The following is a 46,528-nucleotide window of genomic DNA, read 5'->3' as shown; positions in this document are numbered from 1 at the left end:
TGGCAATCGCCGACGGCACCGACGGCACATCGCCACGGTCCACCGCCGCCGCCGTGGCTTGCGACAACGCGCTGATCGCATAGGCCTTGCCGCCAATCCGTGCCAGTGCTTCTTCCACGCCTTCAAAGCGGCCTACCGATAGCCCGAACTGCTTGCGAATCCGCGCATACGCGCCGGTCACCACTGCGCCAGCTTTGGCACCGCCGCTGGCGGTGGAGGGCAGGGTGATCGAGCGCCCCACCGCCAGACATTCGTTGAGCATGTTCCAGCCTTTGCCGGCCATGTCCACGCCACCAATCAGCTGGCTCAAGGGAATGAACACCTCGCGGCCGTGGATCGGGCCATTCTGGAACGGCGAGTTCAGCGGGAAGTGGCGACGCCCCACTTCCACCCCGGGGGTTTCCCGCGGCAGCAGCGCCAAGGTGATGCCGATATCGCGGGTATCGCCCAGCAGTGCGTCCGGGTCATACATGCGGAACGCCAGCCCGATCAGGGTGGAGACCGGGGCCAGGGTGATATAGCGCTTGTCGAACGTGAGCTTGATGCCCAGGACATTGGCACCATTCCACTGGCCCTTGCAGACGATGCCGAAGTCCGGGATCGAAGTGGCATCGGAGCCGGCAAACGGCCCGGTCAGGCCAAAGCAGGGCACCTCGATGCCGCTGGCTAGGCGTGGCAGGTAATAGTCTTTCTGTTCCTGCGTGCCGTAATGGTTGATCAGCTCGCCCGGGCCCAGCGAATTGGGTACGCCCACGGTGGCGCTGACCACGCTGGAGATCGAAGCGATCTTCTGGATCACCTTATGGTGGGCCAGCGCACTGAAACCCAAGCCGCCGTACTGCTTGGGGATGATCATCCCAAAAAATTTGTTCTGCTTGATGAAATCCCACAGCGGTGGCGGCAGGTCGGCGTGGACGTGGGTGATTTCCCAATCATTGATCTGCTGGCACAGCGCTTCCACCGGGCCATCGAGGAAGGCTTGTTCTTCCGCACTCAACTGCGGCTTGGGATAGGCCAACAGCTTGTTCCAATCGGGTTTGCCGCTGAACAAATCGCCCTCAAACCCCACCGAGCCGGTTTCCAGCGCAATCCGCTCGGTCTGCGACAGCGGCGGTAATGCCTTGCGCAAAAAGCCCAACGCCGGTGCGGTCAGCAAGGGTTTGCGAATGGCCGGGATCAGCAACGGCACCGCCACCAAAGCGGTCAGAGCAGCGATGACCAAGGTGGCAGTGGGGCTGCTCACCAATAAGCCACACGCTAGCAGGAGGCAGGCGCTGATGGCAGCCCAAACGGCGAGACGCAGCCGGTGATAGGCGGCAATCGCACTAGCTAGAAATAGCGCAAGAATCGGCAGAAAGATGCTCATGGTGGGGCTCACTTTGGGCTCTTGGGGCGCGGTCAGTGGGGCGGTTTGGCATTGCGGTGCAATCTGGCAATGCCTACCATACGCTGTAGTATGGGCGCTGTAGATTGCCTGTCAATGCGCAAAAAAGAGTGAAAACTCAGCATACTTGTACCGACGCAGGCGTATGGATGCACGACCAATGACCGAAACTGCACTTCGTGGCAAGCGCTTGAATGCCGATGATTGGACGAAAGAAGCCTTGGCACAAATGGCTGAATTTGGCGTGGCTGCGGTGGCGGTGGAACCCATTGCGCGCCGGTTGAAAGTCACCAAGGGCAGCTTCTACTGGCATTTCCCATCACGCGATGCATTGCTGCAAGCGGCCTTGGATCGCTGGGAACGAGATGAACAAGATGCCTATGGCGCACTGGAATCGATCAAAGATGCGAGTGCGCGATTGCGTGCGTTGTTTCAACTGATCACCCAGCACAACAAGACCCACATCATTTATTCCGAACTCCTCAAAGGGGCCGAACACCCGGCGGTGCAGCGCGTGCTGGAGCATGTACTGGAGCGCCGCATCGGCTTTTTATTTGCATCTTTTCGGCAGGCCGGGCTCAATCAAAAAGACGCGCTGCACCGTGCCCATATGACCTATGCGGTGTATGTCGGCTTTCTACAACTGGAGCAAGCCAATATCCGCAGCCGCAAGCCGGTGGAGGCCGCCGATGGCTATCTCGATCACATGATGAGCACGCTCATTCCTGCCACCTAAGTAATGCCGGATGCGCTGGGTATTGCTCGGCGCGTTTTTGCAAACGATTTCAATCCAATAAACGAGCCCGCAAAGGGCCGGGAACTTACGCCAATGACCAGCAAACTTGACGCTTTAAACCAATGGGTGGCCGATGTCGCCCAGCTGACCCAGCCCGATGCCATCCACTGGTGCGATGGCAGCGATGCCGAAAGCGCCGCGCTCAAGGCACACATGCTGGCTGACGGTACCCTGATCGAACTCAATCAGCACACCCATCCGGGCAGCACCTTGCATCGCTCCCATCCCGACGATGTGGCGCGCGTGGAGCATCTCACCTTCGTCTGCACGCCCGAGCGCGAAGACGCCGGCCCCAACAATCATTGGATGGCCCCCGGCGAGGCGCACGCCAAGATCGATGCACTGTTCGACGGCTGCATGCGTGGCCGCACGCTGTATGTCATTCCCTATTGCATGGGCCCGATTGATTCGCCCTTGTCGCGCTGCGGTGTGGAAATCACCGATTCGCCCTACGTGGTCGCCAATATGCGCATCATGACCCGCATGGGCGCGCCGGCACTGGCGCGCATCGAGCGCGAAGGTCACTTCGTGAAGGGCTTGCATTCCACCGGCGAGCTGGACCCCAACCGCCGCTTCATCATGCACTTCCCGCAAGAGCTGACCATCAAGTCCTTCGGTTCCGGCTATGGCGGCAATGCGTTGCTGGGCAAGAAGTGCCACGCCCTGCGCATCGCCAGTCATCAGGCGCGTCAAGAAGGCTGGTTGGCCGAACACATGCTGATTCTTGGCATCGAAAACCCGCAAGGCGACACCCACTACATCGCCGCTGCGTTTCCATCGGCCTGTGGCAAGACCAATCTTGCGATGTTGATTCCGCCGGAAGGCTATCTGAAGGATGGCTGGAAAGTGTGGACCATTGGCGATGACATTTGCTGGATGCGTCCCGGTGCCGATGGCCGCCTGTACGCCATCAACCCAGAAGCCGGCTTCTTCGGTGTTGCGCCCGGCACATCAAGCAAATCCAACCCCAACGCGCTGGCCAGCATCCAATCCAACACCATCTTCACCAATGTGGGCGTGACCGCCGACAACCAACCGTGGTGGGAAGGGCTGGATAACGGGCAAGCCCCGGTCACCGACTGGCAGGGCCAGCCGTATGACCCGGCCGTGCGCCCAGCCGCGCACCCCAACTCCCGCTTCACCGTCAGCGCCAAGCAGTGCCCCAGCTATTCGGACATGGCCGAAGACCCGCACGGCGTGCCGATTTCCGCAATCGTGTTTGGTGGTCGCCGCGCCTCGCTGGTGCCACTGGTGTTTGAAGCGCGCGACTGGACGCACGGCGTGCTGATCGGCGCGGCGATGGGCTCGGAAACCACCGCCGCCGCCACCGGCGCGGTCGGCGTGATGCGCCGCGACCCGATGGCGATGAAGCCGTTCTGCGGCTACAACTTCGCTGACTACTTCGCGCACTGGCTCAGCTTCGACAAGGTCGGTGCAACACTGCCCAAGATCTTCCACGTCAACTGGTTCCGCAAAGGCGACGACGGCAAGTTCCTGTGGCCGGGCTTCGGCGACAACCTGCGCGTACTGGAGTGGATGATCAAGCGCGTGGACGGTGTCGCCGGCGTACAAGAAACCCCCATCGGCAACCTCCCGCACGAGGCCGACCTCAACCTAGCCGACGTAACGCTCAGCGATGAAGCCCACAGCAAGCTGTTTGGCATCGATCACAGCGGCTGGCAAGCCGAATTCGCCAGCATCGGCGACTACCTCGCCGAATACGGCCCGCGCCTGCCGCAGGCGCTGAAAGACGAACAGCAGCGGATTGCACGGGCGTTGGGGTGAGTTGCCCCACAGCCGTGTTGTGTCATCCAAGCCCCGGCGCGCAAGCCCGGGGCTTGTTGTATCTGGTAGGGAGAAATGACGCATGTAAAAACGTCTTGTTTGCTGATTGCTGACGCTGGTGCCTAGCAAATAAACAGCTGCGCTGCAATTACAAAAATGTAATGAAAATTTTAGTTTGTGAATGCGCAAATGCGATTGTTAAGAATAGGTTGGCCGCATAGAGTCGCGGGGTCGGGTTTTTCGAGGCCGGGCAATTCTGTTTTCCGCTGCTTCATTCTGCAATTTCGTCCCAAAGAGGGGTTAAAAATAATATGGCTTCCAACCTATCCAGAGGCTTAAAGAAAAGCGCCTTGACTGTTGCGCTGGCGATGTGTTTCGCCGGTGGCGTGCAGGCACAAAGCACCACCGGTGGTATTTACGGCACAGTGCCGGCCGGCTCTACTGTGACCATCAGTAACACCAGTGGTCTCACCCGCACAGTCACTGCCGATGCAAACGGACGCTATAACGCCAGCAGTCTGCCGATCGGTACCTACACCGTCACAGCTGGTGCCAACAAGCGCGAAATCGTGGTAACCGTTGGCTCCAATAGCAATGTGTCTTTCGGCGGCACTACTACCACCTTGGATACCGTGACGGTCACCGGCAGTAGCGTTTCGCCCATCGATGTGGCTGCGGTTTCCACGAGCACGGTGCTGACCTCACAACAGCTATCCCGCCTGCCGTTGGCCCGCAATGCCGAGGCCGTAGCACTGCTTGCCCCAGGCGCAGTGGCGGGAAACGCCTACCAGTTCGGTAGCAACCATGGTGGTGTGCCGATTTCCTTCGGTGGTGCCAGCGTAGGTGAAAACGCCTACTACATGAACGGCTACTACGCCGGCACGCCCACCACCAATGTGGGTGGCTACAGCTTGCCGTACGGGTCAATCGATCAGCAAGAAACCTATACCGGCGGCTATAGCGCCAAATATGGTCGTTCCGATGGTGGCGTGATCAGCCAAATCGGTAAAAGTGGTACCAACGAATGGCATTTTGGTGGCCAGGTCGTCTACTTGCCGAAAGATATGCGTGGGGATACCCCCTCTACCTTCTATCCCAATGAGACCCTGCCGGTGCTGGATGGCCATCAGTACATGTACCAAAACGCAGCGTTCCCCGGGAAAATTTATTCGCGCGGCAACCACGGCAAAAGCTGGTACACCACGTATAGCTTGTATGCTGGCGGTCCGCTGATTCAGGATCGCTTGTTTGGTTTTGTGTCGATCGAGCAGCAAGATACTAAGTCGGATAGCAACCCGACGTCTTCGTCAGCAACGATTGCACACCGCAACGAAAAGGATCCCAAAATCTATGCAAAGTTGAACTGGAACATCACCGACAATCATTTGCTTGAATACACGTACATGGCACGCAAGTACCAGTACGAGTCGAATCTCTATGACTACAACTTCGGCTCCGATGTCACCGGGGCATTCAAAGCTCCAGCGGGGCTCGAGAAAGAGAATGACGAATTCTCCATCCTCAAATACACGGGCTATCTCTCCGATAACCTGACGTTTAGCGCAACTTATGGCAAGCAACGGCTGAGTTACTTGTCGCAGGGCGGTATTCCGCCTCTGAGTTTGGCTTACGTAGCGGGTGCGACCAGTCAAAACCCGGCCTACTGGCCAGCAGGCACAGATCCCAGCAAAGGTGTTTACAACACACAATCCACACCTTCAGTAACGGATGCGCGCGATTACACGCAAGGCCTTCGTGCCGAGCTGGAATGGGTATTGGGTAGCCATACGCTGACCTTCGGTATCGACAATATGAAGTTCAGGGCCGCTAATGAAGGGTCTACCCAAGTGGGTGATTACTGGTCTTATCAGCATACCGATGATCCAAGCTTGAATATTTCGGATGAACTGAACGTTGGTAAGCCGAACGGCAATTATTACGTTGACAAGATCATCTACTCCACATCGACATCGATGTCGCTGGAGCAGAAGGCGTACTACGTGGAAGACCGTTGGCAGCTGACCGACCGTTTGCTGCTGTCGCTGGGTCTGCGTAACGACAAGTTCTCCAACTACAACGTGGCAGGTAAGCCTTTTGTGGAAAGCGGCAACCAGTGGGCGCCGCGCTTGGGCTTCAGTTGGGATGTGCGCGGCGATTCCACCCTGAAGATTTTTGGGAATGCCGGTCGCTACTTCTTGGCGTTGCCGATGGAGGTCGCAGTGCGTGGCGCGGCTGCTGGTTATTACACCGATCACTACTTCAACTACACCGGCCTCGATGCCAATGGCGTGCCCACCGGTTTGACGCCGATCGGTTCCGCCGATGGCACCAAGTCGGATGCGGGTGAAGTGTCGGCCAACCATGAATTTGGGCAAGCCAAAGATCCGGCCACGGTGGCGGCGTCCAATCTGAAGAGTGAATATCAAGACGAGTTCATCTTGGGCATGCAAATGCAGTTGACCAAGGACTGGACCTTCGGGGCCAAATTGACCTCACGCATCCTGAAATCCGCCATCGACGATTTCTGTGACCCTGACCGCATGGTTGCCAAGCTGACTGCCGATGGCAATTTAAGCAAGGTCAACGTCGATGCGATGTACAACACATACTGCTGGTTGGGCAATCCCAATGCGACCAACACCTTCAACTTGATCAATGCTGCCGGGAATGGCTATTTCACGTTGTCGATGTCGCCTTCAGATTGGGCTTGGCCGTCGAAGTTGAAGCGCACCTACACGGCGATTGATTTGTTCTTGGAGCACCCCTTCGATGGCAAGTGGGAAGCTCGCATCGACTACACCTACAGCAAGAGCAAAGGCAACACCGAAGGGCCGGCCAATTCCGATACTGGCCAGGGTGGTAGCGAGCATGACAGTGGCATCTCGTTGAGCCAAAACTGGGACGCAGCGGAAATCATGATGTTTGCGGACGGCTATCTTGCCAATGACCGTCGTCATCAACTGAAGATGCGTGGCAGTTATGCATTGACCCCGGAATGGGCGTTCAGCGGCAATGTGACCATCCTCTCGGGCGCGCCCATCAGCTGCTTTGACTACTACAGTGCCAACGGCGGCCCACTGACCGACCCAATTGGCTATCGCGGCTCCTACCACACCTGCTTCGGTCAGCCATCGCCCCCGGGCAAAACACGCTTGCCCTGGCAGCATCGGTTGGATGTGGGCGTGACCTATCGTCCAGCCTTTGCCGACCACAAGCTAGCACTGAGCATGAACGTGTTGAATCTGCTCAACGAGACCAATCCGACGGTCATCAACAGCAGTGTCAGCGGCATTCGTCTGCCCAGATATACGGTGCAGAACACCTACAACATGCCGTTGAACTACTCAACACCGCGGTATGTGATGTTCAGTGCATCCTATGACTGGTAAGTCCTAGGCGTCTCTAGCGTCGCAATTCGGCCGGCCCTCGTAATGAGGGCCGGCTTTTTGTACGTAGCTGCGCATGCAGGTTGGAGGCCAAGAAGCGCGGCAAATCGGATGAAGTACTTGGCACTGGCAATGCGGGCTTGCGCAGGCAGCTACCGTTGCGGGCGAAACTGAATGCGCGCCATGTAACATGAATGCGAGGTGAGGGGCTTGTTAAGGATTTGTTGATTGGTCTATAGTCGGCAAGTCAGGCCGCCCTAGGCCGGGCGACTTGTTAATTTTCGGTCAATTTCATCCCAATGGGGGTTACACAATGGCTTCTAATTTTTCCAAGGGTCTGAAGCGCAGCGCGCTAACAGTGGCTCTGGGGCTGTGCTTCGCTGGTGGTATTCAGGCGCAGAGCACTTCCGGTAGCATCTTCGGTAAAGCTGCACCAGGCCAGGCAATCACTATCGTCAGTGATACCGGTTTGACGCGTAATGTCACTGCTGATGCCAACGGCAAGTACAGTGTTGCGGCATTGCCAGCTGGTCACTACAAAGTGACGTCCGGTTCGGACTCGCGTGACATCACGGTTTTGGTTGCCGGCGGTGCGCAGGTTGACTTTGTTAGCGGCGATGCCACCACCTTGGGTGCTGTGGTTGTCAGCGGCAGCCGTTTGCAGAGTGTTGACGTTTCGCAGACCGATAGCCGAACCGTATTTACTGCCCAGCAGCTGCAGCAGATCGCCGTGCCGCAAGACGTCAATTCCGTCGCATTGCTGTCGCCGGGCGTGATCAACTCCACGTCTTACAACAGCTCGTCTGCCAATGTCGGTAGCTTCGGCGGTTCTGCTGCTTCCGAAAACGCGTACTACATCAACGGTTACCCCGTTACCAATCCGCTGACCAATATCGGTGCAACGACGCTTGGTTTTGACTCGATTGCGCAGCAGCAAGTGTTGCTGGGTGGCTATGGCGCAGAGTATGGTCGCAGTACTGGTGGCGTGATCAGCCTGATCACCAAGCGCGGTTCTAATGAGTGGAAAGGTGGCGTTTATGCAATCTACTCGCCGAAGTCCTTGAAGGGCACCCCGGAAAACATCATGTATCCGGATACCGGCCACTGGAGTTCAAGCAACCACTACACCGACACCGCTGCCGCCAATAACCCGGCAAACTGGACTGACGGTACCCTGTATCAATATCGCCGCGAGAACAAGACGGAAAACCTGAAGTACGGCGTGTGGGCCAGTGGCCCGATCGTCAAGGATCGTCTGTTCATCTATGCCAATGCAGAACGCTCGCAGACCGACGGCAATAGCGTTCGCTATGCGCGTCTGGCCAACGTGGCTGCCCAAGGTTGGAATGATTACACCTACACCTATCCGCGATGGACGGCGAAGGTGGACTGGAACATCACCGACAATCATGTCCTCGAATTCACTGCGGTGCAGGACAACACGAAGTACGAATACGCCTATTCCGGGTTCAACTACGCCAACCTCACACATGACAATAATGTGGCGATCAACGGCACCACGGAAGACAAGGCGCGCCTGTATATTGGCAACTACACGGGCTATTTTGGTGAGAATCTGACCATCAAGGCCATGTACGGCGAGCAGAAAATTGACCATCTGCCGTCTGTGTTCTCGGATTACGATTCAAGCAAAACTTATGTCAGCATTGCCGATGCCAACATCCCAGCTGCATTTGCTGGCACAAAGAGTGCCCAGAAATATTCAAGCGTAGGCGTGCCCACATTTGATAAGACCAAGGGTTACCGTTTTGACGTGATCTATAATTTGGGCAAGCATGAGCTACGTGCTGGTTTGGATCATTTCGAAGCATCTGCCTATCGTTGGTCCGGTTATTCTGGCCCAGGGTATTACTGGTCCTATGGCTTTGGTACTCCGGGCTCGGCGATCGATGCTGGTCACGGCGTTGGTTCGCCGGCAAGCGGCGGCGGCTTAGGTTCGGCTGGTTACTATGTGTCGAAGAACTACAGCACTTCAGGCGGCAATGTGCGCACTGTGCAGAACGCCTATTACATTGAAGACCGCTGGCAGGTGACAGATAACCTGTTGTTGTCGCTCGGTGTGCGTAACGATGGCTTCGACAACTACAATGGTGACGGAATTGTCTATGTCTCCCAGAAGAACAATTGGGCGCCGCGTCTGGGCTTTTCTTGGGACGTCAAGGGTGACTCCAGCCTGAAAGTTTATGGTAATGCTGGTCGTTACCACTTGGCGATGCCGAATAACGTTGCCATTCGCGGCGCAAACGGCAGCTTGATCACCCAGCAGTACTTTACCTACACTGGCATCAACGCAGATGGTACCCCGTCGGGCCTGAATGCGATTCCGCTGACCAGTCAAACGTATGCTTGCCCAAATGGCGGCATCTCGTCGAACATCGAATGTGGCATCGCACCTGATCCGCGTGTCGTTTCATCCATTGGTCTAAAAGCACATTACCAAGATGAATATTTGGTGGGCATGGACCAAGTGTTGAACGACACCCTGACTTGGGGTGCCAAGGTCACTTATCGCGAACTGAAGAGCGCGATTGACGATAGCTGTCCCCCCGGCTTGGGCGGGAGCTGCTTCATCATGAATCCAGGTCAAGGCAATAGTTTCTGGATTGAACAGCCCGATGGTAGTCTGAAGCGTCAAGACTTCACCGCAGCACAGCTGGGTTTGCCGGGCCTCAAGCGTAAGTACGCAGCTCTTGATACCTATGTCGAATTCAACGATGGCAAGCTGTACGGCAAGGTGCAGTACACCCTGTCGCACAACTGGGGTAACACCGAAGGGCAATTGAACTCCTCGGTTGATACTGGTAATGGTGGTCAGTCAGACGTTTCGACCTCTCAAGACTGGGACTTGCTGGAGCTGATGATCGGTGCCAATGGCTCCCTGCCGAACAACCGTACACATCAGATCAAAGCGTTTGGCTCGATCAAGTTGAGCGACGAATGGTCCGTGGGTGGTTCTGCCATCGTCCAGAGCGGTCGCCCGCGTAGCTGCACCAGCTATTGGCCCTATGCGAAGGCTGGCTTGTATAACGGTGCTTATTACTACTACTGCGGCTTGCCGGGTGCAGCCTCTGCATCCAATAATCCTGCAAATGCAGCACCTGAGAGCTCGAGCTATTACTTCTCGCCGCGCGGTACAGCCGGTGAGACGCCGTGGACTGCAACCTTCAATGTCAATGTTACATATAAGCCGAACTGGCTGAAGGGCTTGAGCGTTGCAATGGATGTTCTGAATCTGTTCAACACGCAGACCCCGAGTGCCTACTACGATCGTTATGCGGGTAGCCGTACGCAGATGAGCTCCAGTTACAACCGCGTGCTGTACTACACCGATCCGCGTTCTGTCCGTTTCACCGCACGTTACGACTTCTAATCTCGTTCCTGGATGACTGTCGTATTGAAGCCGGCCCCGTAAGGGGCCGGTTTTTTATTGGGTGTATTTTGGGGTGATCGTCTAAATTCCATGTCAGGGACCTATGCGCAACACGTTTAAACCAAATCGCCGGCCTAGGCATCACACTCACCATGCTGATGCAAACCCTGCCACTACCGCCAATGCCCGAAACCGTTGACGCCGCTGCTGACGACGCCGCGTTGGCACAGCGGGCGGCGTCTGCGGATATGCGGGCGTTTGAGCTGTTGTATCGTCGCCACCATCGGCGGGTGCACGGTGTCATTGTGCGTTTGGTGGGGCAGGCGGGGGCGCGGGCGGAAGATTTGACGCAAGAGGCATTTGTGCGGGCGTGGCAGGCGTTGCCATCGTTTCGTTTTGAGAGTGCCGTTTCCACGTGGCTGCATCGTATGGCGGTCAACACGGCGTTGATGGAGTTGCGCGCACGGCGCAGCCGGCCGTGGCAGCAAGACGATGACGCGCTGGAATATGCAGGAACCCCGGACACGGCGGGGCAGGCGATGCTGGGCCGCGACTTGGAACAAGCGGTGGCAACCTTGCCGCCGCGCGCACGCGCAGTGTTGATTCTGCATGACGTGGAAGGTTGGAAGCACGAAGAAATCGCCGTGGAATTAGGCATGGCGGTGGGTAGCTCGAAGGCGCAGTTGCATCGTGCGCGTGGGCTGTTGCGTGAGCGAATGGGAGTGATGACATGACTGAGTACCCGCATCGAGGTGATGCCGAGCTGCGGCTTGCGCTGCGTGGTTTGCGCCGGGAGATCACGCCTGGCCACGATTTGTGGCCAGGCATCGCAGCGCGCTTGCAGCCGCAGGCAGTCACGCTTGCCCCGCGCTGGCGGGTCTGGCCATGGGCCATGGCCGCGTCGTTAGCACTGGCGGTAGGTCTGCTGGGGCAGGGTGCGCCCACCGCGGTACGTCCGGTGGATGTCGCAAGTCTTACCACCCCATCAACGCCGCAGGATGCATTGCCGGCAGTGGCGCAAACGCTGGAAGTACGTTCGCAGGCGGCGCTACGCGCAGTCGACGATCATGCGGTATCTGCAAGTTGGCAGCCTGGCTTGCAGGCCCTTGATCAAGGTGCGGCACAGATTCAGGCTGCGCTGCGGCAACACCCGGATTCATCGTTGCTGCTGGGGCAGCTGCGGCAAATCTATCTTCGCAAGATCGCGCTATCGCGACGCGCATTGTTCGTTTGAAGGAGTATTCCATGCATAAGCAAGTTCAATCTGCCTTGATGGTGCTGACCCTGCTGGCGGCCTTGCCGGTGTTTGCCGGAACCCCCATCAACCAAACCCGCCCGCTGGATCCGCGTGGGCGTGTGGAGGTAGACAATTTGAAAGGCCGGGTCGAGGTGGTTGCCTGGAACCGTCCTGAAGTACAGTTGCGCGGCAATTTAGGTAACGGGGTGGAAAAGCTTTCGGTAGAGGGCGATAACCGGGTGCTGCGGATCAAGGTGCAAAATCCGACGCGCGGTCGCAGCGTCGAACCCACCCAGCTGGTGCTGCAGGTGCCGTTATTGGCTGATCTGGAAGTGAACACGGTGTCTGCGGATATCACTATTTCTGGGGTGGCCTCGCGTGTGCTTGAGGTGCAGTCGGTCAGTGGCGATATCACTGCCAATGGGGCCCCCGGGCGCGGCAAGATCAGTAGCGTCAGCGGGGATATCCAGTTGGCGATCAACAGCCCGCGCTTGCGGGTGGAAACCGTGAGCGGCAATTTGATCACGCAGGGGCGCTTGAATGGTGAAATCGCGCTGGAAAGCGTGTCTGGCGACATCCGCTTGAACACATTGGGTGAGCGTGTGCGTAAGTTTTCTGCGGATACCGTATCGGGTGATATGGCGGTGGAGATGGCGCTGGCCGAGGACGGTGAAATCCGAATGGAAAGCGTCAGTGGTGATTTGCGCCTGCGCCTGCCGGCCAACCTGTCGGCGCAGGTAGCAGGCGAGAGTTTCAGCGGCGATCTCAGTGCGCCGGGTGCGAAAATCCGCAAGGAGGAATTTGGCCCCGGCTCCAGTTTCCGCGCCAGCTATGGTGCGGGGAAAGGGAATATCCGGATGCAGACGTTTTCAGGGGATGCGCGTTTGACCATGCCCTGACATCCAGCCGCGCTGGAAATACAAAGGCCGCATCGAAATGCGGCCTTTCATCGATACCGGCGCATGACGCCGATCAGAGAGAGTGGTTCAGAGGTCTTGCTGGTAGCGCACATAGGGCACCGTGCCCTCGTCGCTTTCTGCGCCTTTGAGTGAAAACGGATTTTTGCCGCGGGTCACCACGTTGTCGGCACCCACGCTGAGTTGGCCATTCCACGGGGTACGCCACGTCAGACCCAAGCCTAGGCCTTTCCAGACCGCACTCTCGCCGGGCACATTGACCACGCGGCCAACGATACTGGCGCCGAAATTGCCGTAACCGCCGCCAAAACTCAGACTGCGGGTGTTCCATTGATCGGCAAGCTGCGGAACATCGGCGGCCGGCACCAGACGTGCACGGGCAACAGTGCCGCCAACGCTGACAAATCCTTCGGCACCAACATTCTTTTCGGCGAACAGGGAAAAATCATTCTGAGTATAACGGGCACCACCCAGCTGGCCGGGGGCCAACCAAGCTGGCAACACGTCGCGCCCCTTGCCTGCGGTAACGCCCAGCTTGCTGCCGTCGCGGCTCAGGGCCACGCCCGCGCTGGCATGCCGGCTGATACTACCGGGCTTGTCCTCGAGCGAGGCCAATACGCAATTACTGGCCAACTGACCAATCGCCGGAGCCATGCCGCCGCGCCGATCACACAGCAATGCCAGCGAATCCCCGGTTTGCAAGCCGTAGGTGGCTTCCAAGGTGGTATTGCCAAACCGCCAGCGTGCACGGTTGCCGCCGGTGATGGTGGCCGGTTCCAGCATCAATACCGCTTCTAGTTTGCCGCTGCTTTTGTTCAGAACCGGCACCATTTTGGCGTCGCTGCGCTTGCCTGCTTTTGTTTGCGCACGCGTATTGCCGCTGGCAAAGGCCAGCGCAAAGACCGCAGCAGCAACGGAGAGCAGGCGTAGCTTCATGGAACCGGGTCAGACCTACCAAAATGGTGAAAGTTCCCGCAGATGCGGGGTGTCAACTGTAGCGAATTTATGTTTATTTAACAATACAGTGAAATGACCGCGTGTGGGGTGCCTGCGATCAGTGTGCTGCTAAAGGCACCGTTTCACTGTACGCCGGGCGCGGCCGAATGTGCACTGTCCGAGAGTACAAACAGGTGAGAAATCTGGCCGGCATCAAAAAAATAGGCTTGCCCGCAAAACTCGCATTGCACTTTGGCCTGCCCGTCACCTGCTACGACAGCGGCATCCGCCTCGCTGCGTCCCAGTGACACCAGCATGGCTTCCACGCGCTCGCGTGAGCACGAGCAGGCAAACGTCAGCGGGGTTTCACGCAATAGCTGCGGGGCTTCTTCGTGGAACAGGCGGTGAACCGTCTCGGCCGGGGGTAGCGCTAATAGTTCGTCGCGGCCCAGCGTGTCAAACAAGGCGCTAATCCGTCGAAAACCGTCTTCATCGCCGTCTTCGCCCGGCAGCTTTTGCAGCAACAGGCCAGCCGCGCGTTGGCCATCGCAGGCCAGCAAAAGGCGGCTGGGGAGCTGTTCGGATTGCTGAAAATACGTTTCAAACGCGGCATCCAAGCGCGCCGATTCCAGTGCAACCAAGCCTTGATAACGCATCGGCTCGGCATTACCCAACGCCGGGTTTTCAATGGTGATCGCCAAGACAGTGTCGCTGCCGAGTGCACGCAAATCACCAATCGTCAGTGTGGTATCGGCGTTGTCGTCGCGCAGGCGCACGATGCCGCGCAAGGTGCCGGCAGCAGTGCATTCGGCAAACAGGGTGCTGATGGGCCCATTGCTGCGCAGCTGCACGGACAAGCGCCCGGCCACCTTGGTGTGGCCGGTGAATAATGCGGCGGCGGCGGCGGCTTCGCCCAACAACGCGGCGACGTTGGCCGGGTAGGCGGCGCGCCCGGCGATGGCCTGCCAACTGGCATCCAAATGCACGGCGACCCCGCGCACACCGGCGGTGGGGAGGAGGAAGCGCAGTTGCGTATCGTGGGTTTGAGGCATGGGATTACCGTGAAGACACCTTGCACGCGGATAATGCACGCAACGATGAATAAGGGGGAATGAGTATGCAAAGTAATGGGGCGCGTGGGTGGCAAACGCAAGGTGGGTGCGCGTGATGACGGGGGCATGGCGTGCGCGGCTGCGCGGCTGGTGGTGGAAGTTGCCGCTGTTGTTTGTGTTGGTCAGTGTGAGCCAGGTGTTGCTGCTGCGTTTCGTGGATCCGCCGGCCACGCCGTTCATGCTGGCGCGTTGGTTGGATGCGGCGGTGTCGGGCAACCCGGGGTTTCGGGTGCATTACGAATTTCGCAGTCTGCGCATGATTGCCACCACCTTGCCGCTGGCGGTGGTGGCTTCGGAAGACCAAAATTTTGCAAGCCATCATGGGTTTGATTTCAACGCCATCGAAAAAGCGCAGGCACACAACGAAAAAATGATCGCGCGTGCGGAAAAGCGCGGCACTCCCGTCAAGCGTTTGCGTGGGGCCAGCACCATCAGCCAGCAGACCGCCAAGAATCTATTCTTGTGGCAGGGTGTGGGGCCAACCCGTTGGCTGCGCAAGGGCTTGGAAGTTTGGTACACGGCATTGATCGAAACGCTATGGCCAAAACGGCGGATTTTGGAGATGTACGTCAACATCGCTGAATTTGGCGATGGCGTGTATGGCGCGCAGGCGGCGGCGCGGCAATTTTTCGGCAAGGATGCGGCCGCGTTGAGTGCGATGGAGGCGGCCAAGCTGGCGGCAGTCTTGCCCAGCCCCAAACGCTATAACGCGGCGCACCCGGGGGCTTATGTGCACAAGCGGTCACAGGCGATCTTGCGGCAGATGGGTGCGATGGGTGGCGTGGGGTATCTGAAATCGTTGGATTAGACAGCGCGCCATGGGTGCAGTGGCGCGTAATCGGAAGTATGCTCGGAACGCATTCCGCACAGTTCTATGATGGAGTTTGCCATGCGCACGGTACGTCAACTTCTGGATGCGAAATCGGCTGAAATCATCGCCATCGGCCCGGATGCCCCGGTGTATGACGGCATTCGTCTAATGGGCGAGCGCGGCGTGGGTGCGCTGCTGGTGATGGAAGGGCCGCGCTTGGTGGGCATTTTGTCCGAGCGTGACTACGCCCGCAAAATCGTGCTGAAAGGGCGCTCGTCGCGGGAAACCCCGATCCGCGACATCATGACGGCCGATGTCAAAACAGTGACCCCGGGTGATAGCACCGAGCACTGTATGGCGCTGATGACGGATAGTCGCATCCGCCATTTGCCGGTGCTGGAGGGCAGCAATGTGATCGGGGTGTTGTCGATTGGCGACTTGGTCAAGGCGGTGATCGAAATGCAGCGGCAGGATATCGACCAGTTGCAGCGGTATATCGCGTCGTGATGCAACGCCCCCTGCACAGGGGGCAAAAACCTTACCCCAGCGCCACCTGCGCATGCTCGCGGGTGGCTAAAAAATCCACCGCTGGCGCGCGTTCCTGCGCCAGTTGCAGGTTGACCCGGCTGGGGGCCAGATAGACCAGCGCGCCAGCGGCGTCGATGGCGAGGTTCATGGCGTTTTTCTCGCGGAATTCTTCCAGCTTCTTGGCATCATTGCAGCGGATCCAGCGGGCGGTGGCCACTTGCACCTGTTCGAATGCGGCTTCCACGCTGTATTCGTCCTTCAGCCGGTAGGCGGCCACATCGAACTGCAGTACACCCACTGCGCCAAGGATCAAGTCGTTGCTCATCAGCGGTTTGAAAAACTGGGTGGCGCCCTCTTCACTCAATTGCTCCAGGCCTTTTTGCAATTGTTTGAGTTTCAGAGGGTCACGCAGGCGCGCGCGGCGGAACAGCTCGGGCGCGAACGAGGGGATGCCGGTGAAGGAAAGTTTTTCGCCTTCGCTGAAGGTGTCACCGATGGAAATGGTGCCGTGGTTGTGGATGCCGATCACATCGCCCGGGAACGCGCTTTCGGCGATCTCACGGTCGCTGGCCATGAAGGTCAGTGCGTTGGCGAGTTTCACGTCCTTGCCGCTGCGCACATGGAAGGCTTTCATCCCGGCCTCGAACTTGCCCGAGCACACGCGCATGAAGGCCACGCGGTCACGGTGCATCGGATCCATGTTGGCTTGGATCTTGAACACGAAGCCGGTCAGCTTGTCCTCGCTGGCGGCCACGTCACGGCTGGTGGTGGCGCGCGCGCGCGGCGAGGGTGCGTATTCGACGAAGAAATCCAGCAGCGGTTGCACGCCAAAATTATTCACACCGGAACCAAAAAACACCGGCGATTGCTTGCCGGCCAGATAGTCGGCTTGGTCGAACGGGTGCGAGGCGCCTTGCACCAGCTCCAATTGCTCGCGCACTTCCGTGAGCAACTCTTGGCCGATGGCGGCGAGCACGCCCGGATCGTCCAGCGATGGAAAAATGGTGGAATCCTGGCGGGTGAAGTTGCGGCCCGGCTCGTACAGATGCACCTCGCCGGAGACCAGATGCACCACGCCCTTCAGGCGCTTGCCCATGCCGATCGGCCAGGTGACGGGCGCGCACTGGATGCCCAGCACCGATTCGATTTCGTCCAGCAGCTCGATCGGGTCCTTGCCCTCGCGGTCGAGTTTGTTGACGAAGGTCATGATCGGGGTATCGCGCAGGCGGCAGACTTCCATCAGCTTGATGGTGCGCTCCTCCACGCCCTTGGCCACGTCGATCACCATCAGCGCGCTGTCGACGGCGGTGAGCACGCGATAGGTGTCTTCGCCGAAGTCGGCGTGGCCGGGGGTGTCCAGCAGGTTGACGATGCGGCCCTCGTAGGGGAACTGCATCACCGAGCTGGTGACCGAGATCCCGCGCTCCTTCTCCAGCGCCATCCAGTCGGACGTCGCGTGGCGCGCGGCCTTGCGGCCCTTGACCGAGCCGGCCATCTGAATGGCACCCCCGAACAACAGGAGTTTCTCCGTCAGCGTGGTCTTGCCGGCGTCGGGGTGGGAAATGATGGCGAATGTGCGGCGGCGCGCAGCTTCTGAGGCGACTTCTGACATTGCGCAATTATACCGGCGCGGGCAGGATGACCGCAGCCTTGCCGCTGCGCGTTGCAGGGGCAGCTTGGGGAACCCTAACGGATGGATGACACGCCAACCCACGCGCTGGACGATGCGCAGCAGACTGCGGCCAGCCTGCCGGCAGCGATTGGGCCGTATCGCGTGGTGGGCCTGTTGGGTGAAGGCGCGATGGGGCGGGTGTATCTGGCCCGCGAAAATCACCCGCCGCGCGAGGTGGCGCTGAAGGTGATGCGCGGGCTATCGCGTACGGCGTTGGAACGCTTTCATCGTGAAATTGATTTGCTGGGCCAACTGGAACACCCCGGCATCGTGCGGCTATACGCGGCTGGCGAAGATGTGGTGGGTGGGCTGGCGTCGCCGTGGTTTGCGCTGGAAGTGGTGCGCGGCCCGGATCTGCATGACTACATCAAGCATGCGCACCCGGATCTGCGCACACGCATTGCGCTGCTGGCCAAGCTGGCGCGGGCGGTGGATTACGCGCATCGACGCGGCATCGTGCACCGCGACTTGAAGCCCTCCAATGTGCTGGTGGATGAACACGGGCAGCCGAAGATTTTGGATTTCGGTATCGCCCGTTTGCATGGCGAAGACGGCGGCCAGATGACCCAAGCCGGGCAAGTGATGGGCACCTTGCCTTACATGAGCCCGGAGCAATTGGCCGGCAATGCGCGCGATGTGGATGCACGTAGCGATGTGTACGCGCTAGGCGCAATGGGGTACGAATTGCTGTCCGGGCAGTTGCCGCATCCGCGCCTGTCCACCTCGACCTTGTTTGAAGCCTTGGACATCGTGCGCCGTGGCAACCCCGAGCCGCTGGAAAACATCAATCGCAGCGCGCGTGGCGATATCAATCTGGTGGTGATGAAGGCGCTGGCATCCGAGCCGGCACAGCGTTACGACAGTGCCGCCGCATTTGCAGAAGACTTGGAAGCGATTCTTGACGCGCGCCCAATCCGTGCGCGTGCGCCTACGTGGAGCTACCGCAGTGGGCGCTTCATTCGCCGCAATCGCACCTTGAGCGCGGCAGTGGCGATGGTGTTTGTGGCCTTGGTCAGCGCCACCGTCATCAGCACCTTGGCGGCGCAGCGCGCGCGCACCGCATTGGCGCAGGCACAGGCGCGAACCAATGAATTGACCGCAGTCAACGGCTTTATGGAGCGCATGTTGACCGCTGCCGACCCCGAACAAGCACAGGGCCGCGACTTGCGTGTGCGCGACATTTTGGATGTGGCCGCCGCCGATTTGGATAGTGCGCAATTGCCCGCCAGTGCGATTGCACGGCTGCGCCAAATCCTTGGGGTGACGTGGTTGGGTTTGGGCGATGGTGCGCGTTCACGGGCGGTGTTTGCTGCCGCCTTGGCGGAGGACGGGCTTGCGCCGGGCTTGCGTGACGAATTGTTGGTGGGGCGTGCGCGCAGCGCGATCCTGGCGGGCGACTACCCCGGCGCAGACAAAGAACTGACAGCGTTGCGTGCACGTCGGGCCGCGCTGGCACCCGGCTTGCGCATCGCCGTGGATGAATCCACTGCCGAACTGCAACGCGAGAGCGGGCATCAAAAAGATGCGGTTGCCACATTGCGCACGTTATTGCCGCAAGCGCGGCAAGTGCTGGGTGTCGATGCCCAGCGCACACTGGGTTTGCAGTTGCAATTGGCCTCGGCCCTGCAATTGGATGGTGATTACAACGGTGCCCGCGAGGTGATGGGCGATACCACGGTACGCCACGAGCGCGTGCTGGGAAGCAAGCATCCACAAACGCTGTATGCGTGGAATCAGCTGGGCATCGTGGAAAATAAATTAGGCCATGCCGACGCTGCCGAAGCGGCGTTTCGACGTGCTGCAACGGGGCGGGTGGCGGTGTTGGGCGAAAGCCACCCTTCAACGGTGATGAGCCAATTCAATTTGGGCTCGTTCTTGATCGAACATGGCAAGCCTGCCGAAGGCGTGCCGATGGTGCAGCGTGCCAGCGCTTGGTTTGATAGCAACCGGCCCGAGGGTGATGCCAAGGCGCTGGTAGCGCGTAGCGTGTTGGCCTATGGGCTGGAAGATCAGGGTGATCTGGACGGTGCCGAACGCCTGCTGCGTGGTTTGCTGGCCACCCAAGAGCGTTTGGGTGGGCCGGGTGCGCCGGACACCTACGCGCCGCGCAACAATTTAGGCATGCTGTTGATGAAGCGCGGACGTTATGCCGATGCGTTGGTGGAGTTCGACACGTTGTTGGCGCAAGTACAAAAACGACTGGGCGCCGAGCATCCGTTTGCGGCGATTTTTGCCAGCAATCGTGGCGAATGTTTAGCCAAACTCGGCCGCTTGGAGGACGCGCGACGGGTGCTGGAAGACAGCCACACACGTCTGCAAGCGCGCTTTGGTGCCGACCACGCGCGCACCCGCACGGCGGCCACGCGCTTGGCCGCTGTGTATGCGCGGCTGGGGATGACCGCGCAGGCGCGGGCCTTGCAAACGCCGGCATCGACACAGCCCTGAGTGTTATGGCGTGGCGTTACGGCTTGGTGTTATGGCTTGGCCAAGCGAAACGGGATCGAGGTCAGCTGCCCGCCTCGATTGACCTGCACTGCAAAATGCAGATGCGGCGCGGTGCTGTAACCGGTATTGCCAGACAGGCCGATGCGCTGGCCGGTTTCGACCGGCTGGCCCTGCCGCACCAGCGCGCCGTGTTCGGCCAGATGCGCGTACACCGCCATGCTGCCGTCGGCGTGCAAGATGCGGATGAAATTGGCGCGGCCGGCATCGTGCGCAGCATCCAAGCCATGCCCGTGAAACTGGGTTTGCACTTGCATCACGATGCCAGCGCGCGCGGCCAGTACCGGGGTGCCGATGGGGACTGCAAAATCCAGCGCGTAGCGATTTTCCACATCCTGATGGCTGAACTGGCCTTCAAACCCTTGCTCGATGGGGGCATCGGCCTGCGCCAGTGGGCGTAGGTACAACACATCTTTTGGACGCGCGTTGGAGCTGCCGGGGGTTGCCGTCAAACGCAGCGCCAGCGTGCCGCCGTGGCCGGCTGGGGTGGGCAAAAATGCCAACAGACTGCTGTCTTCGGCGGCCACGCTTGCGCGTGCGGGTAATGCAGGTTGGCTGGGGGGGGGCGGTTGCGCCGTGCTATCCAGGCGCACTTCAATCGGCCCGGGCAGCAAATTGTCGGCCCACGCAACGTAGCCGCCGCTGCTGGCTTGCAAGCGCAGATGCGCAATCGCGTCGGTGTGGATGGACGGGGTTGACGAAGATTGCGCGGCCGTGCTGCGGGCCACAGCAAGTGCGCACACGCCGACAATACTCAGGGTTAAGAGTGACCGCATGCCGACAGTATGCCCAAGCGCGACCATAATATTTTGTTATTTGAATCGCTTCATCCGGATTAAGCGATTGACATAACGAAAGGGAATGCCCACACTGCGTGCATCCATCAAGACCGGCGGAGGGACAGGCCCTTTGATGCCGGGGCAACCAGACGGCGTGCGCAAGCACGTTGGCGAGGTGCCAAATCCTGCGGGGACCTGTGCGTCTGCCGGAAGATGGTTGCGACCCCGCGCTGCGCGGCTCGCGACGCCGACTTGTCGGTCTTCTTCCAGCACCCCCGCACGACGCTGATGGGCCGCCCATCTCCGGAGTCTTGCCGTGCCTCTTGCCGTGCCTCTTGCCGAACGTCGCCCCAGCCCCAGCCCGTGTTTGCCAGCGGCCGCGCAGACGCTGCCCGCGTTACCGCAAGTGGCGTGCGCGGTCAGTCGTGGCAGTATCGATGCAGTGCTACCCACTCGCTATGCCGGCACCCGCAAACTGCGCCTGAACTTTGAGCTGGTGGGGCCGGCGGATGCGCCGGTGGTGCTGGTGGCCGGCGGGATTTCGGCGCATCGGCACGTGGCTGCCAATGCACACAATACCGATGCCGGTTGGGCGCAGGGTTTGTTGGATGCCGGCCGCACGCTGGACCCGTCGGCGCTGCGCGTGCTGGCGTTCGACTACGTGGGGGCCGATGGCAGCATCGACGCACCCATCGACACCACCGACCAAGCCGATGCGGTGGCGCTGCTGCTGGATGCCTTGGGTATCGATGTGCTGGCGGGCTATGTGGGCTATTCCTATGGTGCCTTGGTGGGTTTGCAATTGGCGGTGCGGCACCCGCAGCGCTTGCGCAAATTGGTGGCAGTCAGTGGCGTGCATCGCCCGCACCCGTATGCGGCGGCGTGGCGTGCGCTGCAACGCAAGGCGGTGGCGCTGGGCCGCCTGCAATGCGCCGATGAACAAGGGCTGTCGCTGGCGCGGCAGTTTGCGATGTTGAGCTACCGCACCCCGGAAGAGTTTGCTGAGCGCTTTGATGCACCGCCGGAAGTCTGCAACGGGCAGGTGCGGGTGGCCGCCGAAGATTATCTGGATGCCGCCGGGGCCAAATTTGTGGCGCGGGTGTCGGCTACCGCGTGGTTGCGGTTGTCCGAATCCATCGACCTGCATCGCGTGGATCCGGCGCAGGTGGGCGTGCCGGTGTCGGTGATCGCGGTGGAAGGCGATCGGTTGGTGCCGATGGACGATGCGGTGGCCTTGATCGAAGGTTTGAATGGGCGCGGACGGTTGCGCGTGCTGCGTTCGCCGTATGGCCACGACGCCTTTTTGAAAGAAACCGACCGCATCGATGCGCTGTTGGCCAGTGAATTATTTGCCGGCAAACCGCCGGTGAGCCCCACCACCATTTCTGGAGTCAGCGCATGAGCCATGACCACAACGCCACTGCACGCCGCGCGGTGACCCGCGCGGTGCGCGCCGGCATCGACCGTGACACCGCATTTGGTGCGGTGACCCCGCCGATCGTGTTGTCGTCCACCTTCAGTTTTGCCGGCTTCAACCAAAAGCGCAGCTACGACTACACGCGCTGCGGCAACCCCACCCGTGACCTGCTGGGCGAGGCCTTGGCCGATCTGGAAGGCGGCGCGGGGGGCGTGATCACCGCCACCGGCATGGGCGCGGTGACCTTGCTGCTGCACGCACTGGTGCAACCGGGCGATGTGCTGGTGGTGCCGCACGATTGCTATGGCGGCAGTTGGCGGCTGTTTAATGCGTTGGCCAACAAAGGGGCCTTCGAGCTGGTTACCGTCAACCTGACCGACCCGCAGGCGCTGGCCGCAGCCTTGGCCCGGCAGCCCAAATTGGTGTGGGTGGAAACCCCATCCAACCCCTTGCTGCGGATCACGGATTTGCGTTGGGTGATTGATGCCGCGCACGCGGCGGGTGCGCTGGTGGTGGCCGACAACACCTTTTTGTCACCGGCGCTGCAACGCCCGATTGCTGATTTTGCTGCTGATTTTGTGCTGCATTCCACCACCAAATACATCAATGGCCATAGCGATGTGGTGGGCGGCGCGGTGGTGGCCAAAGACGCCGAGCAGCACCAACAACTGCTGTGGTGGGCCAATTGTCTGGGCCTGACCGGTTCGCCATTTGACAGCTTTTTGACCTTGCGCGGGCTGCGCACATTGGACGCGCGGCTGCGTGTGCATCAAGAAAATACCGCCGCATTGGTGGCGCTGCTGGACGGGCATCCGCAGGTGCGCGCCCTGCACTACCCGGGGCTGGCGTCGCATCCGGGGCATGCCTTGGCGGCGCGCCAGCAACATGGGTTTGGCGCGATGCTGAGCATGGAATTAAACGGCGGCGAAGCGGCGGTGCGTGCGTTTGTCGAAGGCCTGCGCTATTTCACCTTGGCCGAATCTTTAGGCGGGGTGGAAAGTCTGGTGGCGCACCCCGCCACGATGACCCACGCGGCGATGAGCGCAGATGCGCGCGCGCAGGCGGGCATCACTGATGGCTTGCTGCGGTTCTCGGTGGGGATCGAACATGCCGAGGATTTATGCGCCGACGTGGTGGCCGGGTTGGCGCGTGTCGATGCGCTGGGTGGCGGCCACCGGCAAGGCGTGCGATGAGCGCAAAACTGACAACGCTGCGCGGCCACGAGCGCGCGCCCGCACGGGTGGCCCTGTTGGGCACCGGCACGGTGGGCAGCGCCGTGTGGGCGCGGCTATCGCGCTGGCAGGGCACGCCGCTGGGGGAGCGGTTGCGTTTGGTGCACGCGGCCAATTCGCGCTATGCGCTGGGCAACCCGGCAGGACTGCCTAGCGCTGCCAGCGAGTTGTTGTTTCAGCATGCACCGCAGGCCAGCACATTGGATGCGGTGGATGTGGCCTTGGCCGGCGACGGCGTGCGCATCGTGCTGGATGCCACCGCATCGGAACACGTGGCTGACCGGCACGTGCATTGGCTGGCGCGGGGCATCCATGTCATCACTGCATGCAAGCTGGGGCAGGGCACCGCGCTGGCACGCTGGCATGCCATCCAAGCGGCACAGCAAGCCGGCAATACCGCGTATGGCGATAGCGCCACGGTGGGTGCTGGCCTGCCAGTGCTGAGTTCGCTGCGCGCGCTACAGGCCGGCGGTGACCGCATCCACGCTATCGCCGGGGTGTTGTCGGGGTCGTTGGCATGGTTGTTCAATCACTACGATGGGATGCAGCCGTTTTCGGGGTTTGTGCGGCAGGCGCGCGACGCCGGCTATACCGAGCCTGACCCACGCGAAGATCTCTCGGGCGAAGACGTGCGCCGCAAACTGCTGATCTTGGCGCGAGCCTCGGGCTATTTGCTGGAAGCCGAATCGGTGCAGGTGGAATCACTGGTGTCCGATGCTTTAGCGGCGTTGTCACGCGAGGATGTGGATGCCGCCCTGCCCGCACTGGATGCACCGATACGCGAGCGCTATGCCACGGCCTACAAGCGTGGCGAAAAATTGCGCTTTGTGGCCCGCATGCAGGCCGGCGGGCTGGCCACGGTGGGACTGGAGGCGTTGCCCGCCGAGCATGCCTTGGTAGGGGGCGGTGCTACCGATAACCGGGTCGCGGTTTGGTCGGACCGCTATCACCAGCAGCCGCTAGTGATTCAGGGGCCGGGTGCCGGGGCCGAGGTGACCGCTGCGGCGCTGCTGGATGATGCCTTGTGGATTCAGGCGGGCGCCACTGCAGGCGCAGTATTGCCGGGGCGGGCGAAGAACGCCTCGATGGGCAGCGGCGACTGAAACCAATAACCCTGCGCGTAATCCACCCGTAACGTGCGCAGCGATGCCAGTTGCGCTTCGTTTTCGACGTGCTCGGCTACCGCGCGCATGCCCAGCAGATGGGCGATCTCGGTGATCGAGCGCACGATGGCTTCGGAGAGTTCGGACTGGTCCAGATCACGCACAAAACTGCCGTCGATTTTCAGATAGTCCACCTGTAAGTCGCGCAGGTAGCCGAACGAGCAAAACCCGGTGCCAAAGTCATCCAGTGCAAAGCGGCAGCCCATGTCGCGCATGCGTTGGATAAAGCGGCGGGTGCGCCCTAGGTCGCGCACGACGCTGGTTTCGGTGATTTCCAAACACAATTGCTCTGGGCGCAGGTTGCTGCGCTGCAAACGGTTGGCGAAATAGTCGCCAAACTCGTCGTCGGCCAAGGTGGCTGCACCCAAGTTGAGATTGCATTGGCGGATCAGTGGTAGCGCTTGCGGGTTGGCTTCTAGCCAGTTCAGCACCGCGCTCAGCACATAGCGATCCAAGCGCGGCCCCAGCCGGTAGCGTTCGGCGGCGGCAATCAAATTGGCCGGCGGCCGCAACTGCCCTTCGCCATCGCGCCAGCGCAGTAAAATTTCGAAATGCGCACGATCATCGCTGGATGCGCGCAGGTCGATGATCGGTTGGCACCAGAGTTCAAAACGCCGCTGGTCGAGTGCTTCGCGGGCATCGATGGCGCTTTGCATTTGCCGGCTACGTGAATGCAGGGCGCCTGCGTTCAGGCCTGCCACCAATAAACGATTTCCGCCCAATTCTTTGGCTTCATGGCAGGTGGCATCCACCTGCGACAGTAATTCGTCGAAGCTGGCATGCGGTACATCGCTGGTGACAACCCCAATGCTGGCGGTAGTGCGCAGGTTGCTGCCTTGCCATGCCACCCGCATATCGTCGATGGCACTCAGCAGTCGCCGGCCTGGCACGGTGATGGCGGCGGTGGTTTGCTCAGCCAGGACGGTGAATTCATCGCCACCGCCATGCGCCAGTAGCGCGTTTGTGCCGGCAAACTCTTCACGCAGCAGTGCCGCAACATGCCGCAGCATTTCATCGCCGGCGGCGTGGCTGGCGGCATCGTTGATCAGTTTGAAGTTGTCCAGATCGACATACAGCAGGCTCAGCGGTTGTTGACTGCGGGCCAGCAGGGCGCGGGCCTGTTCTTCGAATGCATCGCGGTTCAACAACCCGGTCAGGCTATCGCGGGTGGCGCGCAGATGCAGTGCCACCATCACCACGTGGCGTTCGTGAAAAGATGCAGCCAGCAAGATGGGAACCGTGGAGATCACCACCAAGGTGGCCATCAACATGCTGGTATCGGCCAAGGTTTCCGGGCGAGGGAAGCCATTTAGGCCCAGTCCCAGAGTCATGGCCAGCACAAAGGTGCTCAAGGTGGTCGCCACCGACGTGAACACTGGCGAAAACCGAATTGCCGACCACAGCAGGAGCACCACCGGCACGATCACCCCCGACAAGGGGTACATGCCGCCTCGACTGACAATTGGAATGATGGCCAGCAGGCCCAGCAGCATCAATACAGCCCAACTGGCATATTCGCGGTGGCAGATCGCATAGTCGACTGGATGCAGTTTGCGCAATTGCTTGCGGGTGAGCAGCAACATCACACTGGGGGTCATCACGGTGATGCCCAGCAAATCACCCAGTGCCCATTGCAGATAGACGCGGAGGAATTCTTGCGGCGGCACCATATGGGCCACCAGCATGCCGGTGCTGCCAATGCCGGCGCTTATCAGGCACAGTAATACGCCACCGCGTAGCAGCAGCAAGCCATCTTCGGTACGCAGGTGCAGCGGTTTGCTGCGGGTATGCACATACATGCAGGCCAGTACCGTGGCGATGGCATTGCTGCTGATCGAAAACGGCACGAAGGCCCACGGCGCCGGCACCAATAATAGATGCAACAAGCATTGGGCAATGACGATGGCGAAGGCGTGGCGTAGGCCGAAGTGCAGCACCATCGCATAGGCAATGCCGGCAGCAGGCCAGAACAAGGTGACATCGGCGGGCGTGCGCAAAAACAAGATGGTGACTGCGGCCCCGCCAAAATACAGCGCGGTCAGCAGAATCATGCGTGAGGCCGTGGCCAGTGCGCCGTGCATGACTTAGCCCGCGCCTGCTAGTGGTGCAGCCGCTGGCAAGCACCTGGCGCACGGGTGAACGACCGTGGCGTGTGGTGTGGCGGGACGGGTGCAGGTGCTTAGCCGAATGATCGTCTCCCCGAGTCCTGCGCAGTTTTCAGACTACCTTAAAAAACTAGACGCAAAACCCGGGTGAAGCCGGCCTGTGAGCAAAGCGGCGACCTCAGCACTCGATGACGTTGACCGCCAGCCCGCCTCGGCTGGTTTCTTTGTACTTGTCTTGCATGTCGCGGCCGGTGTCGCGCATGGTCTTGATGACTTTATCCAGACTGACTTTGTGCTGGCCATCACCACGCAGCGCCATGCGGCTGGCATTGATCGCTTTCACCGAGCCCATCGCATTGCGTTCGATGCACGGGATCTGCACCAACCCGCCAATCGGGTCGCAGGTCAACCCCAGGTTGTGTTCCATGCCGATCTCGGCGGCGTTTTCAATTTGCCCCAAGCTGCCGCCTAGCGCTGCGGTCAGGCCGGCGGCGGCCATCGAACACGCCACCCCCACCTCGCCCTGGCAGCCGACTTCGGCACCGGAAATGCTGGCGTTTTCTTTGTACAAAATGCCCACCGCCGCCGCGGTCAACAAGTAGGTGAAGATGCCGGCCTCGCGCGCGGCGGCATCTTTTTCGCTGGCACAAAAGCGTTCGTAATAGTGCGCCACCGAGGGCAAAATGCCGGCTGCGCCATTGGTGGGCGCGGTCACCACGCGGCCACCGGCGGCGTTTTCTTCGTTGACCGCCAGCGCATACAAGTTGACCCAGTCCAACACGGTCAATGGGTCGCGCATCGCTGCTTCCGGGCGGGTGGCCAGTTCGTGGTGCAGCGCCGGCGCACGCCGCACGACATGCAGGCCGCCAGGCAGCGTGCCATCGGCGCGAATGCCACGCGCCACGCAGGCTTGCATCGCCTGCCAGATCTCGCGCAGGCCGGCATGGATGGCGTCTTCGCTGCGCCAAACTTTTTCGTTTTCCAGCATCAACTGGGCAATCGTTAGGCCACTGCGCTGGCACTGCGCCAGCAACTCGTTGCCACTGGCAAACGGGTACGGCAACGGTGTGGTGTCGGCCACGATGCGGTCTTCGGCGGCCTCATCTTGATTGACCACAAAGCCGCCCCCCACCGAGTAATAGTCGCGGGTGGCGATTTCGTTGCCATCAACATCAAACGCAGAAAAGCGCATGCCATTGGTGTGAAAGGGTAATTTTTGGCGCTTATTCATCACCAGGTCGCGTTTTTCGTCGAAGGCGATCTCGCGGTTGCCCAGTAGGCGAATTTTCTTTTCTTTGCGAATGCGTTCCAGTGCGGCGGGAATGATGTCGGGGTCGATTTCGTTGGGCCAGTGGCCCTCCAAGCCCATCAGCACGGCTTTGTCGGTGCCGTGGCCGCGCCCGGTCAAAGCCAGCGAGCCAAACACTTCGGCGCGGATGCGGGTGGTGCGTTCCAGCGCGTGATTTTCGGCCAGCCAATGGCTGACAAAACGCGCGGCAGCGCGCATCGGCCCCACCGTATGCGAGGAGCTGGGGCCAATGCCAATTTTGTAGAGGTCGAAGGTGGAGACGGCCATGGGGGGCTGCCGGTGTGGGGGAACGCTATTCTAGGCAGACTGCGCATGCATTGCGGATACCCGATATGGACTTGATCTTGTTTCAGCGCGACAACTGCCATCTTTGCGACCTTGCGCTGGCGGTGCTGGCTGCGGCGCAGGTGCCCGACTTCGAGTCGGTTTTCATCGATGACGATGCGGTACTGGAAGCACGCTATGGCCTGCGGGTGCCGGTATTGCACGCTGTGGGTAGCGGGCGTGAGTTGGATTGGCCGTTTGATGCCGATGCCGTGCAGGCGTGGTTGCCACCGCTGGTTACGGGCTAGGTTTGAACACCACCCGCGTACTTACCGCAATTGCATTCGGGATCAATTGGGTATCGGCCCATTGCCCGCCGCCGACGTTGAAATCCAAGCGCTGTACCGTGGCACGGCCAAACAACACAGGGTTGGTGCCCGGTGTCCATTCGAAGGTCAAGGTGATGGGTTTGTTGACGCCGTGCAGGTGCAACATGCCGTCGGCGGCGTAGCGGTTGCCACCTAGCGCGCGGAACTTGGTGGCCGTGAACTGCGCGCGCGGAAACGTTGCCGAATCAAAAAAACCCGCACCACGCAACGCATCGTCATAACTTGCATTGCGGGTGGTAGCGGTGGCCAGTGGAATATCGACGGCAAGTGTTGCCTTGGCCAATTGCTGCGGGTCAAAACGCAGGCGTGCGCTAAACCCCGGAAAGTTGCCGCTGAAGGTGACCCCCTGGTATTTGCCGGCAAACGCCAACGTGGAGCCGGCGGCTTGCACGTAGTCGGCGGCCAGTGCGGGGAGCGACAACGACAGCAATAACAATGTCATCAGGGTCTTACGCATCGGGATGCTCCGTTGGTGGCGCCAACCAGCCGCGCGGCAACATCCGCGCCAGCGTGGCATCGCCTGTAAACACGTGGTGCTGTATGGCCGCTGCAGCATGTACCAGCACCAGCACAGCAAGTGTCCAGAACAACACTTCATGCGTCTGCACAGCCAATGCGTGCAAGGCGTCGTTTTGGCCACTGAGTGGCGGAAGATTGAATACGCCAAACCATTGCAACGGAAACCCCGCCGCCGAGTTGAGCAGCCAGCCACTGAGCGGCATGGCCAGCAGCAAGGCGTACAAAGCCAAATGGGTAAAATGCGCAATACGCGCCTGCCAAGCGGGGGTGCTGCGCAAATCGGCAGGGCTGCCTGCGTACAGCCGCCAGCCAATGCGCAGCAGCACCAGCGCTAGGAGGGTCAGGCCCAAGGATTTGTGGGTGGCGTAGGTCGCAATTTTATCTGGCCCGTTGGGCATATTGCCCATGCGCAGGCCGATCCATGCCAGCGTCAACAACAACGCCAGCGTGAGCCAATGCAAGAGTTGGCTGATGGCACCCCATGCGGTGGTGGTGTTTTTAATCGGCATCAAGGGGTCTTTGTGTTGGAAACGGGCGCGGCCAACGGCGTACTGGATGCCGGTGCGTCCGGTACAGGTGCCGCATCCTCGCCATTTTGACGATACAACTCGGCTTCGATCCGCAGTGCGACGGTGTCACCGACCACGGACTGCCAATGGGTCATGCCAAACTCGCTGCGTTTGAGTGTGGCGGTGGCCGAAAACCCTAACGTTTGTCGAAACGGTGGCATGGGGTGACGCGCGACGCGGTTCAAGGTCAGCGCCATGCACAACGGCCGGGTGACCCCGTGCAAGGTCAGCGCACCACAGGCGCGACCGTGCTGGTCGTCTTCGCGGCTGAGCTGCTCCAGCACCAGCCGTGCTTGCGGATATTTGCGGGTATCCAAAAAATGCGGTGCCAAGACCGAGGCGGTCCAGCCAGAGTCGCCCATGTCCAGCCGCTGCATGGGCAGGGTGACATCCATGCGCGTGTCCTGCCAATGATCGACATCGAAATACAGCTGGCCTTGCGCACCAGACACGGTGCCGATTGCCTGGGTAAACCCAGCATGGTCGATGCTAAACATCACCCGCGTGTGGACGGGATCAAAGACATAGCGTTGCGGTTTGTCCGCGCACAGCGCCGTGCTGGCTGGGATGAGCAGCAAGGCAAGGAGCCCGTGGCGTGATGAAAGCGACATGCCGGGATTCTATGCGCAGTGGTGCTATCTCGTGTGCTTGCATCTGCAACGAAGCGTTGCCAGCATCTACGTTGGGGAGGGGACATGACACGATTCTGGCTGACAGTACTGTTGGGCCTATTGGGCATCTGCGCATATGCCGCGGTGCCCGAGCGCCCGCGGTTTCGCATCATTGGTGCCAGTCAGGGCTTGCCTTCGACCGATATCAAGGCGCTGGCGCGTGACCGCGATGGTTATCTCTGGGTCGGCACCGCCGATGGGCTGGCGCGCCACGATGGCGTGGGGATGCGGGTTTGGCGACATGACCCAGAGCTTGCCGATGGCCTGCCCGGTAACAATGTGCAAGCGCTGTTGGTGGATGCTGAAGATCGCATCTGGGTGGCGGTGGAAGGGGAGGGTGTCAGCGTGCTGGATGCCAACCGCCAGCACTTCACCCGCTATCGCAAGGCCAGCCACCCGGCATTGGAAAGTGATGATGTGTGGGCGATGGCCAAGCAAGGCCACGCGGTGTGGCTGGGCACGTTTGGGGGTGGCCTGACCCGCATCGATGGCGCGGGCGGCCAGCGCCATTTCAGCAAAGCCAAGGATGGCCTGCCATCCGACACCGTGCTGTCACTGGCGGAGGATGCGCAGGGGGGCTTGTGGGTGGGCACCACGGCCGGCTTGGCGCATTTGCGCGGGGACACGTTTGAGCGTGTGGCCCTGCCGGATGCCGAAGGTGCGGCGATGATCTATGCGCTATCCGCCCAGGCCGATGGGCTGTGGGTGGGTAGCTCGCAGGGCATTTGGCGGCAAGTGGCTGGGCAGTGGACGCAGCCGGCGTGGTCGCCGATGTTTCAACGGCCCAATGCGATGCTGGCCATCGTCACCGGCGCAGAAGGCGAGCACTGGTTGGGTAGCCAACGCGGCTTGTGGCATCAACAAGGCAATGCACCGCCGGTGCCGGTACCGATGGGGGGGCCGGATATTGCGCGTGCCATCGGCAGCTTGCTGCTAGAACACGGGCAGGCGTTGTGGGCACCGGTGCAAGGCCGTGGTTTGGGCTATTTGCGTGCGGATTGGCGGCAGCAAGTGCAATTTCAGGGGGTGGAAGACGGCCTGCATGGCGCGATGTACCGCGCCTTGGGCCAGGCCGGCGATGGCGGTATCTGGCTGGGCGGCATGGGTGGCATGGTGGAACACATGGATACGCAAGGCCGTATCGCGATGCTCGATCCCCAATCACTGGAGCAATTGCGCAGCGTCAAACCGGTGGTCATTGCCGAGGACCTGCAACGCCGTCTGTGGATTGGGCATGCCGGTGGGATCATCCGTATCAGCCGCGATGGCGGGGTGGAGCGCTGGGCCGCAGACGCCGCACGCGACCCGGTACCGTCGGGGCGCATCGCGTGGTTGTTGCATGCCCCCGATGGCAGCCAGTGGCTGGCCGCACCGGGGGGCGGCGTGCAACAGCGCGACCCGACATCCGCACACATCTTGCGCGACCTGCCAGCAGGCCCAGCCAGCGGGTTGGGAGATGCTGATATCGAAAGCATGGTGCTGGCCCCCGATGGGCAACCGTGGATCGCCGGCAGCACCGGCGTGTTGCGGTTTGATGCCGGCAGTGGCCGCTTTCAAACCGTGGCCGAAATGGGCAGCGAGCGCGTGTTTGCATTGGCCTTTGATGGTGCGGCCACAGTGTGGCTGCAACGGCTGTCAGGGCTAGAGCAATACCAGCGCAGTGCGACGGGGTGGCGGCGCAGTGCGCGCATCGACACCCGCCACGGGATGCCCGCAGTGGCCGCCGCCGCGTTATTGGTGGATAGCCAGCATCGGCCATGGATCACCACCTCACGCGGGCTCTACCGCTGGGATCCGCAACGTCGCAATTTGCGCCACGTGGGGATGCAGGATGAAGCCAGCAGCGAGGAGTTTCTGGAACGCGCCGCATTGCTACGTGCCGACGGCGTGTTGGTGGCGGCCACCGCCGATGGCGGCCTGCGCTTGGTGGACACCACCTTGGAGGATGCCGCGCCGGCGCAACCGACATTGCGGTTTGATGGCCTTGCGGTGCGTCGTAGCGGCGACTGGCAGGACGCGCCCGCACAGCGCCGATTGCAGTTGACGACGCAAGACCGCGAGGTGCGCATTCGTGCACGCCTGCTGGTGTTTGATGACCCATCCGGCAACCGGTACTGGTCGCATTTGGATGGATTTGATCGTGGCTGGGTGGCCTTGGGCAACAGCGGCGAGCGGGTGTTCACGGGCTTGGCGCCGGGGCATTACACGGTGCGCATGCGCGCGCAGGATGCGGCCGGCAATGCCGCGCGGGAACAAATCTTGCGCTTTGACGTGCCGCCGCCGTGGTGGCGCAGTGCCTGGGCACAGGTGAGTTACGCGGTGCTGCTGTTGGCTTTGCTGGGTGTCCTAGCCTGGGGCTATCGCGCCCGTTTGAAACGCCGGCACGCATGGCAGCTTGCCGAGCACAAGCGCGAAGTGGCGGAGCAGGCATCGGAGGCAAAATCTCGCTTTTTGGCCACCTTGGGCCATGAGGTGCGCACCCCCATGACCGGGGTGTTGGGGATGAGTGAGCTGTTGCAAGCCAGCGCACTGGACACGCGCCAACGCAGCCAAGTGGATGCCATCCGGCGCGCCGGCGAGCACCTGTTGCGCTTGGTCAATGACGCACTGGATTTGGCCCGCATCGAAGCCGGGAAATTGCAGTTATCGAATGCCGATTTCGCGCTGCGCCCTCTGCTGGACGAAGTGGCAGGGTTGATGGCCCCGGTGGCTGAGCGCAAGGGGCTGGCATTTGTCGATGGCCTTGCGCCCAGCGCACCGCTGGTAGTGCATGGTGACCGCACCCGCGTGCAACAAATCCTGCTGAATTTGATTGGCAACGCGGTGAAATTTACCGAGACCGGCCACGTCAGTTTGGAGACCTTTGCCCTGCATCCACACGGGGTGCGCTTCGTGGTGACCGATACCGGGCCGGGGTTGAATGATGAGCAAAAGACCCGGCTGTTTCGGCGTTTCGAGCAGGCGGAAGGCGCGCGCACCACCTCGCGCTATGGTGGCAGCGGCTTGGGGCTGGCGATCAGTCAGGAGTTGGCGGCGGCCATGGGTGGCCGCATCACGGTGGACAGCGCGCCGGGCAAAGGCACTCGCTTTATCGTCGAATTGCCCTTGCCGCAGCCGCAAACTGCCGCCGTGGCACCAACGGCCGCGCAGCGCATGGCAATGCCGCATGCGCTGGCGCTACTCTTGGTCGAAGACGACCCGATTGTGGCGGAGGTGATGCAAGGGTTGTTGTGCGCGCAGGGGCATACCGTGGTGCATGCCGCGCACGGTTTGGCGGCGTTGGGCGAAACCACCCGGCACTCCTTCGATGCGGCCTTGCTGGATCTTGATCTGCCGGGGATGGATGGCTTGACGCTGGCCAAGGTGATGCGCAGTCGCGGCTTCAATGCGCCGTTGTTGGCGGTCACCGCACGTTCTGATGCCGACGCCGAGACCCACGCGCGCGCAGCAGGATTTGCTGGCTTTTTGCGCAAGCCAGTGACTGGGGAATTGTTGGCACAGGCATTGCAGGCATTGTTGCCGCAGGCAGCACCCGGATGAGGCATCACCCGGGTGCTGGGTGGGGCTTCAACGCGCGCTGTAGGTGTGAACTTCGTCCACCAAAGCCGCCACATGGTCGGGGTGCATGTCCGGCGACATGCCGTGCCCCAGATTGAATACATGCCCCTCGCGGCTACCGCCGTTGCCATCGCGATAGCTATCCAACACCGTGCGCACTTGCGCGCGCAGCGCAGCGGGGCTGCCGTACAACATCGCCGGATCCAAATTGCCCTGCAAGGCCACCTTGCCCTGTGTGCGCCGTGCCGCATCGTGCATGGTGACGGTCCAGTCCACGCCCACGCCTTCTGCGCCGCTGGCAGCCAGTGCTTCCAGATGCGCGGCATTGCCCTTGCCAAACAGGATCAGCGGGGCATCTGCACGCTTGAGCTCACGGGTGATGCGGGTCAGGTACGGCAGCGAAAATTCTTGATACATCGCCGGCGACAGCGTGCCGCCCCAGGTGTCGAACACTTGCAGCACCTGCGCGCCTGCGGCGTGCTGCGCTGCCAGATACGCAATGACGGCATCGGTAATCACATGCAACAGCTTGTGCATCGCTGCCGGCTCATTCAAGGCCAGCGCCTTGACCTTGCCCCATTCCTTGCTGCCGCCACCTTCCACCATGTAACAAGCCAAGGTCCATGGGCTGCCGGAAAAACCAATCAGCGGCACCTTGGGGTCCAGTTCGCGGCGGATCAACGTCACTGCATCCATCACATAGCGCAACGCGCTGCCCATATCGGGCACCGCCAGTTTTTCGATGTCGGCAACCTGGCGCAGCGGGCGTTCGAACTTGGGGCCCTCGCCTTCGACAAAATACAAACCCAGCCCCATGGCATCGGGCACGGTGAGAATGTCGGAGAACAAAATTGCTGCGTCCAGCGGAAACCGGCGCAGCGGCTGCAAGGTCACCTCGCAGGCCAGCTCGGGGGTTTTGGCCATCTTCAAAAAACTGCCCGCAGCGGCGCGGGTAGCGCGATATTCCGGCAAGTAGCGGCCGGCTTGGCGCATCAGCCATACCGGCGTGGCATCCACCGGTTCACGCCGCAGTGCGCGCAGGAAGCGGCTTTGGAACACCGGGTCATGTTGCAACGTCATGTACTACTCCAGAATTGGCGATCAGCAATCAGCGCGGCGCATCCGCGCCTTGCGCAAACATCAATTGAAACCCTTTTTTCAGTTGCGCATCGCGCTCTTTTTCCAGCGCCAACAAGGCGCTGTCGTGGTCGGCAAACAAGCTTTTGCGCAATGTGCTGCGGCCACCAGTGTGGCCACTTTCACGCAGCAGCGTCCAGCCCCCCAACAGGTCGGGTTGCAGTTGCAGTTGGACGAAGCGCGGTGCTTCGCGGCCGTCGGGACGTTGTTGCAGCAAGAGGCGCATGGGTGAATTGTATCGGACTGCCTGCGCGCCTTGGGTTGCGCAAGGTGCGGGGCGGCCTCCGCGCTGGGCTACACTGCCGGCCGTCGCCGATGGCAGGAGCGGGTGGATGATCGAAGTCGAAGGCTTGTGCAAGCGTTACGGCGAGTTCACCGCAGTCGATGGGTTGTCCTTTCAGGTTGCGGCCGGTCAGATCATGGGCTTGGTGGGCCCCAATGGGGCCGGTAAGACCACCACCCTGCGTTGTTTGGCCGGCATCATCCCGGCCAGCTTGGGACAGGTGCGCATCGGTGGGATGGACATCGCCACCGACCCGGTTGCCGCCAAGCGCCAATTGGCATTTATCCCCGACGAGCCACGGTTGTTTGAGCACCTGACGGTGGAGCAGCACCTCAATTTTGTCGCGCGCTTGTATGCCGTGGCCGATTGGCGCGAACGCGGCACGGCATTGCTGGACGAATTGGAAATGGCCGACAAACGCCAGCTCTTGCCATCTGAATTATCGCGCGGGATGAAACAAAAATTGGCCATCGCCTGCGGCTTGCTGCACGCCCCGCGCGCGGTGATTTTGGACGAGCCACTGACCGGGCTGGACCCGTATGGCATCCGCCGCATGAAAAACAGCATGCGCCGGCTGGCGGCCGATGGCGTGGCGATCATCCTTAGCTCGCACTTGCTGGATTTGGTCGAGGAGGTCTGCACCCATCTGCTGATTTTGAAAGAAGGGCGCAAGTTGGCCGATGGCTCGGTGGCCGAGGTGCGCGCGCACTATGCGGCCGATGGTGATGCCAGTTTGGAAGACGTGTTCTTTCGCGCCACCGGTGAGGCCGAGGATCTGCGCGCATGAGTGTGACAGCGGCGTCGCCTCGGTTTGCAACGGTGGCCGCTGCGTTTTTTTATCTGCAAGTCACCTCGCTGTACAACAATCTGCGCCGCCGCTTGCTGCGCCTACGCCAGCCCAAATATTTGTTGGGTGCGCTGGCCGGTGCTGCGTACATGTATGCCTTCGTGTTTCGGCATATGTTGGGCAATGGCAGGCAGGCGCAGGTGGCCCTGCAAGCAGTGCCATCGGCGTTGCTTGGCGACTTGCCGGCGTTAGCAGCGCTAGTGCTGCTATTAATTTTGTGGCTGGATTGGCTGTTTGCCGGCGAGGGTGTGGAACTGGGGTTTTCCGAAACCGAAATCGCATTTTTGTTTCCGGCACCACTGACCCGCAAGGCGTTGATTCAGTACAGCCTGCTGCGTTCGCAATTGGCGATCTTTTTTTCCTCCTTCCTGCTGGGCCTGCTGCTGCGGCGTGGCGCGGCATTTGGCGGGCATCCACTGCAATACGCCACCGGGCTATGGCTGCTGTTGTCGATGGGGCGGTTGCACCTGCTGGCCGCAGCCTTCACCCGCGAACGGCTGTGCAACGCGGGTCTGCATGCGTGGCCACGGCGCGGTCTGGTGGTGGTGTTGGGGCTGTTGCTGGCGCTGGTCTGCCTGTGGCCCATCCGCGCGCAATTGTCGCTACCGCCGCTGGCGTCTTGGGCGGACATCCGCGTGTTGCACGGGTGGTTTCAGGGCATCGTGACCAGTCCCCCGTTGGCGTGGTTACTGTTGCCGCTGCAATGGGCGGTGGCCCCCATCTTCGCCCACGACGGCGCAAGTTTTTTGCGCGCACTGCCGCCGGCCTTGGGTTTATTGGTGCTGCACTATGTGTGGGCGGTGCGGGTGCAGGTGTCGTTTGAAGAAGCCACGATCGCGCATGCCCGCCGGCAAGCCTTGCGGCAAACGGCACGCCGCGAAGGCCGTCTGCGCGAACGTGCGCCCAGCAAACCACGCAGCGCACCGTTTGCACTGGCCGCCAGTGGGTTTCCCGCGGTGGCATTTTTGTGGAAAGGGTTGTTGGCGCTGGGGCCGCTGTATCGTCTGCGTGTTTGGCTGGTGGCGTGTGTGTTGGCGTTTGTGGGGGTGCAATGGGTGGCAGCGCAACCCTGGGCAAAGCCGGCGCTGCTGGCCATGGGGGGCGGGTTTTTGATGATCGGCGGCTGGGGGCTGTTGTTTGGGCCGATGTTCATGCAGCGCAGCGTGCAGCGATTACTGGAGTATCTGGACATCCTCAAAGCCACGCCCTTGGGTGGCAAGCAGATTGCCTTGGGCGAACTGCTGACCCCGGTCACCTTGATGACGTTCCTGCTGTGGCTGCTGCTGTGGATCAGTGCCTTGTGCTTTGTGATGGCCGGCGGTCGCGGGGCGTTTACCCCCGGCTTGATCGTGGCGATAGCACTGGGGGGCGCGCTGTTGGTGCCGCCGCTATGCGCTTTGATGTTGTGCCTGCCCTTTGCCGGCACGTTGTACTTCCCCGCGTGGGTGGCACCGGGCAAAGGCGGAAGTCGCGGCGTGGAAGTGATGGGCCAGCGGATGATCTTTATGGCCGGCTATTTGCTGACCTTGGTGGTGGCGCTAGTGCCAGCGGCATTGCTGGCCGGGTTGCTGTTCTTGTTGCTGAATTGGCTGCTGGGGCCGTTGCCCGCCGTGCTGGGGGCCGCGTTGTGTGCTTGCGCCGTATTGGGGCTGGAATTGAACGCGGCATTAGGCATGTTGGGGCGAAGGATTGATGCCTTCGATGTGTCGCAGGAATTGCGCTGAATGCCGCAGCAAAAAACGGAAGGGCGGGGCTTACCAACCCGCCGCGCCCTGTTCTTCGACTTGACTGAATGACGAATGCGCGCCGCTGGAATCATTTGCCACGCCGGTTGCAAAGTACGCTACCCCAGTCCCGGCGGCACGGTCGATCCATATTCCCGACAATAAGCCGTAGGCATTACCGCTATGGCCCATGCGCGGGCGACCATCGCCAAACAGATCGTCGCGGCAGGCCTTGCCATCACCGTGCGCCAGGTGTTGCACGGCCAGCCCATAGGCGCAGAAAAACCCGCCCCGGTTGGGCTCGTCTTCTTCGCCAATCACGCCGTTGTGGCCGTCGTATTGCCACACCGGTGTGGCCAGCAGCGCCACTGACGTCGGTTGCAGAATGCGCACGCCGTCCAGCGTGCCGTCGTTCAACAGCATGCGGCCAATACGCGCCAGATCACGCGCGGAAATGCGCAGCCCACCCTGCGGCGAAAACAGGGTGCCGTTTTTACCCGGCGCCCAACGCGACAGGTCGCAACTGCCGTCGGCGGCGGCAATCACCATGCAGTTCGGGCGTTTGCCATGCAGGTCGTCTTTCTGTGGCTTGCCGGCGTCGTCATACAGCACCACTGCGCGTGAGATGGCGGCATCACTACAGCCGGACCAGTTGTAGCAGGCATCCAGCTTCAGCGGGAACAACACCAGCCGCCGCAACAAGCGATCAAACCGTTCGCCGCTGGCGGCCTCCATCATCTGCGCCACCAGCGGGAAATTGAGATTGGTGTAACGGAAATAGGTGCCCGGCGCGTGCTGGCTGTCCCAAGCCTCGGGTTTGCCGGTGATGCTGCGGATGTCTTGACCCAGCGGCACATTCCAGTAGCCGGCGCTATCGGTCAGGCTGGACGTATGCGACAGCAACATGCGCAAGGTGATGGGCGTATCCGGAAACGCCGGGTTGCGCAGCGGCATTCCCAGGACTGTGCCTGCGTCGGCGTCCAGCGACAGCTTGCCGGCTTCGATCAAACGCAACACGCCCAAGGTGGTGACCAACTTGCTGATCGAGGCAATCCGCGCCGGGTCGTTGGCAGTCAGTGCGCGCTGCGTGCCGACATCGGCCAGCCCCTCGGCTTGGACATGGGTTTCGCCTTGACGGTCGAAGCTGACCCGCACCCGCGCTGTGGGGCCCGCGGCATACACACAGCCTGCGGTCATCAGTAAGGCAATGCTGACCATACGCAGCAACGGGATGCGTGACGTGGGCATTAGATGCGCTCCGAAAATACGCGGGGAAAGGCGATGTGGGCAGATTAACTGAACGCCAGCCATCCAAATGCCAGGGCATGACTTCCTGCCTATGTGAATTAGTTTTTTGGTGTACTACATTACCAGCACACCAAGACAGGAGCGATTCATGTTCACCTTCAAAGCCCCCCGCAACCCCAACCGCCCCGAACGCCGTCAGGCACCCCGCAGTTTGGACGATCGTGGCTTCGAGCCGCGTCAGCGCGAGCGCGAATTTGGTATCGGCTACGGCCGCAGCAGTGGCTATGTGCGCAGCCCCAGCTACGTGCCGGTGCAGGCCGGGATGTTCCGCTGCCGTTGAGCAATTGCGTGTTGCTGCCCGGTCATGGCGCAGGTGCCGCACGCGCGCCGCCCAGTGACCGGGCCAGGAAGTCCAGCAGGCTGGTGTAGTAGGCACGCCGGTGTTCTTGCGTGTAGTAGCCGTGGCCTTCACTGTCAAAATACAGCGTTTGCACGGACTGACCCGCATCCAGCAACGCCTTGGCCATGTGCTTGCTGTGTTGGATGGGTGCAATCGCGTCGGCACCGCCGGCCGCCAGAAAAACCGGCACCTTGATGCGCGCGGCCAAATTGACCGGCGAGACCGCTGCCAGCGCGCTGCGTGCGCCCATCCAATCATTCAACCAGTTACGCCGCGAGCGGTTGGCGGCGGCGTCTTTGCGATGCAGGGCTTCTAGGTCGTACACGCCCACATAACCGGCCGCGCAGCGGTACAGCGTGGGCTCTTTTGCCGCCCCCATCAGCGCCGCATAGCCACCGTAACTGGCGCCGTAAATGCAGATGCGCGTGGGGTCGGCAATGCCTTGTGCGATGGCCCAGCGGGTGGCATCGGTCAGGTCGTCTTGCATGGTGCCGCCCCATTGCTGCGCACCCGCGCGCTGAAAGTCGGTCCCGTAATTGCCCGAGCCGCGAAAATTGATGCGCAGCACTCCAATTACAGTTGTGCACTCACATTTGCTTGAACAAACTCATAAACGGCAGGCTGACCAGCAGGGTTTCCGGGCGCTGTTTCAAACGCACCACGCCGCGCCCGCTGTCATCCCGCGAAACCCCCGCGATGGCCTTCAAGTTGACGATTGTGGAGCGGTGAATTTGCTTGAAATGGGTGGTATCCAAACGTGGCAGTAGCTCGCGCAAGGAGCTACGCAGCAGGGCTTCGCCCTCGGCGGTGACTACGGTGGTGTATTTGTGATCGGCGCGAAAATACGCCACATCATCAATCAGGATCAATTTTGTTTCGCGGCCGGCGCTAGCGGTCAACCAGGTGAGGGGCTCCACGCCGTCGGCGGGTTTGGGCAATGCATTGAGGTTCTTTAGCGTGCCCAGCAGGTGGGCCAACGCGGTCGCATCGGGGAGGGCATCGGGCAGGGTATGGCGGGCTTGCAAACGGGCGACTGTGGCCTCTAGCCGCGCCGGTTGCACCGGTTTGAGCAGGTAGTCGATGGCTCCGCGTTCGAAAGCGTCGATGGCGTATTGGTCATACGCGGTGACGAATACGATTTGCGTGCGCGGGCTGGTATCGGCGGCGGCGGTGGCCACTTCCAGCCCGGTCAGGCCGGGCATACGGATGTCGAGAAAGGCGACATCCGGCTGGTGCTCGGCCAGTGCTTCTACCGCACTGGCACCATCCTCGCATTCGGCCACGATGCGCAGCGCCGGCCACGCGCGGTGCAGCGCTTCCACCAAGGCCTGCCGCAGCAGGGCTTCGTCCTCGGCCACGATGCAGGTACTTGCCTCAGCCATGCGGGCGGTCTCCGGTGGTGACAACAGCGGGCACGGTGGGAACCGTGAGTGTGGCCGCCACCCCCGCCGGAAAATTGGCCACCACCGCCAGATTGGCCGTGCCGTTGTAGCGCAGGCGCAGACGTTCACGCACATTGACCAAACCAATGCCGGTGCCATGGGTCTTGCTGGTGAAGCCCTCGCCATTGTCGGCCACGGTGATGGCGATGGCATCGCCATCTTGGCGGGCGCGAATCCACACCGTGCCGCCACCAGTGCGCGGCTCCAATCCGTGCTTGATCGCGTTTTCCACCAAGGTTTGCAACATCATCGCCGGCAATGGCGTGCTGCGCAGCGTCTCGGGCACGTCCACTTGCACGTCCAGCCGCTCACCCATGCGAATTTTGAGAATTTCCAGATAGGCCAGCGCGCGTTCCAGTTCGGCACCCAGGCTGGACATTTCACCGTCCACATTAGGCAGCGAGCGCCGCAGATATTGGATCAAATGCCCCAGCATGGTTTCGGCACGCAGCGGGTCGCTACGGGTCAGCAGTTGCGCGCTGGCCAAGGTGTTGTACAAAAAATGCGGCTCCACTTGCGCGTGCAGCAAGTTCAATTTGGCTTCGGTCAATTCTTTTTGCGCGGCGGTCTGCGCGGCGCTGGCCTGTTCGCTACGGCGGCGCGCACCGATGCGGCGGGTAATCGCACGCGCAATGGCCTCGGCATTCTCAAAATTGGTGCCGTCATCGACCAAAAACCAGTCACTCCACGCCGGGCTTTCGGGTTCGCAAATCAGAACGATGCGGCCGCTGTCGCTGGCCGGCGTCACCGTAGCCAATAACTGATTGCTGGCCGGGGCAAACCACAGCAACGGGTTCCAGCGTCGTAGCAGCGGCTCGCCATACGTGCGCGGGCGCGCCACTTTGGCGTTGATCTGCAAACTGTCGCGGGTTGCTTGCACCTGTGCGATGCCGGGCAACTCGCGGATCGCGGCATCCAACAAATCAAAGCTTTCACCGGCCTCGAATGGCACCTCGATCTGGCGCTTTTGGCGGTTGGCCAGCGCATCGCCATCGCTGCGTCCTGTCAGCAACCGCACCCGGTGCAGATGCGAGAACGCTCCAGTAATCACCAGCGCCATCGTGGCAAACGAAAACACGACCGCCGGCAGCTCAAAATCTCCGATCAGCGGCAGACTGCTGTACATCGAGACGACGAAGGTCACCGCCAAACCCCAAACGATGGCGATCCGCAGGACGAAAAAAAGCTGTTGGAAGAATGAGCGGATCATGCGGGTCGCTGCGTGTGGTGTTGCAGGCACGATAGTGCCGCATTCCGCGCAGGAAAGCGGTTTGCGACGAAGCCGGGTCTGAGGGGGATGAAGCAGGATGTTGCAGGGGTTTCGGCCTCTGAAGGCGTGGCGTTGTCCTTGCAATTATCCAGCGCGGCGCGCGGCCATCAGACCGCCCCCACCCGCATGCGCACCGCTTGCATGTCGCGGACCGGGCGCACTTCAATGCTGCCAAAACGCGCCCACGGGAACTGCTGGAATGACGGATGATGCTGGTTGCCGTGGCAAGCGGCATTCGCGTGGGCAAATTTATTTTCGTGGTGCTGTCGATCCAGCACTCTCCCATTCGTTGTACCGAATGAGGACGGGGCAATGCAGACTTGCCTGGGCCGCTGATGATGTTCCCGCAACAACCACACACCCACTTGGAGTGATGCAAATGAAACTGACCCCGTACCTGATGTTTTTCAACGGCGACTGCCGCGAAGCGTTCGATTTCTATGCCGGCGCGCTGGGCGGCCAAATCATCCTGCGGGTGACCTATGGCGACATGCCGACCGATCCCAGCCAGCCGCCATTGCCAGAGGAAGCGAAATCACAGCTTGCCCATGTCAACCTGCTGGTAGGTGAGGCTTCGATCATGGGCGGTGATTCGATTATGGGCTGCGGCGGCTCCGAAAAAATCGACGGTCGCAATGACACCACGGTCAATATCGAAGTCGATACCGTTGAAGAAGCCGAGCGCGTTTTTGCGGCCATGTCGGCAGGTGGGAAAGTGCAGATGCCACTAATGGAAACCGCATGGTCGCAGCGCTTTGGCATGTTCACCGATCGCTACGGTAAGCCGTGGATGGTCAATTGCAATAAGCCCATGCTGTAATGCGATCCGCCGCCCACAGGACATCATCATGGCTCGTAATTTCTATGTCACCCTGCCAGTTAAGGACTTGAAACGCAGCATCGATTTCTTCGAGGAGCTCGGCTTTTCGTTCAACCCGCAATTCACCAGCGAAAATGGCGTTGCTTTGGTTATCAATGACAACACCAGCGTGATGTTGGTGGCCGAGTCGTTTTTTTCCACCCTGTCCAAGGTGCCGATCACCGATCCGCGCAAGGCTACCGAGGCGCTGTTCTCGCTGTCGATGGATAGTCGTACAGAGGTGGACGCGATGGTGCGCAAGGCGATCGCAGCCGGCGCAACGGAAGGCCACGCCCCGGAAGATCTCGGTTTCATGTACTCCTGGGCCTTCGTCGACCTCGATGGCCACCAGTGGGGCGTGTTCCACATGGATATGGCGCAGCTGCCACAGCAGTAGCAGTAGGGCTTGCGCAAGAAGATGGGTGATGGTGTCATCGGCGGCATGCCCCCCGATGACACCCATCGCCGTCTTGATGCCTTGTGGCGGATGGAATCACCAAAGTTGCTTGCGCGCTTGCTGCGTATCACCGGCAACCTCGACACTGCCGAAGAATTGGCGCAGGACGTGTTGGTCACCGCGTTGGAACACTGGCCGCGCGAAGGCGTACCCGACAAGCCAGCGGCATGACTGATGACCACCGCCAAACGCCGCGCCATTGACCACCTGCGCCAACGCCCGTCATCGAACTCAATCGTGCGGTGGCGGTGAGCCGAGCACAGGGTGCGCAAGCAGCCTTGCCATTGGTCGATGCGCTACTGGCGGCATCCACCCTGCAAGGGTATGCGCCCTTGCACGCGGTGCACGGCGATGTGCTGGAGCAGTTGGGTCACCGCGATGCGGCGCATGCTGCATTTCTGCGCGCGATCAAGCACACCCGCAATGCGCATGAGCGCGCGGTACTGCTGGCGCGCGCGGATGCCTGTCTGCGTGCTTGAAACACCACAGCCACCCGAAGGTGGCTGCGATGGACGATGGCGCGGTGCTGTCAGCGTGCCGCAGTGCGATTGAAGTCGCGGCGTAGCCAGCTGTCGATCATGCGCTTTTCATAACGCAGTGGATCGGTGTCATTGAATGGCGGTGAGTTGATCATGAAGCCAAGATCGGTGAGTTTGCGCTCACCCTCAGCCACCACTGCGCCACTGGCATCCAATTCGCGAAACTTCACCGTCATCCGTGGCGGGTAAATATCACGGATCATGCGGATATTCTGGCGATCCACACCCAGCCAAGGCTCATAGCGCCCAGCGCGTTGGATATCGACGATGGTCAATTCCAAAGTGTTGCCGGGCGGGAGTTGCTTGTCGGCCTGTTTTCGCATGTATTGGGCCAGCTGAATCAGCCAATCGCCTTGTGCGGCTTCCACCCGATTACCGCTGGCCTTGAGTTCAGTAAAGCCAGCGGGATCCGCCCACGTCACGCTGACCGGGCCAGCACTGGGCAATGCACGGGGTGCGTTTTTATCCAGCAAGCTGTTGCCAGCAGCGGCGTTGCCTGCCAGTGCCAACATCAGTGCTACTGCAAGCAGTTTGGCGTTCATGTTCGCGCTCCATTGGTGAGTGCAGTCAGTGTGCCGCGTTGGATTCGCACTGGCGAGAGTGATGGTGTGATTCAGTCAGCTGCGGTTGCGTCTTCACCCACGGCGTCTTGGAACCAGGCTTCCACGTTGCCGCGCAGCTTCAGCGTCATCGGTACGCCACGGCGATCCAGTGAGCGCCCCGCCTGCACGCGGATCCAGCCTTCGCTGATGCAATATTCCTCGACATTGGTGCGTTCGCTGCCGTTGAAACGAATGCCCACGCCGCGCTCCAGCAGGCTGGCATCGTGAAACTTGCTGCGCGGGTCGTTGGATAGGCGGTCGGGGGGAGTGTTGGTATCGGTCATGGGTATGCTGCCGGTTGCAAGAAACCGACAGCATACCCGGCACGCGTGTTTCAGCCGAGTGTCAGCCGAGTTTGCGGGTAACGGCGAAGGTGGCCAAATTGCCCAAGCCAAGTGCGCCAATCAACACCGCAATCGCGCCGGGGTTGACCTCTGTCCAGCCCATCGCTTCAACAATGCCAAAGCCTGCCGCCAGTGCCAGCAAGGTCACGCCCCAGCGCAATGAAGACAGGCGGCGGTTGGCTTCATCGTTTTGCATGATTTTGGCGACCAGTTCCGGCGAGCCATTGCTGCTGACCAGTTGCTTGCGCACGCGGGCATCGACCACCGCTTTGATCGAATAAGCGATGCAGGCAAACATGGCGATGGGGACGAATAATGCGGTATCCATGGGTGACTCCTTGCGTTGGTTGGCGGCCACCGTGGCCGTTCGAAGCAAGAGATACGGCGATGGGATGCGTGGTTGCACGCGCGTGTGAAAAAACTCGAAATCAAGGTGTCCTTTATTTTTCATGCAACTTGCAACCGATCGCGCACTGGGCGTATCACCTCTGCAATGGAAGCCGACCGCGCCCTTGTTGCCGCAGTACTCGAAAACCGCCCCGGTGCGTTTGAACAACTGGTGCGCGATTACCAAGGCCTGTGCTGGCATATCATCCAGCGCTTGGTGCGGCACCCCGAGGACACCCGCGAGTTGTGCCAAGAGGCGTTCCTGCGCGTGCATCAATATTTGCACCAGTACCGTTTTGATAGCCCGCTGAAATCCTGGATTGGGCAGGTGGCGTATTCGGTGGGTAAGCGCCATCTGGAGCGCAAGCGGATCGCCTTGCTGGAGCCGGTATCGGCAGATGACGATGGCGTGTCCTTGCTCGACAACGTGGGGGATGGGTGTGACCTTGAAGCTGCGCATATGGGTGCCAGCGAGGCACGCGAATTGCATGCCGCGATCGAACGCTTATCGCCGCAGCAACGCCTGTTGTTGACGCTGTACCATCTGGAAGAGTTGT

General features: G+C 60.9%; 40 protein-coding genes, 3 pseudogenes and 1 riboswitch. Of the genes and pseudogenes, 23 read left to right on the top strand and 20 right to left on the bottom strand.

All coding sequences use genetic code 11. From position 1 onward, the window contains the following. Positions 1-1,366, bottom strand: a 1,366-nt coding sequence (locus PK789_RS04165; protein ID WP_324307224.1) for an acyl-CoA dehydrogenase, incomplete at its 3' end; no start/stop codon positions are given. A 163-nt stretch (positions 1,367-1,529) separates the two neighbouring features. On the opposite strand from PK789_RS04165, the gene PK789_RS04160 reads away from it, so the two are divergent. The 7 genes from PK789_RS04160 to PK789_RS04130 all read left to right on the top strand — a co-directional run bounded on the left by PK789_RS04160 (position 1,530) and on the right by PK789_RS04130 (position 12,878). Continuing rightward, positions 1,530-2,120, top strand: coding sequence for a TetR/AcrR family transcriptional regulator (locus PK789_RS04160; protein ID WP_503011889.1), 591 nt, complete (start codon positions 1,530-1,532; stop codon positions 2,118-2,120). Between the two features lie 93 nt (positions 2,121-2,213). Then, a complete protein-coding gene (locus PK789_RS04155; protein ID WP_324307222.1) occupies positions 2,214-3,965 on the top strand; it encodes a phosphoenolpyruvate carboxykinase (GTP) in 1,752 nt (583 codons plus the stop codon). 311 nt (positions 3,966-4,276) lie between these two features. Beyond that, entirely contained in the window at positions 4,277-7,354 is a 3,078-nt protein-coding gene (locus PK789_RS04150) for a TonB-dependent receptor domain-containing protein (RefSeq protein ID WP_324307221.1), read from the top strand. Positions 7,355-7,664: 310 nt separating this feature from the next. After that, positions 7,665-10,742: a TonB-dependent receptor gene (locus PK789_RS04145; RefSeq protein WP_324307220.1), complete on the top strand. Its 3,078-nt coding sequence runs from the start codon at positions 7,665-7,667 to the stop codon at positions 10,740-10,742. A gap of 158 nt (positions 10,743-10,900) precedes the next feature. Further along, positions 10,901-11,476 (top strand): RNA polymerase sigma factor, encoded by a 576-nt coding sequence (locus PK789_RS04140; protein WP_503011892.1) that lies wholly within the window; start codon positions 10,901-10,903, stop codon positions 11,474-11,476. Further along, a complete protein-coding gene (locus PK789_RS04135; RefSeq protein WP_324307217.1) occupies positions 11,473-11,976 on the top strand; it encodes a hypothetical protein in 504 nt (167 codons plus the stop codon). Before PK789_RS04140 ends, PK789_RS04135 begins: the two co-directional genes overlap by 4 nt. Before the next feature lie 11 nt (positions 11,977-11,987). After that, positions 11,988-12,878: a DUF4097 family beta strand repeat-containing protein gene (locus tag PK789_RS04130; protein WP_324307215.1), complete on the top strand. Its 891-nt coding sequence runs from the start codon at positions 11,988-11,990 to the stop codon at positions 12,876-12,878. Between the two features lie 87 nt (positions 12,879-12,965). On the opposite strand, the gene PK789_RS04125 is transcribed toward PK789_RS04130, so the two are convergent. Next, positions 12,966-13,832 carry an XOO1806 family protein gene (locus PK789_RS04125; protein WP_324307213.1) on the bottom strand — a complete coding sequence of 289 codons (867 nt, stop codon included), beginning with the start codon at positions 13,830-13,832 and terminating at the stop codon, positions 12,966-12,968. Between the two features lie 143 nt (positions 13,833-13,975). Next, positions 13,976-14,884: an Hsp33 family molecular chaperone HslO gene (gene hslO, locus PK789_RS04120; RefSeq protein ID WP_324307212.1), complete on the bottom strand. Its 909-nt coding sequence runs from the start codon at positions 14,882-14,884 to the stop codon at positions 13,976-13,978. 115 nt (positions 14,885-14,999) lie between these two features. Here hslO and mtgA point away from each other — a divergent pair, with 115 nt between their 5' ends. Both mtgA and PK789_RS04110 read left to right on the top strand, forming a co-directional pair. Next, positions 15,000-15,752, top strand: coding sequence for a monofunctional biosynthetic peptidoglycan transglycosylase (mtgA, locus tag PK789_RS04115; protein ID WP_324307211.1), 753 nt, complete (start codon positions 15,000-15,002; stop codon positions 15,750-15,752). Between the two features lie 81 nt (positions 15,753-15,833). Beyond that, positions 15,834-16,262, top strand: a complete 429-nt coding sequence (locus PK789_RS04110) for a CBS domain-containing protein (RefSeq protein ID WP_324307210.1) — start codon at positions 15,834-15,836, stop codon at positions 16,260-16,262. A gap of 31 nt (positions 16,263-16,293) precedes the next feature. Here PK789_RS04110 and PK789_RS04105 read toward each other — a convergent pair whose 3' ends face one another. Then, positions 16,294-17,895, bottom strand: a complete 1,602-nt coding sequence (locus PK789_RS04105; RefSeq protein ID WP_324307209.1) for a peptide chain release factor 3 — start codon at positions 17,893-17,895, stop codon at positions 16,294-16,296. A gap of 81 nt (positions 17,896-17,976) precedes the next feature. On the opposite strand from PK789_RS04105, the gene PK789_RS04100 reads away from it, so the two are divergent. Beyond that, positions 17,977-20,400, top strand: a complete 2,424-nt coding sequence (locus PK789_RS04100; protein ID WP_324307207.1) for a serine/threonine-protein kinase — start codon at positions 17,977-17,979, stop codon at positions 20,398-20,400. Positions 20,401-20,429: 29 nt separating this feature from the next. On the opposite strand, the gene PK789_RS04095 is transcribed toward PK789_RS04100, so the two are convergent. Then, complete coding sequence (locus PK789_RS04095) at positions 20,430-21,233, bottom strand: M23 family metallopeptidase (RefSeq protein WP_324307206.1); 804 nt, start codon at positions 21,231-21,233, stop codon at positions 20,430-20,432. A 101-nt stretch (positions 21,234-21,334) separates the two neighbouring features. Next, a riboswitch (SAM riboswitch) is annotated at positions 21,335-21,456 on the top strand. A 147-nt stretch (positions 21,457-21,603) separates the two neighbouring features. Between PK789_RS04095 and metX the strand changes: the two genes are divergently transcribed. The 3 genes and pseudogenes from metX to PK789_RS04080 all read left to right on the top strand — a co-directional run. Continuing rightward, on the top strand, positions 21,604-22,638 hold the full coding sequence (metX, locus tag PK789_RS04090; protein ID WP_503011891.1) for a homoserine O-succinyltransferase MetX: 1,035 nt from the start codon (positions 21,604-21,606) through the stop codon (positions 22,636-22,638). Next, positions 22,635-23,846: an O-succinylhomoserine (thiol)-lyase gene (locus tag PK789_RS04085; RefSeq protein ID WP_324307205.1), complete on the top strand. Its 1,212-nt coding sequence runs from the start codon at positions 22,635-22,637 to the stop codon at positions 23,844-23,846. Before metX ends, PK789_RS04085 begins: the two co-directional genes overlap by 4 nt. Next, positions 23,843-24,925: pseudogene (locus PK789_RS04080) on the top strand (homoserine dehydrogenase family protein); the annotation flags it as partial. The gene PK789_RS04085 and the pseudogene PK789_RS04080, both read left to right, overlap by 4 nt. On the opposite strand, the gene PK789_RS04075 reads toward PK789_RS04080, so the two are convergent. Further along, a complete protein-coding gene (locus PK789_RS04075; protein WP_324307230.1) occupies positions 24,916-27,099 on the bottom strand; it encodes a putative bifunctional diguanylate cyclase/phosphodiesterase in 2,184 nt (727 codons plus the stop codon). The pseudogene PK789_RS04080 and the gene PK789_RS04075 overlap by 10 nt on opposite strands. A 232-nt stretch (positions 27,100-27,331) precedes the next feature. After that, positions 27,332-28,729, bottom strand: a complete 1,398-nt coding sequence (locus PK789_RS04070) for an L-serine ammonia-lyase (RefSeq protein WP_324307203.1) — start codon at positions 28,727-28,729, stop codon at positions 27,332-27,334. 65 nt (positions 28,730-28,794) lie between these two features. On the opposite strand from PK789_RS04070, the gene PK789_RS04065 reads away from it, so the two are divergent. Then, positions 28,795-29,034 (top strand): glutaredoxin family protein, encoded by a 240-nt coding sequence (locus PK789_RS04065; RefSeq protein WP_324307202.1) that lies wholly within the window; start codon positions 28,795-28,797, stop codon positions 29,032-29,034. Here the strand turns inward: PK789_RS04065 and PK789_RS04060 are convergent. From PK789_RS04060 to PK789_RS04050, 3 genes are read right to left on the bottom strand one after another with little or no spacing between them, the layout of a single operon-like run. After that, a complete protein-coding gene (locus PK789_RS04060) occupies positions 29,024-29,572 on the bottom strand; it encodes a YceI family protein (protein ID WP_324307200.1) in 549 nt (182 codons plus the stop codon). The two genes, PK789_RS04065 and PK789_RS04060, sit on opposite strands and share 11 nt — an antisense overlap. After that, on the bottom strand, positions 29,565-30,143 hold the full coding sequence (locus PK789_RS04055; RefSeq protein ID WP_324307199.1) for a cytochrome b: 579 nt from the start codon (positions 30,141-30,143) through the stop codon (positions 29,565-29,567). The genes PK789_RS04060 and PK789_RS04055 overlap by 8 nt, the downstream gene beginning before the upstream one ends. Continuing rightward, positions 30,143-30,814: a YceI family protein gene (locus tag PK789_RS04050; protein WP_324307198.1), complete on the bottom strand. Its 672-nt coding sequence runs from the start codon at positions 30,812-30,814 to the stop codon at positions 30,143-30,145. The genes PK789_RS04055 and PK789_RS04050 overlap by 1 nt, the downstream gene beginning before the upstream one ends. Before the next feature lie 84 nt (positions 30,815-30,898). On the opposite strand from PK789_RS04050, the gene PK789_RS04045 reads away from it, so the two are divergent. Further along, positions 30,899-34,414, top strand: a complete 3,516-nt coding sequence (locus tag PK789_RS04045) for a hybrid sensor histidine kinase/response regulator (protein WP_324307196.1) — start codon at positions 30,899-30,901, stop codon at positions 34,412-34,414. A gap of 27 nt (positions 34,415-34,441) precedes the next feature. On the opposite strand, the gene hemE is transcribed toward PK789_RS04045, so the two are convergent. Together hemE and PK789_RS04035 are read right to left on the bottom strand one after the other, a co-directional pair. Next, entirely contained in the window at positions 34,442-35,512 is a 1,071-nt protein-coding gene (hemE, locus tag PK789_RS04040) for a uroporphyrinogen decarboxylase (protein WP_324307195.1), read from the bottom strand. A gap of 28 nt (positions 35,513-35,540) precedes the next feature. Next, entirely contained in the window at positions 35,541-35,795 is a 255-nt protein-coding gene (locus tag PK789_RS04035) for a WGR domain-containing protein (RefSeq protein WP_324307194.1), read from the bottom strand. Between the two features lie 106 nt (positions 35,796-35,901). Here PK789_RS04035 and PK789_RS04030 point away from each other — a divergent pair, with 106 nt between their 5' ends. Both PK789_RS04030 and PK789_RS04025 read left to right on the top strand, forming a co-directional pair. Continuing rightward, on the top strand, positions 35,902-36,639 hold the full coding sequence (locus tag PK789_RS04030) for an ABC transporter ATP-binding protein (protein WP_324307192.1): 738 nt from the start codon (positions 35,902-35,904) through the stop codon (positions 36,637-36,639). Beyond that, positions 36,636-38,423, top strand: a complete 1,788-nt coding sequence (locus PK789_RS04025) for a putative ABC exporter domain-containing protein (RefSeq protein ID WP_324307191.1) — start codon at positions 36,636-36,638, stop codon at positions 38,421-38,423. Before PK789_RS04030 ends, PK789_RS04025 begins: the two co-directional genes overlap by 4 nt. A gap of 30 nt (positions 38,424-38,453) precedes the next feature. Here PK789_RS04025 and PK789_RS04020 read toward each other — a convergent pair whose 3' ends face one another. Continuing rightward, a complete protein-coding gene (locus PK789_RS04020) occupies positions 38,454-39,671 on the bottom strand; it encodes a serine hydrolase domain-containing protein (RefSeq protein WP_324307189.1) in 1,218 nt (405 codons plus the stop codon). A 148-nt stretch (positions 39,672-39,819) separates the two neighbouring features. Here PK789_RS04020 and PK789_RS04015 point away from each other — a divergent pair, with 148 nt between their 5' ends. Next, a complete protein-coding gene (locus PK789_RS04015; protein WP_324307188.1) occupies positions 39,820-40,011 on the top strand; it encodes a hypothetical protein in 192 nt (63 codons plus the stop codon). A gap of 22 nt (positions 40,012-40,033) precedes the next feature. Here PK789_RS04015 and PK789_RS04010 read toward each other — a convergent pair. From PK789_RS04010 to PK789_RS03995, 4 genes and pseudogenes are all read right to left on the bottom strand, one after another. Then, positions 40,034-40,639: pseudogene (locus tag PK789_RS04010) on the bottom strand (alpha/beta hydrolase family protein); the annotation flags it as partial. A 19-nt stretch (positions 40,640-40,658) separates the two neighbouring features. Beyond that, positions 40,659-41,453, bottom strand: coding sequence for a LytR/AlgR family response regulator transcription factor (locus PK789_RS04005; RefSeq protein WP_324307187.1), 795 nt, complete (start codon positions 41,451-41,453; stop codon positions 40,659-40,661). Next, positions 41,446-42,723 (bottom strand): sensor histidine kinase, encoded by a 1,278-nt coding sequence (locus tag PK789_RS04000; RefSeq protein ID WP_324307185.1) that lies wholly within the window; start codon positions 42,721-42,723, stop codon positions 41,446-41,448. The genes PK789_RS04005 and PK789_RS04000 overlap by 8 nt, the downstream gene beginning before the upstream one ends. A 167-nt stretch (positions 42,724-42,890) precedes the next feature. Then, positions 42,891-42,980, bottom strand: a pseudogene (locus PK789_RS03995) (YciI family protein); the annotation flags it as partial. Between the two features lie 182 nt (positions 42,981-43,162). On the opposite strand from PK789_RS03995, the gene PK789_RS03990 reads away from it, so the two are divergent. The 4 genes from PK789_RS03990 (at position 43,163) to PK789_RS03975 (ending at position 44,578) form a co-directional block, all read left to right on the top strand. Beyond that, complete coding sequence (locus tag PK789_RS03990; protein ID WP_324307183.1) at positions 43,163-43,603, top strand: VOC family protein; 441 nt, start codon at positions 43,163-43,165, stop codon at positions 43,601-43,603. Between the two features lie 28 nt (positions 43,604-43,631). After that, a complete protein-coding gene (locus tag PK789_RS03985; RefSeq protein WP_324307181.1) occupies positions 43,632-44,039 on the top strand; it encodes a VOC family protein in 408 nt (135 codons plus the stop codon). Positions 44,040-44,048: 9 nt separating this feature from the next. Next, the gene (locus PK789_RS03980; protein WP_324307179.1) at positions 44,049-44,270 is read left to right on the top strand and encodes a sigma factor; all 222 of its coding nucleotides are present in this window, start codon (positions 44,049-44,051) and stop codon (positions 44,268-44,270) included. A gap of 77 nt (positions 44,271-44,347) precedes the next feature. Next, positions 44,348-44,578 (top strand): hypothetical protein, encoded by a 231-nt coding sequence (locus PK789_RS03975; protein ID WP_324307178.1) that lies wholly within the window; start codon positions 44,348-44,350, stop codon positions 44,576-44,578. Between the two features lie 50 nt (positions 44,579-44,628). On the opposite strand, the gene PK789_RS03970 is transcribed toward PK789_RS03975, so the two are convergent. The 3 genes from PK789_RS03970 to PK789_RS03960 all read right to left on the bottom strand — a co-directional run bounded on the left by PK789_RS03970 (position 44,629) and on the right by PK789_RS03960 (position 45,912). After that, on the bottom strand, positions 44,629-45,180 hold the full coding sequence (locus tag PK789_RS03970; RefSeq protein ID WP_324307176.1) for a DUF3016 domain-containing protein: 552 nt from the start codon (positions 45,178-45,180) through the stop codon (positions 44,629-44,631). 71 nt (positions 45,181-45,251) lie between these two features. Then, complete coding sequence (locus PK789_RS03965; RefSeq protein WP_324307174.1) at positions 45,252-45,524, bottom strand: DUF3297 family protein; 273 nt, start codon at positions 45,522-45,524, stop codon at positions 45,252-45,254. Positions 45,525-45,585: 61 nt separating this feature from the next. Continuing rightward, the gene (locus tag PK789_RS03960; protein ID WP_324307173.1) at positions 45,586-45,912 is read right to left on the bottom strand and encodes a hypothetical protein; all 327 of its coding nucleotides are present in this window, start codon (positions 45,910-45,912) and stop codon (positions 45,586-45,588) included. 165 nt (positions 45,913-46,077) lie between these two features. Here PK789_RS03960 and PK789_RS03955 point away from each other — a divergent pair. After that, positions 46,078-46,528, top strand: a 451-nt coding sequence (locus tag PK789_RS03955; protein WP_324307171.1) for an RNA polymerase sigma factor, incomplete at its 3' end; no start/stop codon positions are given.

Origin of the sequence: Thermomonas sp., from assembly GCF_035369645.1 — a bacterium.
Lineage (GTDB): Bacteria > Pseudomonadota > Gammaproteobacteria > Xanthomonadales > Xanthomonadaceae > Thermomonas.
The sequence above is the reverse complement of the archived record's forward strand: the minus strand, read 5'-3'. Positions and strand labels throughout refer to the sequence as shown.

What these genes read in the sequence shown, in the direction of transcription:
- PK789_RS04055 (WP_324307199.1), bottom strand. Translation starts at nt 30,143, where the DNA reads ATGCCGATTAAAAACACCACCACCGCATGGGGTGCCATCAGCCAACTC.
- PK789_RS04015 (WP_324307188.1), top strand. Translation starts at nt 39,820, where the DNA reads ATGTTCACCTTCAAAGCCCCCCGCAACCCCAACCGCCCCGAACGCCGT.
- PK789_RS04150 (WP_324307221.1), top strand. Translation starts at nt 4,277, where the DNA reads ATGGCTTCCAACCTATCCAGAGGCTTAAAGAAAAGCGCCTTGACTGTT.
- PK789_RS04135 (WP_324307217.1), top strand. Translation starts at nt 11,473, where the DNA reads ATGACTGAGTACCCGCATCGAGGTGATGCCGAGCTGCGGCTTGCGCTG.
- PK789_RS03970 (WP_324307176.1), bottom strand. Translation starts at nt 45,180, where the DNA reads ATGAACGCCAAACTGCTTGCAGTAGCACTGATGTTGGCACTGGCAGGC.
- PK789_RS03985 (WP_324307181.1), top strand. Translation starts at nt 43,632, where the DNA reads ATGGCTCGTAATTTCTATGTCACCCTGCCAGTTAAGGACTTGAAACGC.
- PK789_RS04025 (WP_324307191.1), top strand. Translation starts at nt 36,636, where the DNA reads ATGAGTGTGACAGCGGCGTCGCCTCGGTTTGCAACGGTGGCCGCTGCG.
- PK789_RS04050 (WP_324307198.1), bottom strand. Translation starts at nt 30,814, where the DNA reads ATGTCGCTTTCATCACGCCACGGGCTCCTTGCCTTGCTGCTCATCCCA.
- PK789_RS04070 (WP_324307203.1), bottom strand. Translation starts at nt 28,729, where the DNA reads ATGGCCGTCTCCACCTTCGACCTCTACAAAATTGGCATTGGCCCCAGC.
- PK789_RS03960 (WP_324307173.1), bottom strand. Translation starts at nt 45,912, where the DNA reads ATGGATACCGCATTATTCGTCCCCATCGCCATGTTTGCCTGCATCGCT.
- PK789_RS04065 (WP_324307202.1), top strand. Translation starts at nt 28,795, where the DNA reads ATGGACTTGATCTTGTTTCAGCGCGACAACTGCCATCTTTGCGACCTT.
- PK789_RS04145 (WP_324307220.1), top strand. Translation starts at nt 7,665, where the DNA reads ATGGCTTCTAATTTTTCCAAGGGTCTGAAGCGCAGCGCGCTAACAGTG.
- PK789_RS03990 (WP_324307183.1), top strand. Translation starts at nt 43,163, where the DNA reads ATGAAACTGACCCCGTACCTGATGTTTTTCAACGGCGACTGCCGCGAA.
- PK789_RS04075 (WP_324307230.1), bottom strand. Translation starts at nt 27,099, where the DNA reads ATGATTCTGCTGACCGCGCTGTATTTTGGCGGGGCCGCAGTCACCATC.
- PK789_RS04045 (WP_324307196.1), top strand. Translation starts at nt 30,899, where the DNA reads ATGACACGATTCTGGCTGACAGTACTGTTGGGCCTATTGGGCATCTGC.
- hemE (WP_324307195.1), bottom strand. Translation starts at nt 35,512, where the DNA reads ATGACGTTGCAACATGACCCGGTGTTCCAAAGCCGCTTCCTGCGCGCA.
- PK789_RS04105 (WP_324307209.1), bottom strand. Translation starts at nt 17,895, where the DNA reads ATGTCAGAAGTCGCCTCAGAAGCTGCGCGCCGCCGCACATTCGCCATC.
- PK789_RS03965 (WP_324307174.1), bottom strand. Translation starts at nt 45,524, where the DNA reads ATGACCGATACCAACACTCCCCCCGACCGCCTATCCAACGACCCGCGC.
- PK789_RS04110 (WP_324307210.1), top strand. Translation starts at nt 15,834, where the DNA reads ATGCGCACGGTACGTCAACTTCTGGATGCGAAATCGGCTGAAATCATC.
- PK789_RS04100 (WP_324307207.1), top strand. Translation starts at nt 17,977, where the DNA reads ATGGATGACACGCCAACCCACGCGCTGGACGATGCGCAGCAGACTGCG.
- PK789_RS04000 (WP_324307185.1), bottom strand. Translation starts at nt 42,723, where the DNA reads ATGATCCGCTCATTCTTCCAACAGCTTTTTTTCGTCCTGCGGATCGCC.
- PK789_RS04005 (WP_324307187.1), bottom strand. Translation starts at nt 41,453, where the DNA reads ATGGCTGAGGCAAGTACCTGCATCGTGGCCGAGGACGAAGCCCTGCTG.
- PK789_RS04020 (WP_324307189.1), bottom strand. Translation starts at nt 39,671, where the DNA reads ATGCCCACGTCACGCATCCCGTTGCTGCGTATGGTCAGCATTGCCTTA.
- PK789_RS04125 (WP_324307213.1), bottom strand. Translation starts at nt 13,832, where the DNA reads ATGAAGCTACGCCTGCTCTCCGTTGCTGCTGCGGTCTTTGCGCTGGCC.
- PK789_RS04160 (WP_503011889.1), top strand. Translation starts at nt 1,530, where the DNA reads ATGGATGCACGACCAATGACCGAAACTGCACTTCGTGGCAAGCGCTTG.
- PK789_RS04140 (WP_503011892.1), top strand. Translation starts at nt 10,901, where the DNA reads ATGCAAACCCTGCCACTACCGCCAATGCCCGAAACCGTTGACGCCGCT.
- PK789_RS04155 (WP_324307222.1), top strand. Translation starts at nt 2,214, where the DNA reads ATGACCAGCAAACTTGACGCTTTAAACCAATGGGTGGCCGATGTCGCC.
- PK789_RS04130 (WP_324307215.1), top strand. Translation starts at nt 11,988, where the DNA reads ATGCATAAGCAAGTTCAATCTGCCTTGATGGTGCTGACCCTGCTGGCG.
- PK789_RS04085 (WP_324307205.1), top strand. Translation starts at nt 22,635, where the DNA reads ATGAGCCATGACCACAACGCCACTGCACGCCGCGCGGTGACCCGCGCG.
- PK789_RS04030 (WP_324307192.1), top strand. Translation starts at nt 35,902, where the DNA reads ATGATCGAAGTCGAAGGCTTGTGCAAGCGTTACGGCGAGTTCACCGCA.
- PK789_RS04095 (WP_324307206.1), bottom strand. Translation starts at nt 21,233, where the DNA reads ATGCGGTCACTCTTAACCCTGAGTATTGTCGGCGTGTGCGCACTTGCT.
- PK789_RS04060 (WP_324307200.1), bottom strand. Translation starts at nt 29,572, where the DNA reads ATGCGTAAGACCCTGATGACATTGTTATTGCTGTCGTTGTCGCTCCCC.
- mtgA (WP_324307211.1), top strand. Translation starts at nt 15,000, where the DNA reads ATGACGGGGGCATGGCGTGCGCGGCTGCGCGGCTGGTGGTGGAAGTTG.
- hslO (WP_324307212.1), bottom strand. Translation starts at nt 14,884, where the DNA reads ATGCCTCAAACCCACGATACGCAACTGCGCTTCCTCCTCCCCACCGCC.
- PK789_RS04035 (WP_324307194.1), bottom strand. Translation starts at nt 35,795, where the DNA reads ATGCGCCTCTTGCTGCAACAACGTCCCGACGGCCGCGAAGCACCGCGC.